General features: G+C 60.8%; 49 protein-coding genes, 2 rRNA genes and 4 pseudogenes (2 of these 55 running past the window's edge). 17 read left to right on the top strand and 38 right to left on the bottom strand.

What is annotated here, in order from left to right; translation table 11 throughout:
• From HUK73_RS23235 to HUK73_RS23190, 9 genes are all read right to left on the bottom strand, one after another.
• On the bottom strand, window positions 1–560 hold the 5' portion of the coding sequence (locus tag HUK73_RS23235; protein WP_176594146.1) for an ABC transporter ATP-binding protein. 133 nt of this gene lie to the left of the window's left edge; only the first 560 of its 693 coding nucleotides appear in the window; its start codon is at window positions 558–560; its stop codon lies beyond the left edge, outside the window.
• On the bottom strand, window positions 557–1,807 hold the full coding sequence (locus tag HUK73_RS23230; RefSeq protein WP_176594145.1) for an ABC transporter permease: 1,251 nt from the start codon (window positions 1,805–1,807) through the stop codon (window positions 557–559). The genes HUK73_RS23235 and HUK73_RS23230 overlap by 4 nt, the downstream gene beginning before the upstream one ends.
• Complete coding sequence (locus HUK73_RS23225; RefSeq protein ID WP_176594144.1) at window positions 1,804–2,802, bottom strand: efflux RND transporter periplasmic adaptor subunit; 999 nt, start codon at window positions 2,800–2,802, stop codon at window positions 1,804–1,806. The genes HUK73_RS23230 and HUK73_RS23225 overlap by 4 nt, the downstream gene beginning before the upstream one ends.
• A gap of 26 nt (window positions 2,803–2,828) precedes the next feature.
• Entirely contained in the window at window positions 2,829–2,987 is a 159-nt protein-coding gene (locus HUK73_RS23220; protein WP_176593310.1) for a hypothetical protein, read from the bottom strand.
• Window positions 2,988–3,168: 181 nt separating this feature from the next.
• The gene (locus HUK73_RS27325; RefSeq protein ID WP_369805602.1) at window positions 3,169–4,257 is read right to left on the bottom strand and encodes an FAD-binding protein; all 1,089 of its coding nucleotides are present in this window, start codon (window positions 4,255–4,257) and stop codon (window positions 3,169–3,171) included.
• Entirely contained in the window at window positions 4,254–5,129 is an 876-nt protein-coding gene (locus HUK73_RS23205) for a CoA ester lyase (protein ID WP_176594143.1), read from the bottom strand. The genes HUK73_RS27325 and HUK73_RS23205 overlap by 4 nt, the downstream gene beginning before the upstream one ends.
• Window positions 5,126–5,968, bottom strand: a complete 843-nt coding sequence (locus HUK73_RS23200) for an acyl-CoA dehydrogenase (protein WP_176594142.1) — start codon at window positions 5,966–5,968, stop codon at window positions 5,126–5,128. Before HUK73_RS23200 ends, HUK73_RS23205 begins: the two co-directional genes overlap by 4 nt.
• Window positions 5,965–7,083: a CaiB/BaiF CoA-transferase family protein gene (locus tag HUK73_RS23195; RefSeq protein WP_176594141.1), complete on the bottom strand. Its 1,119-nt coding sequence runs from the start codon at window positions 7,081–7,083 to the stop codon at window positions 5,965–5,967. Before HUK73_RS23195 ends, HUK73_RS23200 begins: the two co-directional genes overlap by 4 nt.
• The gene (locus tag HUK73_RS23190) at window positions 7,083–8,249 is read right to left on the bottom strand and encodes an acyl-CoA dehydrogenase family protein (RefSeq protein WP_176594792.1); all 1,167 of its coding nucleotides are present in this window, start codon (window positions 8,247–8,249) and stop codon (window positions 7,083–7,085) included. The genes HUK73_RS23195 and HUK73_RS23190 overlap by 1 nt, the downstream gene beginning before the upstream one ends.
• A gap of 124 nt (window positions 8,250–8,373) precedes the next feature.
• Between HUK73_RS23190 and HUK73_RS23185 the strand changes: the two genes are divergently transcribed.
• Together HUK73_RS23185 and HUK73_RS23180 are read left to right on the top strand one after the other, a co-directional pair.
• A complete protein-coding gene (locus HUK73_RS23185) occupies window positions 8,374–9,306 on the top strand; it encodes a LysR family transcriptional regulator (RefSeq protein ID WP_176594140.1) in 933 nt (310 codons plus the stop codon).
• A gap of 406 nt (window positions 9,307–9,712) precedes the next feature.
• Window positions 9,713–9,850: a hypothetical protein gene (locus tag HUK73_RS23180; protein ID WP_176594139.1), complete on the top strand. Its 138-nt coding sequence runs from the start codon at window positions 9,713–9,715 to the stop codon at window positions 9,848–9,850.
• A gap of 107 nt (window positions 9,851–9,957) precedes the next feature.
• On the opposite strand, the gene HUK73_RS26995 is transcribed toward HUK73_RS23180, so the two are convergent.
• The 8 genes from HUK73_RS26995 to HUK73_RS23145 all read right to left on the bottom strand — a co-directional run bounded on the left by HUK73_RS26995 (window position 9,958) and on the right by HUK73_RS23145 (window position 19,718).
• A complete protein-coding gene (locus HUK73_RS26995) occupies window positions 9,958–10,200 on the bottom strand; it encodes an aldehyde dehydrogenase family protein (RefSeq protein ID WP_255326511.1) in 243 nt (80 codons plus the stop codon).
• A complete protein-coding gene (locus tag HUK73_RS26990) occupies window positions 10,166–10,519 on the bottom strand; it encodes an aldehyde dehydrogenase family protein (protein WP_255326510.1) in 354 nt (117 codons plus the stop codon). The genes HUK73_RS26995 and HUK73_RS26990 overlap by 35 nt, the downstream gene beginning before the upstream one ends.
• A gap of 29 nt (window positions 10,520–10,548) precedes the next feature.
• Window positions 10,549–11,691, bottom strand: coding sequence for an aromatic ring-hydroxylating dioxygenase subunit alpha (locus HUK73_RS23170; RefSeq protein ID WP_176594138.1), 1,143 nt, complete (start codon window positions 11,689–11,691; stop codon window positions 10,549–10,551).
• Between the two features lie 56 nt (window positions 11,692–11,747).
• Complete coding sequence (locus HUK73_RS23165; RefSeq protein WP_304413761.1) at window positions 11,748–13,247, bottom strand: aldehyde dehydrogenase family protein; 1,500 nt, start codon at window positions 13,245–13,247, stop codon at window positions 11,748–11,750.
• Window positions 13,244–15,367 carry a PQQ-dependent dehydrogenase, methanol/ethanol family gene (locus tag HUK73_RS23160; RefSeq protein ID WP_176594137.1) on the bottom strand — a complete coding sequence of 708 codons (2,124 nt, stop codon included), beginning with the start codon at window positions 15,365–15,367 and terminating at the stop codon, window positions 13,244–13,246. The genes HUK73_RS23165 and HUK73_RS23160 overlap by 4 nt, the downstream gene beginning before the upstream one ends.
• Window positions 15,368–15,428: 61 nt before the next feature.
• Window positions 15,429–16,646 carry a CaiB/BaiF CoA-transferase family protein gene (locus HUK73_RS23155; RefSeq protein WP_176594136.1) on the bottom strand — a complete coding sequence of 406 codons (1,218 nt, stop codon included), beginning with the start codon at window positions 16,644–16,646 and terminating at the stop codon, window positions 15,429–15,431.
• Window positions 16,647–16,714: 68 nt separating this feature from the next.
• Entirely contained in the window at window positions 16,715–17,869 is a 1,155-nt protein-coding gene (locus HUK73_RS23150) for an aromatic ring-hydroxylating dioxygenase subunit alpha (RefSeq protein ID WP_176594135.1), read from the bottom strand.
• 109 nt (window positions 17,870–17,978) lie between these two features.
• Window positions 17,979–19,718 carry an amidohydrolase family protein gene (locus HUK73_RS23145; protein WP_176594134.1) on the bottom strand — a complete coding sequence of 580 codons (1,740 nt, stop codon included), beginning with the start codon at window positions 19,716–19,718 and terminating at the stop codon, window positions 17,979–17,981.
• Between the two features lie 254 nt (window positions 19,719–19,972).
• Here HUK73_RS23145 and HUK73_RS23140 point away from each other — a divergent pair, with 254 nt between their 5' ends.
• Window positions 19,973–21,214 carry an amidohydrolase family protein gene (locus tag HUK73_RS23140; RefSeq protein WP_176594133.1) on the top strand — a complete coding sequence of 414 codons (1,242 nt, stop codon included), beginning with the start codon at window positions 19,973–19,975 and terminating at the stop codon, window positions 21,212–21,214.
• 69 nt (window positions 21,215–21,283) lie between these two features.
• Here the strand turns inward: HUK73_RS23140 and HUK73_RS23135 are convergent, their stop codons facing one another.
• The 11 genes and pseudogenes from HUK73_RS23135 to HUK73_RS27315 all read right to left on the bottom strand — a co-directional run.
• The gene (locus tag HUK73_RS23135; protein ID WP_176594132.1) at window positions 21,284–23,647 is read right to left on the bottom strand and encodes a TonB-dependent receptor; all 2,364 of its coding nucleotides are present in this window, start codon (window positions 23,645–23,647) and stop codon (window positions 21,284–21,286) included.
• A gap of 218 nt (window positions 23,648–23,865) precedes the next feature.
• Complete coding sequence (locus HUK73_RS23130) at window positions 23,866–25,122, bottom strand: MFS transporter (protein ID WP_218036695.1); 1,257 nt, start codon at window positions 25,120–25,122, stop codon at window positions 23,866–23,868.
• 11 nt (window positions 25,123–25,133) lie between these two features.
• Window positions 25,134–26,096, bottom strand: a complete 963-nt coding sequence (locus HUK73_RS23125; protein WP_176594130.1) for a nitronate monooxygenase family protein — start codon at window positions 26,094–26,096, stop codon at window positions 25,134–25,136.
• Complete coding sequence (locus HUK73_RS23120) at window positions 26,093–27,412, bottom strand: class I adenylate-forming enzyme family protein (RefSeq protein ID WP_255326621.1); 1,320 nt, start codon at window positions 27,410–27,412, stop codon at window positions 26,093–26,095. The genes HUK73_RS23125 and HUK73_RS23120 overlap by 4 nt, the downstream gene beginning before the upstream one ends.
• Window positions 27,413–27,429: 17 nt before the next feature.
• Window positions 27,430–28,425 (bottom strand): IS481 family transposase, encoded by a 996-nt coding sequence (locus tag HUK73_RS23115; RefSeq protein WP_176593731.1) that lies wholly within the window; start codon window positions 28,423–28,425, stop codon window positions 27,430–27,432.
• Window positions 28,426–28,483: 58 nt separating this feature from the next.
• Window positions 28,484–28,735, bottom strand: coding sequence for an AMP-binding protein (locus tag HUK73_RS27320; protein WP_176594128.1), 252 nt, complete (start codon window positions 28,733–28,735; stop codon window positions 28,484–28,486).
• Between the two features lie 18 nt (window positions 28,736–28,753).
• The gene (locus tag HUK73_RS23105; protein ID WP_176594127.1) at window positions 28,754–29,518 is read right to left on the bottom strand and encodes an enoyl-CoA hydratase/isomerase family protein; all 765 of its coding nucleotides are present in this window, start codon (window positions 29,516–29,518) and stop codon (window positions 28,754–28,756) included.
• Window positions 29,519–29,693: 175 nt separating this feature from the next.
• Window positions 29,694–30,314, bottom strand: coding sequence for a TetR/AcrR family transcriptional regulator (locus tag HUK73_RS23100; RefSeq protein ID WP_176594126.1), 621 nt, complete (start codon window positions 30,312–30,314; stop codon window positions 29,694–29,696).
• A 395-nt stretch (window positions 30,315–30,709) separates the two neighbouring features.
• A complete protein-coding gene (locus tag HUK73_RS23095) occupies window positions 30,710–30,889 on the bottom strand; it encodes a DUF6117 family protein (protein ID WP_369805601.1) in 180 nt (59 codons plus the stop codon).
• Window positions 30,890–30,961: 72 nt separating this feature from the next.
• A complete protein-coding gene (locus tag HUK73_RS26985; RefSeq protein ID WP_255326643.1) occupies window positions 30,962–31,138 on the bottom strand; it encodes a hypothetical protein in 177 nt (58 codons plus the stop codon).
• 94 nt (window positions 31,139–31,232) lie between these two features.
• A pseudogene (locus HUK73_RS27315) lies at window positions 31,233–31,349 on the bottom strand (SLOG family protein); the annotation flags it as partial.
• A 452-nt stretch (window positions 31,350–31,801) separates the two neighbouring features.
• Here HUK73_RS27315 and HUK73_RS23085 point away from each other — a divergent pair.
• Window positions 31,802–33,235, top strand: a complete 1,434-nt coding sequence (locus tag HUK73_RS23085; protein ID WP_176594125.1) for a DUF6880 family protein — start codon at window positions 31,802–31,804, stop codon at window positions 33,233–33,235.
• Window positions 33,236–33,598: 363 nt separating this feature from the next.
• Window positions 33,599–34,375 (top strand): annotated as a pseudogene (locus HUK73_RS23080) (IS630 family transposase); the annotation flags it as partial.
• Between the two features lie 253 nt (window positions 34,376–34,628).
• On the opposite strand, the gene HUK73_RS23075 reads toward HUK73_RS23080, so the two are convergent.
• The gene (locus HUK73_RS23075; RefSeq protein ID WP_176594124.1) at window positions 34,629–35,849 is read right to left on the bottom strand and encodes an ATP-binding protein; all 1,221 of its coding nucleotides are present in this window, start codon (window positions 35,847–35,849) and stop codon (window positions 34,629–34,631) included.
• Window positions 35,850–36,648: 799 nt separating this feature from the next.
• Between HUK73_RS23075 and HUK73_RS23070 the strand changes: the two genes are divergently transcribed.
• From HUK73_RS23070 to HUK73_RS23050, 5 genes are all read left to right on the top strand, one after another.
• The gene (locus tag HUK73_RS23070; protein WP_176594123.1) at window positions 36,649–38,928 is read left to right on the top strand and encodes a winged helix-turn-helix domain-containing protein; all 2,280 of its coding nucleotides are present in this window, start codon (window positions 36,649–36,651) and stop codon (window positions 38,926–38,928) included.
• Window positions 38,929–38,987: 59 nt separating this feature from the next.
• Window positions 38,988–41,381 (top strand): TonB-dependent receptor, encoded by a 2,394-nt coding sequence (locus tag HUK73_RS23065; RefSeq protein WP_176594122.1) that lies wholly within the window; start codon window positions 38,988–38,990, stop codon window positions 41,379–41,381.
• A 258-nt stretch (window positions 41,382–41,639) separates the two neighbouring features.
• Window positions 41,640–42,611 carry a transferrin-binding protein-like solute binding protein gene (locus tag HUK73_RS27310; protein WP_176594121.1) on the top strand — a complete coding sequence of 324 codons (972 nt, stop codon included), beginning with the start codon at window positions 41,640–41,642 and terminating at the stop codon, window positions 42,609–42,611.
• A 46-nt stretch (window positions 42,612–42,657) separates the two neighbouring features.
• Complete coding sequence (locus HUK73_RS23055; RefSeq protein WP_176594120.1) at window positions 42,658–43,665, top strand: hypothetical protein; 1,008 nt, start codon at window positions 42,658–42,660, stop codon at window positions 43,663–43,665.
• A 261-nt stretch (window positions 43,666–43,926) separates the two neighbouring features.
• A complete protein-coding gene (locus tag HUK73_RS23050; protein ID WP_176594119.1) occupies window positions 43,927–45,021 on the top strand; it encodes a surface lipoprotein assembly modifier in 1,095 nt (364 codons plus the stop codon).
• Window positions 45,022–45,029: 8 nt separating this feature from the next.
• On the opposite strand, the gene HUK73_RS23045 is transcribed toward HUK73_RS23050, so the two are convergent.
• Complete coding sequence (locus HUK73_RS23045; protein WP_176594118.1) at window positions 45,030–46,268, bottom strand: type II secretion system protein GspD; 1,239 nt, start codon at window positions 46,266–46,268, stop codon at window positions 45,030–45,032.
• 57 nt (window positions 46,269–46,325) lie between these two features.
• Entirely contained in the window at window positions 46,326–46,865 is a 540-nt protein-coding gene (locus HUK73_RS23040) for a hypothetical protein (protein ID WP_176594117.1), read from the bottom strand.
• A 300-nt stretch (window positions 46,866–47,165) separates the two neighbouring features.
• Here HUK73_RS23040 and HUK73_RS26970 point away from each other — a divergent pair.
• A pseudogene (locus tag HUK73_RS26970) lies at window positions 47,166–47,317 on the top strand (integrase); the annotation flags it as partial.
• A gap of 336 nt (window positions 47,318–47,653) precedes the next feature.
• On the opposite strand, the gene HUK73_RS23035 reads toward HUK73_RS26970, so the two are convergent.
• Both HUK73_RS23035 and HUK73_RS23030 read right to left on the bottom strand, forming a co-directional pair.
• Window positions 47,654–47,896, bottom strand: coding sequence for a hypothetical protein (locus tag HUK73_RS23035; RefSeq protein ID WP_176594116.1), 243 nt, complete (start codon window positions 47,894–47,896; stop codon window positions 47,654–47,656).
• Between the two features lie 96 nt (window positions 47,897–47,992).
• Window positions 47,993–48,250, bottom strand: a complete 258-nt coding sequence (locus HUK73_RS23030) for a hypothetical protein (RefSeq protein WP_176594115.1) — start codon at window positions 48,248–48,250, stop codon at window positions 47,993–47,995.
• 74 nt (window positions 48,251–48,324) lie between these two features.
• Between HUK73_RS23030 and HUK73_RS23025 the strand changes: the two genes are divergently transcribed.
• On the top strand, window positions 48,325–48,816 hold the full coding sequence (locus tag HUK73_RS23025) for an NUDIX hydrolase (protein ID WP_176594114.1): 492 nt from the start codon (window positions 48,325–48,327) through the stop codon (window positions 48,814–48,816).
• Between the two features lie 171 nt (window positions 48,817–48,987).
• Here the strand turns inward: HUK73_RS23025 and HUK73_RS23020 are convergent, their stop codons facing one another.
• The gene (locus HUK73_RS23020; RefSeq protein WP_176594113.1) at window positions 48,988–49,170 is read right to left on the bottom strand and encodes a hypothetical protein; all 183 of its coding nucleotides are present in this window, start codon (window positions 49,168–49,170) and stop codon (window positions 48,988–48,990) included.
• Between the two features lie 252 nt (window positions 49,171–49,422).
• Here HUK73_RS23020 and HUK73_RS23015 point away from each other — a divergent pair, with 252 nt between their 5' ends.
• The 3 genes from HUK73_RS23015 to HUK73_RS23005 all read left to right on the top strand — a co-directional run bounded on the left by HUK73_RS23015 (window position 49,423) and on the right by HUK73_RS23005 (window position 51,631).
• Window positions 49,423–49,731, top strand: a complete 309-nt coding sequence (locus tag HUK73_RS23015) for a hypothetical protein (RefSeq protein ID WP_176594112.1) — start codon at window positions 49,423–49,425, stop codon at window positions 49,729–49,731.
• Between the two features lie 79 nt (window positions 49,732–49,810).
• Window positions 49,811–50,269: an ABC transporter ATP-binding protein gene (locus HUK73_RS23010; protein WP_255326509.1), complete on the top strand. Its 459-nt coding sequence runs from the start codon at window positions 49,811–49,813 to the stop codon at window positions 50,267–50,269.
• A 78-nt stretch (window positions 50,270–50,347) separates the two neighbouring features.
• A complete protein-coding gene (locus HUK73_RS23005) occupies window positions 50,348–51,631 on the top strand; it encodes an alginate export family protein (RefSeq protein ID WP_176594111.1) in 1,284 nt (427 codons plus the stop codon).
• A 337-nt stretch (window positions 51,632–51,968) separates the two neighbouring features.
• Here HUK73_RS23005 and HUK73_RS23000 read toward each other — a convergent pair whose 3' ends face one another.
• Together HUK73_RS23000 and HUK73_RS22995 are read right to left on the bottom strand one after the other, a co-directional pair.
• Entirely contained in the window at window positions 51,969–52,271 is a 303-nt protein-coding gene (locus HUK73_RS23000) for a hypothetical protein (protein WP_176594110.1), read from the bottom strand.
• Between the two features lie 19 nt (window positions 52,272–52,290).
• Complete coding sequence (locus HUK73_RS22995; protein ID WP_176594109.1) at window positions 52,291–53,850, bottom strand: NAD(P)/FAD-dependent oxidoreductase; 1,560 nt, start codon at window positions 53,848–53,850, stop codon at window positions 52,291–52,293.
• Window positions 53,851–53,979: 129 nt separating this feature from the next.
• Between HUK73_RS22995 and HUK73_RS22990 the strand changes: the two are divergent.
• Both HUK73_RS22990 and HUK73_RS22985 read left to right on the top strand, forming a co-directional pair.
• A pseudogene (locus HUK73_RS22990) lies at window positions 53,980–54,691 on the top strand (YaaA family protein).
• A 203-nt stretch (window positions 54,692–54,894) separates the two neighbouring features.
• Window positions 54,895–55,161: a helix-turn-helix domain-containing protein gene (locus HUK73_RS22985; RefSeq protein WP_255326508.1), complete on the top strand. Its 267-nt coding sequence runs from the start codon at window positions 54,895–54,897 to the stop codon at window positions 55,159–55,161.
• 137 nt (window positions 55,162–55,298) lie between these two features.
• Here the strand turns inward: HUK73_RS22985 and rrf are convergent.
• Window positions 55,299–55,413 (bottom strand): 5S ribosomal RNA (gene rrf / locus HUK73_RS22980).
• Between the two features lie 118 nt (window positions 55,414–55,531).
• Window positions 55,532–57,671, bottom strand: a 23S ribosomal RNA gene (locus tag HUK73_RS22975) (it continues 651 nt past the right edge of the window).

Here is a 57,671-nt window from a genome sequence, read left to right as displayed (position 1 = left end):
AACATTTCGACCACGCGGGTGCTGTTCTGGCTGTCGAGATTACCGGTCGGCTCATCACACAACACCAATACCGGGTCGTTTGCAATCGCCCGGGCAATCGCCACGCGCTGCCGCTCGCCGCCCGACAGACGGTTGGGCGTCTTGTCCATCTTCGCGCCAAGGCCGACGTCCGTCAGCAGACCTCGCGCCTTCTCCCGCGCCTGCGCCTGCGACAGGCGGCCCAGTCTGCGCATTGGCAGCATGACATTTTCCAGCGCGGTGAACTCGGGCAACAGAAAATGGAACTGGAACACGAAGCCAAAGCTCGCCAGTCGGATCTGAGCGCGCTCATCGCCGTTCAGCGGATTCATGTTGCGCCCCTGAAACAGCACCGATCCCTCGGTCGGACGGTCCAATAGCCCCAGCAGATAGAGCAGCGAGGATTTACCGCAGCCCGACGGCCCGACAATGGCGACGAAACTGCCCGGTTCGATCATCAGCGAAACGCCTGTTACCAGTGTTACCGGGGGCGTTCCGGCCAGTTCGCGTGACAGCCCCTGCGCCTGCATGATCGCGCTCATACCGCACCCCGCAAGATGTCGACCGGATCGACCCGCGCGGCCTTTCGTGCCGGGAGCCAGGCTGCGATCACGCCGGAAAAGAGCGATGCGGCCGCTGCGATGGCATATTGCCGGGCCGACCGGTCGAGTGGCAAGCGCTGATTTTCCCCGGCGATGGGAAAATGAAGCGATCCCAGAATCGCCATCAGACCATAGCCCAGCAGCCATCCCACCATGATGCCAATCACAGCCAGCGCCAGCCCTTCGAACACGAAGATCAGCTGAAGATCGCGCTCGGAAAAACCGATGGAGCGCATGATGGCAATGTCGCGTCTTTTGTCCGCGACGCTGTTCGAGACGACCGTGTAGATGCCGAAGCTGGCCACCAGCAGGATCGCCGACACGACGCTGTACATGATGACGTTGCGGGTCACGAGCAGCGAGAGGAAATCGGCCGAGCGCTCCTGCCAGCTTTCCGCCTTGTAGGAAAAGTGCGCTTCCAGCACGCGGGCGACGGGCTGCGCGGCATAGGGGTCGTCCAGATGCACGCCGATACGATTGATGATGAAGGGACGGCCGAGCAACGACTGCGCCTCGCGAAGCAATACATAGCCGGCTGACGGGCCAAGCTGGCTCTGGCCACGCTTGAACAAGCCGACGATCCGCAGCGAACGGCTCTTCCCCGACGCCGAGGTCGCGCCCACCACGTCGCCCATGCCAAGGCCAAGGCGTTGCGCCATCTCTTCGCCGATGATGATGCCGCCCTGCGTGCTTTCCAGATCGCGCAGCCGCCCGGTGCGCAGCTTATCCGCAATCGTGCTGACCTTTTCCTCGACCGCCGGGTCAACGCCGATGATGGTGAGCGCTTCTTCCCGTCCACCGCTGCGCAGGGTGATGGCGCCGGTCAGGCTGGGTGAACCGATCGCCCCCGGCTGCGCATTGACGGCGCGCAGCAGTTCGGGCCAGCCCTTGAGACCGCGTACCTCATTGCGGACCTTGTAATGGCGCAGATCGATGGCCGCGCCGGGATAAGCCCGCATCCCCGGTTGTGGGGGCGGGCTGCGCAACTCGTCGGAAATGATGATATGTGGCGCGGCGTCGATCAGCGTCTTGATGAAATCATTCTGGCTGCCGATCATCATCGCCGACACGGCGAGGAAGAAGCCCACGCCAACGGCCACACCACTCACCGCGACCAGTGTCTGCCGCCTGCGCCCGGCCAGATGCCGGACGGCGATCCCGGCCAGCTGCCGCAACTGTCCGCTCATCGCAGCACTCGCACGCGCATGCCTTCGGTGAGTTTGCCCTCCGGCGCCTTGACCACCCTCTCGTCCCGCGACAGCCCGGAAAGGATCTGGATGTCGCGCGAGCCAGCTGTGCCTGTTCGCACCGGATGCTGATGAGCGCGGCCGTCGCGAACGGTCCAGACATGACCGCTTTCGACCGCCGTCGTGGGAACAAGCAGAGCACGGATGGCCCGGCGCGTTACGATATTGACCTCCAGTGTCAGACCGAGGGGAAGGACGCTTCCGTCTTCGGTCACGATCCGGGCGCGGAAGGCGCGCTGCTCGGGATCGCCGCCGGGCGTGACCTCGCGCACATGGCCATGCAGCACCCGGCCCGGCCAGGCATCGCTCGACATCAAGGCCGGCTGGCCGGGATGGATGCGCGGCACGTCCCTTTCATCGACCGTGGCAGTGATGCGGATGCGAGCCGGGTCGCCCAGTGTCATCAGCGTGCGGCTGGGCACGGCAAGGTCGCCCGGTTCAACGTCGCGGCGCAACACGATGCCGTTCATGCCCGACCGCACCACCATCTGGTCGAGCCGGGCTGCGGCGCTGGCCTCGGCCGCGCGCGCGCTGTCCGCCTGCGCCACCGCTGCATCACGAGCCGCGCGGGTAACCCAGCCCCTGGTATAGAGGGCAAGTATGCGCCGTTCGTCCTGACCGGCGACACGGCGCTGCGCGCGCGCCTGTTGCAGCGCATGGCGCTGCTCCTCATCATCCAGCAGGATGAGCGGCTGGCCGGTGATGATGCGATCCCCTTCGCCCGCCAGCACCTGCCGCACAGGGGCGGTCATGCGGGCGGCAACGGACACCGGATGTTCGGCCTCGACAAAGCCGGTGGCATAGACCAGTTCGACCGCTTCGCCGATCCTCGCCGACACCAGCGTCACGTCCCGCGCCCGACCGGACAGCAGCCAATAAGCCGCCGCTGCCGCCAGCAGCGCGAGCAACAACAACCAGAGCGCGATGCGTTTCATCCCGTCCTTATAGCATCACGAAAAGATCATTGCCCGGTCGTATCGATCTGCTTCATCCCGCCTGCTTTAATCCTACCGGAATCTGGCGCGGCTTCTTCGTTTCCGTAGCGAGGCGTGGCACCACTTCCTTCAGCAGTCCCTTCCAGATGCGCGCTGGCCTTATCGGCATCAGCCTCGAACGACACGTCCTTTCCTTCGACGCCCGCTCGATCATATCCTGCTGCCAACCCAGCAGGACGTCCTTCTGGTCTTCATCAAGTCCGATACGCAGTAGCAACAATATTAACATGGAGGGCAGAATGACACTTGCCCTGCCCCCATTTTTGCCAACCTCGTGTGCAATTATGACGTGCGATCAGACAGTATTCACAACTTAGCCGCGAGTTCCGGCACGACCTTGAAGAGATCGCCGACGAGGCCGATGTCCGCGACCTGGAAGATCGGGGCATCCTCATCCTTGTTGATGGCGATGATGGTCTTGCTGTCCTTCATGCCCGCCAGATGCTGGATCGCGCCCGAGATGCCGACCGCGATATAGACTTCCGGCGCCACGATCTTGCCGGTCTGGCCGACCTGATAGTCGTTGGGCACATAGCCCGCGTCGACCGCCGCGCGCGAAGCACCGACCGCCACGCCCAGCTTGTCCGCCAGCGGGAAGATGACCTGCTCGAACGTCTCCCCGTCCTTCAGCGCACGGCCGCCCGACACGATGATCTTGGCCGAGGTCAGTTCCGGACGCTCCTGCTTGGCGATTTCGGCGCCGACGAAGCTCGACAGCCCCTTGTCGCCGGTCGAACGCTTGGCGGGTTCGGTGACCTTGAGCGTTTCCAGACGCGGCGAAATGTCGACGCCGTAATCGGCGGGCGCCTTGGTCGCGAGCGGCTTCGACTTCGCCTTCATGATGTTGGGCAGCGAGGCATAGCGCGGTTCATTGAGGCGCAGGTCGGTGGTGATGATCGCCGGAACGTTCAGCTTCACCGTTTCCAGACCACCGTCGACTTCGCGGGTCACGCTGACCTTGTCGCCCTCGACCTCGACCTTGGAGGCGAAGGTGCCCTGCGGCAGGTTCAGCAGAGCCGCCAGCATCTGGCCGGTCTGGTTGCTGTCATCGTCAATCGCCTGCTTGCCCAGGATGATCAGGCCAGCGCCTTCCTCTTCCTGCACCTTGGCGAGCAGCTTGGCCACGCCCAGCGGTTCGACCTCGTCATCGGTCTGGATCAGGATCGCCTGATCCGCACCCATGGCCAGCGCCGTGCGCAGCGTTTCCTGCGCCTTCGCAACGCCGATCGACACCGCCACGACCTCGGTCGCCACGCCCTTTTCCTTCAGCCGAATGGCTTCCTCGATCGCGATCTCGTCGAACGGGTTCATGCTCATCTTGACGTTCGCCAGATCAACGCCCGTCCCATCCGCCTTCACGCGCGGCTTCACATTATAGTCAATCACCCGCTTCACGGGCACAAGGATCTTTCCCTCTTGCCTTTCACGGCGCGGGCGATCAGGCGCTCGGCCGCCAATATCACCGGCCTGTCGATCATCTTGCCGTCGAGCATGATGACACCGGCGCCATTCGCGCTTTCCCACGCGTCCAGAACGCGCCTTGCGGTTTCGATCTCGGCGCTGGACGGCGCGAAGCCGGTGTTCACCGGCTCGATCTGGCGGGGATGGATACAGAGCGCCCCTGTCATTCCCGTGGCACGGGCAGAACGCACGCCTTCCGCCCAGACTTTGCCATCCTCAACCGTGGCAATGGAGACAGGCAGGCCCAATGCCATCAAACCATGCCGCGCCGCCGCCAGTGCGATCAGACGGCAGGGCAGTTCCAGTGCCTCCCGCGTCGGGGGCACGCCCAGGGCGAGGGAGAAATCCTCCGTGCCCAGAGCCAGCCCGGCCACGCCCCGAACGGCGGCGATCCGGTCTGCTTCGGCAATGCCTGCCGGGCTTTCGAGCAGCGCGATGATCCCCGGCGGGGCGGACATGCTCGCCTCCTCCGCGAGTTCGACGATCATCTCCGCCAGCACAGCCAGACGCTCCGCACTTTCGACCTTGGGCACCATGATCGCGGCGACATCAGGTTGCACGACGACGGGCAATTCAGCCATCACGGCGCGCCAGCCCGCATTGATCCGCACCACCACCGCACAACCCTGCGCCGCCAGTCCGGCCGCGGTTTCAGGCAGGCCAGCGAGCGCGGCGGCCTTGCGCGCCGGGGGTACGGCATCCTCCAGATCCAGAATGACCGCGTCGGCTCCACGGCTCGCGACCTTGGCCAGCCGGACCTGATCGTCGGCGGGCGCGAACAGCAGCGAGCGCCAGCCGGGATTCACGCAGCAATCTCCACAGAGCCCGTCATGGCCACGCCCGCCGGGCCGACCACGCGCAACGCGGCTTCATTGCCCTCACGTCGGAAGCCCAGCCGGATGGGCTCGCCGTCGAAGGAAGGCGACGCGGCCCGGAAGCTGAAGGAACCTATCCGCGCTTTTTCTTCCCGCAGGAAATGGTCGAGCATCAGCGTCGCAAGCAGCGGCCCCTGCACCACCAGACCCGGATAGCCTTCCTCGTCGCGCGTATAGTCGCGATCATAATGGATGCGATGCGCGTTGAAGGTCAGCGCCGAATAGCGGAACAGCAGCACCGGATCAGGCGTAAGCGTCCGGATGACGGGGTCTTCCTCGCCGGGATCGACGGCGGCACGCGCAAAGGGTGCACCTACGGGCGCTGCTTCGCGGTAGACAATGTCCTGTTCCTCCACGATAGCGGCTTCCCTGCCCTCGACCGCGACTTCGTGCCGCACGGTCACGAACAGCATATTGCCGGACCGACCACTCTTGGGCGTGGCGGCGGTCAGGGTAGAGGTCCGGATGATGGGGCTATCCAGCGGAATGTCGCCCAGGAACTGCACACGGCTTCCCGCCCACATGCGCCGGGGCAGGTCGACATTGGGAAGCAGACCATCGTCATTCCGCTTGGGATGGCCGTCATGCCCCATGGCGGACTGGCGTTCCGACGGCAGGAAGCAGAGCCAGTGGCCGAGCGGCGGCAGCACGGATGACTGCCAAGGCGGCGTTTCATGATCCAGCATGGCGGAAAGCCGGGTGAAACGGTCGCTGTCGGACCAGTCGCGCAGGACTTCCTGGCGGCCGACATAGGATTGTGGATCGCTCATGCGAACTCCTTGTTGATGGCGTCTGTGTGGCTTCCGATGCCGGGCACGGTGCCGTTGCGCAACCCTTGCCCGGTCCACCGCATGGGAGAAGCGGGAATTTCCGCTGGACCGGACGGCGTCTCGATCTGCTGGCGCCGCAGCGCCGGGTGTCGGGACAGGTTCGCAACCTCATTGACCGATCCGAAGGCAATCGCCGCCGACTCCAGCCGTTCGATCAGTTCGTCAGGGTCCAGCGTGGCGAAAATGTCCGCGACGATCGCGTCCAGCGCGACCCGGTTGGCGACTCGGCGGCTATTGTCCGAATAATCCGGCATGTTCGCCAGCTCGGGCCGTTCGATCACGTCACGGCAGAAGATGCGCCATTCCCGCTCGCTCTGGATCGAGATGACGACCGGACGGCCATCCCGGCAGGAAACTGCGCCATAAGGCGCGATGGAAGGATGGCTCAGCCCCACCCGTCCCGGCGCCCGCCCCGCATAGTCATGGTGGAGCAAGGGCACCGCCATCCATTCGGCCAACGAGTCGAAGAGCGATACGGCAATGGCCCTCCCCTCGCCCGTGTACGCCCGTTCGACCAACGCTTCGAGAATCGCGGCATGGGCGTTCATGCCGCAGGCGATGTCGGCGACGGAGACGCCCGCCCGGCCCGGCGCATCCGGCGTTCCGGTGATAGCGGCAAGCCCCGTCTCACACTGGATCAGCAGGTCATAGGCCTTGCGATCGCGCAATGGCCCATCCTCACCATAGCCCGATATGTCGCAGGTGATGAGGCGCGGATGGCGCGCCCGCAACGTTGCGGAGCCAAACCCCGCCCGTTCCGCCGCGCCGGGGGCGAGATTCTGCACGAACACATCCGCCTGCGCGATCATCTTGTCCAGCAGTGCCGCGTCGCTTTCCCGCTTGATGTCGAGAACGACCGATTCCTTGCCATGGTTAAGCCAGACGAAATAGCTGCTCTCGCCATGGACGGCGCGGTCATAGCCCCGGGCAAAGTCGCCTTCCGCCCGCTCCACCTTGATGACGCGCGCTCCCGCATCGGCGAGCCGCTGTGAGCAGAGCGGTGCGGCGACCGCCTGCTCCAGCGCGACCACGAGGATTCCGTCCAGCGCGCCCATCAGAAGCTTTTGGGAAGCCCCAGCATGTGGGTCGCGACGTGGCTGAGGATGAGGTTGGTGCTGATCGGTGCGACCTGATAGAGACGTGTCTCGCGGAACTTGCGTTCCACATCATATTCCTCTGCGAAACCGAAGCCACCATGGGTCTGGACGCACATGTCGGCGGCATACCAGCTTGCCTCCGACGCCAGCATCTTGGCCATGTTGGCCTCCGTGCCGCCGCCATTACCCTCGTCAAACAGACGGGCGGCCTTGTCGACCATCTCGGCCGCCGCCGACAACTGCACATAGGCGCGGGCGATGGGGAACTGGATGCCCTGATTCTCGCCGATGGGGCGACCGAAGACGGAGCGTTCCTTGGCATAGGCGCTGGCCTTGTCGATGAAGAAGCGCCCGTCGCCGATGCATTCCGACGCAATCAGGATGCGCTCGGCATTCATACCCGACAGAATGTAGCGGAAACCCTTGCCCTCTTCGCCGATCAGGTTCCCGGCGGGGACCTTGAGGTCGTCGAAGAAAAGCTCGGTCGTGGCATGGTTCAGCATGGTGCGGATCGGCCGGATGGTGAGGCCATTGCCCACCGCCTCGCGCATGTCGACCAGCAGCACACTCATGCCATCGGAAGATTTGGCGCATTCCTCACGTGGGGTGGTACGGCACAAGAGAACCATGAGGTCACTATGTTCAGCGCGGCTGATCCATATCTTCTGACCGCTCACGACATAATGGTCGCCCTCGCGCCGGGCGAAAGTACGGATGCGGGTGGTGTCGGTGCCCGCCGTGGGCTCGGTGACGCCGAAGGCCTGGAGGCGCAACTCGCCTGAGGCGACCTTGGGCAGATATTGCTGCTTCTGCGCTTCAGAGCCGTGCTTGAGCACGGTGCCCATGGTGTACATCTGCGCATGGCAGGCACCGCCGTTGCAACCCGAGCGATGGATTTCTTCCAGCACCGCCGTCGCCGCCTGAAGGCCAAGGCCCGAGCCGCCATAAGCCTCGGGAATCAGCACCGAGAGAAAGCCCGCCTCCGTCAGTGCCCGCACGAACTCCGTCGGATAGGCGCGTTCGCGATCCAGCCGCTGCCAATATTCCCCCGGGAAATTCGCGCACAAACGACGAACCGCATCGCGGATCTCCGGAAAGCTTTCCTGAACCTCGATCACAATCATAAACTCTGTCAAACTGATCCATCATCACTTTGTCTGCATTCCGCGTCAAAACCCGGATGGGCCTATCAGTTATGCCGCTTGGGCATGGCTGGCGGTGAGGTTGGCATGCTGCTATTGGGGGAGCATGGACCTGCGCCAGCTCCGTCATTTCCGCCAGATCGCCGAGAGCGGCAGCGTATCGGCAGCCAGCGGCGTCGTGCACGTGGCGCAACCGGCGCTTAGTCGCCAGATGCGCGCGCTGGAGGAGGAATTCGGGACCCCCCTTTTCGTTCGCACCGGCCGCGGCGTGCTTCTGACTCCAGCTGGCCAGTCGCTCCTGGTCGAGGCGCGTCACCTGCTGGATGAGGCCGACCGGGTAAGCAAATATATACGCAGCTTCGGCACGCGGCTTTCTGGCGAAGCAACCATCGGCCTTTCTCCCACCATCGGACGGCTGCTGACTCTCCCTCTCGCCCAATGCGTGCGCGCTGACTATCCGGCACTAAAGCTGCGCATTGCCGAAGCCTTTAGCGGCACCTTGCTGGAATGGCTCCAGACCGGGCGGATCGATGCCGCCATTCTCTATCACAAACCAGTGAGCGGATCGATCCAGTCGGAACTGGTAGGGCGCGAACCACTCTCCATCATCGGCGGCAGTGATGCAATTCCCTTTCCGGCCAGAGCAGAAGTGCCGATCCGCGCACTGGCGGGGCATTCGCTCGTACTCCCAACGCCGCAACATGGTTTACGCAAGATGGTCGACGAGCATGTCGCGACGCATGGCGTACCACTTGATCTGATGTTTGAATTTGATGCGCTGGATGCAATGATCGCCGTAGCGCGGCAAGGAATCGCGCTCACCATCCTCCCGGAATCTGCGGTACGGCCAGAACTCGCCTCCGGCACGTTGCGAGCATGGCGGATCGGTGATCCAGCGCTGGTACGTCCAATAGTGATCGCTACCGCTTCCCAGCGCGCCGACGCCATCGGACAACGAGAGATCGTCCAGCTGCTGCGCCGGGTCATTCTATCGACCGCTCAAGAAAGCGGATGGGGAATCCTGTCGCAGTCCGGCTAACGCCACAATGACAACAACCGGCATGGGCGGCGATAAGATTTTGACCGGCAGAATTTGATATGCGTCCCCTTGCCGACAAATCTCATGGCAGAGCCGGGCATGGGGCCTAGCCAGCGGTCTGTCCCGACCGCCGCACGTAGAGATGAAGCGACGCCATCCGAACCATTGCAGTAGACGGCTCGAGACCGTCGTTATGAAAGACTCGGCTCTGCAGCCGGATCGCAGGGCCCATCTCTGTGGGAATATAGCCGTGCCGGTGGATCATTCTTACGGCCTGAAGTCATCACCGAAGCCGACAACGACCCAAAGGTCTCGAAACTCATTTACATCACCACCTTTGCACCAGACAAAGGTAAATCCGTCTCTTCGTTGATCGCGAACCTAGCTCCTGAACAAAGCGACATTCATGGCCTTGCGTGTCAGTGCTGCGGTAGCGGCAATCGAAAGCAGCTATGCAATCTATGTGTCGAAGCCAGACTTCGTGGCGGGACTGATCGCGCCGCACTCACCTGAATTCGAAAAGATGCAACCGCCGCCAGTTTAACCGGTGGCGGTTTGACTCGAGCAGCGTTCGATCAACTCCTATCACATGGCACGGTGGGCGCAGCCGATATCCTGAATGGGAACCTCATTGCTCCACCCATGCGCGACTCAAGCGATGATTGTGCGCGGTTCGGGGAAAGCGTCGAGCCCGAACGCACCAAACTCGCGGCCGATCCCCGATTGCTTGAACCCGCCGAATGGCGCGTGCGGTTCACGCGGCACAGCATTAATGGCGACGCGGCCGGCTTCGATCTGTCCAGCGACACGCTTTACCCGTTCCAGATCGGATGATAGGATACAGGCCGCCAGACTGTAATCAGTGTCGGGCGATCGCGATGGCTTCAGCCTCATGACGATAGGGGGTCACGCACAGCACCGGACCGAATATCTCCTCGCGTGCAACCCGCATCTGGTTGGTGACGCCTGCGAAGATCGTGGGTCGGGCAAACCAGCCGCGATCGAGATGTTCCGGGCGCCCTTCGCCGCCGGTGAGCAGGGTCGCGCCTTCGTCCTGACCCAACCGGATGTAGGACTGGACATTCTCCCATTGCTGCAGGCTCACCATTGGGCCGATATCATTGGCCGGACCGGTAGCTGGGGCGACCTTAAGCGCTTCCGCCGCCGCCTGCGTCCTGAACTCCTTGCGGTAACGCTTGCTCGTCGCCTTCATTCCCGTCCATCCGCATCGGGATACCCATCCTATGAAGGGACTGCCAGCTCCCGCGCCATTTCGCGATGCAACTGCTGACAGGAAATCTCACTGCGGCCGTAGATGAAGGTGCCGTTCCCATGAGAACCGGCATTGCTCTGGATCGTTTCTTCCATCGGAAAGTCCTCGGTCAGTGCTGCTTCTCGCAAAATCTCCCAGCTCCGGTTGATCCGGCTCGCGACCGTGTCGTCAAGACGATCCTTATCCACCAGGAAACGGATCTGGATCAGCGAACGGTCGACCGCCAGCGGCCAGACAGTCCAGTTCTCGATATGGTCGGGCGTCGGCAATACCATGGAATTGGGCCATAGATACATGTTGGCGCCGAAATAGCGCCAGTCGCGGTTGAAGGGTTGTTCGTTGCGCACGCAATCGAGCAAACGCCGCCGGGGTGAATAGGACATGCCATGCCGGCCCAGATTCTGCCAGGCGGAGATAGCAGTACTCAGCAGCTTTCCTACAGTATTGGCGTGCAAGAACTGAGGATGGAGAATATCCGTCGCGCCGTCCAGGATAATCTTCCAGTTGACGCCCAGTTCGATCGTTTCGGTACGGAAGATGACAGTGCCCGGAATGTCGAAGGACGGCATGTGCTCATCTGCAAGCGGGCCGAGAAAGCTTTGGAGATCGCCCGTGCCGTTGGTATCGAGGTTGACCCAGATGAAACCATGCCGCTCCTCGCAGCGAACGGGAATCAGGCTGCGGCAGGATTTTTCGATGCTGTCGAACGTATCTTCATATGGCACGCCGCGAAGCGCCCCGTCCTGCGCATAGGACCAGCCATGATAGGAGCAGACGAAGAACTTCTTCTTGCCCTTTTCGGCCAGTTCCACCTTGCCGCCGCGGTGCCGGCACATGTTGAGACAGGCGGCGACAGCACCGTCCTGCCGACGGACGATCAGCAGCGACGTGCCCAGAATATCGCGGGTCAGGAAGGTGCCGGGTTCGGGCAATTCGCTATGATGCGCGGCGACCAGGAACTGGCGCCGGATGGCGTCGATTTCCCGCTTCGCATACTCCTCATCGGAAAAATGCGCGATGGGAACCAGCATATCGGTGTCGGCGAGATCGGTGGTGCCATTGCGGATATGGTCTATGATACGGTTGGAAATCGTTTCGCTGACGTCCAGCATGAGGAAGCTCCTGAAAATCTGGTGAAAATGAGACGTGACAGCCCGGCAAGTGCCGCCTAGAGCGCTGTGATGACGGTCTTGGTCTCCGTGAAGGCGTGGATACCCTCCGGGCCACCCTCCCGCCCCCATCCCGACTGTTTGAAGCCGCCGAAGGGCAGGTTGGGACCGGCGATGCCGTTGCAGTTGACCCAGACATATCCGGCGCGAAGCCGCTTTGCGAGGCGATAGGCATTGGAGATGTTCTGCGTCCAGATCGTGGTCGCAAGACCATAAATCGTGCCATTGGCCAGCGCCGCCAGTTCCTCGACATCGTCGACAGGTGTCGCCACGACCACAGGACCGAATATCTCTTCCCTGACGACGCGCATCCGGGGATTGACGTCCGTCAGGATCGTCGGCTCAACGAAATAGCCCTGATCGCCACGGGCCCTGCCGCCGGTAACGACCGTGGCGCCTTCCGCGATCCCAGACTCGATATAGCCCAGCACCCGGTGCTGCTGCACATCCGAAACCACCGGGCCGAGCGTTGTCGCGGGATCAAGGCCCGGCCCGATCCGATGCGCCTGCGCGATCGCGGCCATGCCCTCGATCACCTGATCGAAATGCGAACGCGGCACATAGAGGCGGGACCCGGCGGCGCAGACCTGGCCACTGTTGCGGAAGATGCCGAAGGCTGCGCCCGCAATCGCCTTTTCCATATCCGCATCGGGGAAGATGATGGTCGGCGACTTGCCGCCCAGTTCCAGCGACAATCGCTTGAGATTGCCACGTGACGCGCCGATCAGCGACTTCCCTACCTCGGTCGAGCCGGTGAAGGAAATCTTGTCGACGCCTTCATGATCGGCGAGCGCCGCGCCCGCGACGCGCCCATGGCCGGTGACGATGTTGACCACGCCCGGCGGCATACCGGCTTCCATGAACAATTCGCCCAGCCGCAGGGCGGTCAGCGGCGTCTGTTCCGCCGGTTTGTGGATGGTGGTGCATCCAGCGGCCAGAGCGGGGCCATGCTTCACGACCGCCATGGCCAGCGGATAATTCCAGGGTGTAATCAGCCCCGCGACGCCGACCGGCTCAGGCCAGGTCTGAACCATATATTCGCCCGGCGTGTCGGCCAGCGGTGTCGTGCCTCCAACCTTGGTGCACCAGCCAGCCCAATAACGCAGCACGGACGCGGCATAGGGAATATCGCCGTGGCGGGCGGACGCGATGGGCTTGCCATTGTCCAGCGTTTCCAGCTCGGCAAATTCGTCGGCGCGCGCTTCCAGCAGTTCGGCGGTGCGCCAGAGGATGCGGCCGCGCTCGTCGGGACGCAGCGAGGACCAGCTTCCCTGGTCAAAGGCACGCCGGGCGGCCGCGACAGCGCGATCCATATCCTCCTTCCCGCCAACCGGGACAGTTGCGATGACCTCCCCCGTGGCGGGATTGCGGACGTCGATGGTCTCACCGCCCAGCGCATCGACGAACTGGCCGTCGATCAGCATTCGGAATGGCCGGGCAAGCGATGCCGCGGTGCGACTGTCGATGGCCGGATGCATGGCGCGCTCTCCCATCATCATTGCTGTCCGTTCCTTGCCGCCGCCTGGGCCTGGCTCTGCACATAGGCGCGGATGCTTTCGACATCGTCCACCGACATCCAGGGCGCGAAACTCTTCATGCCGCTGTCCGCCAACGCACCGTCATGAACGATGGCCTTCCACGTCGCCCTATCAGGCAGCGCACCGGAGCGTCGCAGGTCGGGCAGCACGCCCTTGGAATAGCCGCCCGCGCCATGGCACATAGAACAAACATTGGCGAAGAGGCGCGATCCGTTGGCCACCACATCGGACGGCCATTTTTCCTTCGTCAGTGCGAGAGGCGCGCGCGCCGGCGTGAAGGGCGGAAGCGCAGCCTTCCCGTCCAGGGCGAATACCAGCACGCGTCCATCGGGTTGGGAATAGCCGCCGTCGAAATCCGGCAGGGCATTGGCGCCGCCGCCATCACCGGCGACGATGGCGATATATTGACGCCCCTTGATCTCGTAGGACACGGGCCCGGCCTGAAGGCCCGTCTGCGCGGGGAAGCTCCAAAGCTTGCGCCCGTTGCGCGCGTCAAAGGCCTGGAAACTGCCCTGCCGCGTGCCCTGAAAGACCAGATTGCCGGCGGTCGAAAGTACACCGCCATTCCATGTGGTGGGATGGTCAACGCGCCAGACTTCCTTCTGCCGCACCGGGTCCCAGGCGAGCAGATAACCCTTGAGCGCCGCATTCGCCGCCTTTTGCCCGGCAGGGTCATTGGGGACTGCGGTGGCGGTCAGGTCGACGCCATAATTCATCAGCGCCGGGCGATAGACGAATTTGGCATCGTCCTTGTAAAGGAACGGAATCTCCTGCGCCGGAATATAGACGAGGCCGGTGCCGGGATTGTACGACATCGGAAACCAGTTGTGCCCCCCAGCGCTGCCCGGCATGCTGATGAAGGATTTGCCGTCCCGGTAACGCGCCTCGGGATTTTCAACCGGCCGCCCAGTCTTCATGTCGACATGACTGGCCCAGTTCACGGGTACATAATTTTTGGCCGACAGCAATTTTCCGGTCTGGCGGTCGAGAATATAGAAGAAGCCGTTTTTGGGCGCCTGCATCAGCACCTTGCGCGGCTTGCCGTCGATGGTGAGATCCGCCAGCGTGATCTGTTGCGTCGCGGTGAAGTCCCAGCTTTCGCCCGGCGTTTCCTGATAATGCCATTTATATTCGCCGGTGTCGGCATCGACCGCAACGATGGAGGAGAGGAAGAGATTATCCCCCTTGTCCTGCGAGCGCAGCTTGCGGTTCCAGGGACCGCCATTGCCGACGCCGATGTACAGCTGATTGAAATCCGGATCGTAGACGATCGAGTCCCAGGCCGTGCCGCCGCCGCCATGGTCCCAATAGCGGCCGAACCATGTCTTCTGCGCCAGTTCCCTGAGCGGACGGTCGGACACTTCGCCATCGCCGTCCTTCGCGGGATTGCCCGGGATGGTGTAGAAGCGCCACAGCTTCTTGCCGGTCTTCGCATCATAGGCGGTCACATAGCCGCGCACGCCCACATCCGCGCCGCCGTTGCCGATGATGACCTTGCCGTTGAAGGCGCGGGGCGCGCCGCTGATGGAGTAGGGCTGGTTGGGATCGGTCGTCTGGACGGACCAGATCTGCTTGCCGGTCCTGGCGTCGAGTCCGATCAGGCGACCATCGATGACTGCGGCGAAAATCATGCCGTCATAATAGGCCGCACCACGGCTGATGACGTCACAGCACGCGATCGCCGCCTTTGCCGGTGAGAGCTTCGGATCGAAGGCCCAAATCTGCCGGCCGGTTTCCGCCTCGAGCGCGACTAGCTTGTTCCAGGCGGTCGTCACATACATGACGCCATCGACCACCAGCGGGGTCGATTCCTGGCCACGCGTGCTGTTAAGGTCGGCATACCAGGCAAGCTTCAACCGGCTGATCGTATCGGGATTGATCTGCGTCTGGCGCCCGAAACGCTGTTCTTCATAGGTGCCGCCGGTCGTGACCCATTGGTCGCCCTTTGCCATGGCGGCGAGCATGACCTGCTGCGCCGTGCTGGTCGTGGCGGCGCCACCCCCGCGCAGAAGGAGGGCGCCCATGGCGCCAAGAATGGCGACCGCTACCAGGCCACCACGCTTCACAGATAATCGAGACATGCCTCTCCCCGCCTTATTCGGTTATGATTGACCCGAAACCCTGGCCCCTGCGGCATCGGCGTCAGCCGACGACGCCGTCCGTACGCAAGGCCGCAACGGCCTCACCGTCCAAGCCAAGCAGATCCTGAAGCAAAGCTTCGCTATGTTCGCCCAGCAGTGGGGCGAGATCCGCGCGGAAAGGCTGGCTGGTCTTGATCGGCGTGGAGACGAGGGTCATCTTGCCCGCCTTGGGATGCGTGACTGCGTAGACATTATTCCGCGCGACGAAATGCGGATCTGCGACGACATCCTTGAAGCTGTTCACCGGCATGACCGGAATATCAACGGTGCGGAGCGCTGCGATCCAGTCCGCCTGTGATCGCGTCAGGAAAATGGCGGTCAGTTCACCGTGGACGATGCGGTCGGCATCCTCCTCACTGGGCGCGTCGGCATAAATGGTGGCGAGATCGGGCCGGTCGACGAGCCGGGCGAAACTCTGCCAATATTTCTCGGTCAGGCCCATAAAGTAGATCGCCTTGCCGTCAGCGGTTCGATAATTGTCCATGCGTGGCCAGCGCAGCATCCGTTTCTGGCTGTCGGCAAAGCCGGGCCGCTCAAAGGTCTGGTCGGGATTGAGCACAGGATCAATCGCGTCGGGTAGCCACAGCGCGGCGCAATCGGCCGCCGCCACTTCCAGGGCCGCGCCTTCACCGGTGCGCTGCGCCTTGATGACCGCCGAAAGGACACCGACCGCCGCGACGATGCCAACCGCGTGCATGCCGATGGACGTCGGCTGCTCGCCGCCGAAATTGCTGATGTCCTTGCGCTTGTCGATCTGGCCGAGGCCGCCATAGGCGTCAAAGGACGGGCCGTGCGAAGCCATAGGCGCATAAGGGCCTGTCGCCCCCATGCCGTTGATCGTGCAGAAAACGAGGCGCGGGTTAATAGCCTTCAGCGCCTCATAACCCAGGCCCAGCCGCTCCAGCACGCCTGCGCGCATGCCTTCGATGACCACATCGGCCTTTGCCGCCAGCGCGCGGAATATCTCGCGTCCCTTGTCGGTCTTCATGTCGAGCGACAGGCTGCGTTTGCCCCGGTTCCAGCGCATGTGCATGTAGCTGAAGCCGTCCGGCTCACCGACGGCGGTGAACCCGGAATAGCGGACGGGATCGCCCCCATCGGGCGTCTCGACCTTCACCACGGTTGCCCCCATGTCGGCCAGTTGCATGCCCAGCCCGTCCGGGCCGAGTTGCGACACTTCCAGCACGATCAAGTCTTTCAGGAAATCATATCCGCTCATTGCATCCTCCATGGCTGCGCGATCCGATCCGGCGCGCATCCCTTTTCTGTTCGTTCTTGTCCGTCAGATCATTGCGAAGCGGCAGCCAGATCCCTGCCGAGCTGACGATGCAGATGCTGGCAGCTGATCTCACTGCGCCCATAGATGAATTCGACATCGGGGCTGGTACGGGCATTGGCCTGGATCGTTTCCTCCATCGGCCAATCCTCATTCATCGCGGCTTCCTCCAGGATCGCAAGACTGCGTTCCAGACGTGCCTGCATTTCGTCGGTCAGTTTCGCGGGATCGATCAGAAAGCGAATCCGGACATGGCAGCGGGACGCCGACTGCTCGTCCGGCCAGACCGTCCAGAATTCATAATGATCGGGCGCGGCAATGCAGAGCGAATTGGGATAGAGGACGAACACGGTGGCGAAATAACGCCAGGCAGCTTCGGGATTCTCACCCTTTTTCACCACCTCGGCCAGTCGGCGGCGGGCGGTGAAGAGTTGGCCGTGGCGGCCATAATCCTTCCAGATGCCGACATTCGAGTGGACCAACTTGCCGACCCCGGTAGGATGGAGGAACTGGGGATGGAGCACGTCATAGGCACCATCCATCACCAGCTTCCAGTTGACGTCGAGCGTATAATCATGCTCGATCGCGATGACCGTTTTGTCGATCTGGAAGGTCGCAAATTCGCGATCGGCTTCCTCGCTCATGAAAGCGCTAAGGTTGAGCGCCGGTTCCCTGACTGAGAGGTCCACCCAGATCAGACCATGCCGCTCCGCACAGCCGACCGGGATCAGACTGTGACACCCACGATCGATGGGATCGAAGCTGTCTTCGAACGGAATGCCGCGCAGGGCACCGGCGCGATTATAGGACCAGCCATGATAGCCGCAGACGAAGAACGGCTTGTTGCCCGACGGCGCCATCTCCACCTTGCCGCCGCGATGGCGACACATGTTGCGGAAGGCCGCGACCGTGCCATCGGGCTGCCGCACGATCAACAGTGCCACACCCATCACATCGCGGGTGATGAAGCTGCCCGGATCAGGCAGTTCGGCATGATGCGCGGCAATCAGCGGCAATCGGCGCAGCAGGTCGCGTTCGGCGGCGGCATGCTCCTCGGACGAAAAATGGCGGGAGGGGATCCGCAGGTCAGCGTCTGCCAGATCGGTCGTCCCGTTGCGGATATGGTCCACCATAAGGTCGAACACGTCGCTTTTGATGTTGGTCATGTGCCCTCGGTCCGTTGCGGGAGCCATCTCCCAGGCTCTTTCGATTTACATTTATCGTAATATGTAAATATCATTGGGTCAAGCATTGAGCAACGGGATGGAGTAGCCGTCAGGCCACGCGCTCCAGAGGCGCATAGCCGTCGCCACGAACAAGCCTGCCGGGCAATTGCCCCGTCGGCACGCCGTGGCGATAGGTCACTACGCCGCTGACGATGGTGGCGTCATAGCCTTCAGCGCGCTGATGGAGTCGGCGTCCACCCGCCGGCAGGTCATGTGCCACGCGCGGCGAATGCAGCATAAGGTTGCTATGGTCGATGACGTTGATATCGGCCTTGTAGCCGGGCGCCAGCACGCCGCGGTCGGTCAGGCCCACCGTTTCGGCCGGACGCCGGGACAGTTCCTGCACGATCCATTCTATCGGCATCCGCTGCCCTTCCTCGACATCGCGCGCCCAATGGGTGAGAACATAAGTGGGGAAGCCGGCATCGCAGATCATACCATAGTGCGCTCCGCCGTCACCCAGACCCAATATTGTGTGCTCATGCAGCATCATTTCGCGGATCGGTTCCGCCGTGCCCGTCGTGAAATTGGCACTGGGATAATAGAGGATGGCGTGCCCATCCTGTTCCAGCATCAGGTCATAGGCCAGTGACAGGGGCGTCACGCCCGCCTGCTCGGCCCGTTTGTCCAGCCGCATCGCAATATCGGGCATATAATCCGGCTGCTCGCCAAGGGCGAAACATTTGTCGACCGCGCCGATCAGCGCGTTGGTGATCGGCGTCGGATCGGGGATCGGTTCTTCGGCCAGGATGCGCGCCTTGACCTCAGGATTCCGCAGGATGGCCACGCGCTCGGCAAGGGGCAAATGCTTGATGGCGATATAACCCGGCCGGTTGACAATGGGGCTGAGGCTGAGTTCCAGGCCCATCATCACACCGATCGGGCGCGGGAAGACCTGACCACGGATTGGCAGGCCCGCCGCCTGGGCGCGATCGAGCCCCGCAATCATCGCCCGCCATGCCGCTGGCCGTTCGACGATCTCGGCCAGAGAAAAGGATATGGGTCGTGCCGACTGGCGGGCTATTTCCTCCATCACCCGCATTTCGCCTTCCGGCTCGCGATGCACATCGACGATGATCTGGAAAACGCCACCTTTCGCAGCGCCCAGACCACGAGCGAGTGCGAAGAGTTCTTCATCGGCGGTCAGCACGCTCGGCGCGGGATGGCCATCCTTCGCGCGATGGCCAAGCGAGCGTGAAGTCGACACGCCGATGGCGCCGGCACGGACTGCTTCGGTCACAAGGTCGGCCATGCGCTGCCGGTCGGATTCGGTCGATGCCTCATGATTGATGCCCCGATCGCCCATGACATAGACGCGCAACGGAGAATGGGCGACCTGCATGCCGACATCGATGTCGAAGGCCCGGTCGGAAAGCGAATCCAGATATTCCGGAAAGCTTTCCCAGTTCCATGGAATACCTTCCGCCATCACGACTTCGGGGATGTCCTCAACACCTTCCATGACCTTGATAAGCCGGTCTTGGTCGCCGGGTCGGCAGGGCGCGAAACCCACGCCGCAATTGCCGCCGATCACCGTCGTCACGCCATGGTTGCTGGACGGGCCGAGCGTATGTTCCCACGTCACCTGACCATCATAATGGGTATGCACGTCGATGAAGCCCGGCGTCACGATCCTGTCCGTCGCGTCGATTTCCTGGTGGCCGGAACCTTCAAACGTACCAACAGCGGCGATGTGGGAACCCCGGATCGCAAGGTCGCCCCGATAAGGCGCAGCGCCCCGTCCGTCGACGATCGTGCCATTGCGGATTACGAGGTCATAGTCGCTCATCTTATGCTCCATCCTCTGTCCCATGCGCCCTTCTGCCAGGGCTGGTCCTGCTGCCAGCGAAAGCCTGGGCACTCCCATCCGGTGTTTCCCCCCGACGCCAAACGCGCTTTCGGAATCGGTTGACCGGCCGTTGCCGGAGAACTACATTTTACAAAAAAAGGCAATTGATAATTTCGGCGCGACAGTTCTACGCTGAGAACCGTTCCGTTGGGAAAATCGGCCTGAGGTCGCGGGACAATCAACAGGAGAGTATCATGGATTCTCAAACAGGTGGTGCGAAAGGCTTTTTCGACGATACGTCGCTGCATGTGTCCTCGGTCGCGCAGGACATCGTCCAGTCGCTGGATTTCAAACCGATTTCAGCCGATTCCCATATCACAGAGCCGCCCAATACCTATATTGACTATATTGATCCCAAATATCGCGACATCGCGCCCCATGTCGAGAAAAACGCCAAGGGCGGTGACATCTTCGTCGTCGACCGGATGGACCTGAAAATCGGTTTGGGAGGTCTGGCCGCTGCGGGCAAGGATCCCAGCAAGGTCGCGCTCGATGAAGCGACCTTCGAGGAGTTGCATCGTGGCGGATGGGACGGCTCCGCTCGTGTCGCCGCGCAGGATCGTGACGGCGTGGGGGGTGAGATCATCTATCCCTCCGTCGGCATGTTGCTGTGCAACCATCCCGACCCGGATTACAAGGCCGCCTGCTTCACCGCCTATAATCGCTGGCTACAAGAGTTTCAGTCAGCCGCGCCCGACCGCATTTTCGGCATCGGCCAGACGGCGGTGCGGTCTGTCGAAGAAGCCATTGCCGACTTCCAGCGCATTCGCGAAATGGGCTTTCATGGCGTGATGATGCCGTGCGATCCGGCGACCGAATTCGACTATGACGACCCGCGTTTCGATCCGCTATGGCAGGCGGCGGTGGACCTCAAGCTGCCGTTGAGCTTTCACATCCTCACCGCCGGCCGCGACATTCAGCGGCTGGGCGATGGTGCAGCCGCCCATCGCGGCAAAGGCAAGGCGAATAATTTCCACACCTTGATCCGTGCCAATCAGGACGTCATCAGCATGTTCATCTGGGGCCGCATTTTCGAGCGCTTCCCCGACCTGAAACTGGTTTGCGTTGAGGCCGATGCCGGTTGGGCCCCGCATTTCATGTATCGCATGGACCATTTTTATAATCGCCACCGCTTCTGGTCCGGTATCGGTGAAATGCCGAAAATGCCGAGCCAGATATTCGCTGATAATATCTATCTGACCTTCCAGGACGATTTCATCGCTTTCAATTCGGTCAACATGATGAACCCCAGGCGGATGCTATGGGCCAATGACTTTCCCCACAGCGATTCGACCTGGCCGTGGAGCCAGCAAATGCTCGCGCGTCAGACTCGCAACCTCAGTGTTGAGCAGCGGCGCTGGATTCTGCGTGACAATGTGGTTGAGCTATATGGCCTGCCCAATGAGGATGACGGGCTGCGGCAGCAGGCCGCCTGATCTTCACCAAGGGAACAAAAAAAGGGGGCGGCCAGTCGAACCGGCCGCCCTTTTTTGTTCCGATGACGATCAGAACTTCAGCGTGCCGCGAAGCATGATCTGGCGGCCACGCCCGACCGAGGCAAGCGTGTCCGAGGGTGTCACATTATTGGTACCCGTTCCCGATCCGGTGAAGGTCGCGTCGATCGCGCGGTAATATACAAATTTATTGGTCAGGTTCTTGGCTAGAACGCCGATCGAATAACCTGCCTCATTATTATAGACCAGACCCGCATCGATTGTCGTGAAGGCCGGCTGTAGGGAGCCGGGTTTGTTCGAACTCGCCGCGAAGAAGCTGCTCGAATAATTCGCGTCGGCAGACAGGGTCAGCTTGTTTTCGTCGCCAAGGGGCAGTGAGTAGACAAACCCGCCCTGGACGCTCCAGTCAGGCGCACGGACCATCCGCTTGCCGCCCAGATCCTGGCTGGTAAAGACTCCACTGGCATTGGGAACGATATTGCAACCCTGCGCAACCGACTGCCCGGCATAACAATTGGCAACGAAGGTGACATAGCGCGACCGGTTATAACCGACCGATCCGTGAAGGTTGAACCTGTCGTTCGCCTGATAGGTCGCGTCCCATTCGATGCCGGTCGACCGCGCCTTGCCCGCGTTGAGCACGATCTGGTCGGCGATCCCGGTCGGGCCGACGATGGGACTGACGATCTGGAGACCCAGCGTCGTGTAGCGATAGGCGATGAAGTTGGTGTGCAGCCGGCCACCCGCCATCCGCAGCTTGACACCGCCCTCAAAGCCACGGGTCTTCTGCTGATCATAGGAGCGATCGAGCAGAAAATTGCCGGCTCCAACGTTGAAACCGCCGGACAGGAAGCCCGTCTTGTATGCGCCATATACGGTCATATTGCTATCCGGTCGCCAGGCGAGAGTCGCTTCGGGCGAGAAATTGTTCCAGCTGTCAGTGGGCTTGGCGGTGACAAGCGGAGCGCCGGCCGCGTTGGTGATGTGGAAATCCTTCTTCTCATGACTGAACCGGCCGCCGCCCGACAACTCGACCGTATCCGTAATCTTGTAGCTCAGCTGACCAAAAACCGACCATGCTTGGCCCTTCTGCGTCGCGGGTATCTTGGTCTGAAGAATGGTGGGCGTCGTAATGTTACGTGCGACAGCATTGGAATAGAAGAGGGTGCTGTCCTGATAATGGCCGCCGATCATGAAATTGAACGGTCCGTGGAAGTCGCTCGCCAGCCGCAGTTCCTGTGTGAATTCGTCGACATGATAGATTTGCGCGCCGCCGAAAACAAATTGCGGGGCAAAGGTCGGATCGGCCGCGGTCAGGCTCGTGACAAAGCGGGTCCGATTCCAGTAATAGCCGGACACGCTGGTCAACTTGAGTGTGTCGGAAAGCGAATAGTTGAGTTCGAGTCCCGCCAAAATCTGCTTTTGACGTAGGAAAGGATCGCCATGGGCATCGGCAACGGAGAAATTGGGGTCCGTCTTGATGATATTCGGCCCCAGATTGCTTCGCACGACCGTGTCGTTCGCGCGGCAATCGTCAATCGCCGGAGCAAGTTGCGCGGCTCCCAACGGGCAGGCCACGATCTGCATGTTGCTTTCAGCACCGGACGTCAGCAGATTGCTGTAGTTGAACTTGAGGCGCGCATTGAAGTTGCCGCCGGGATCGAACTTCAAAGTCACGCGACCGCCATAGTCACGATTGAACGGCAGTCGGCTGCGTTGCGGACCGGTCAACGCCGTTTCCGGCGCGAGATTGTCGAAATAGCCTTTCATCCGTGAACCATAGGCCGCGACGCGAACACCCAAACTCTCCGTCAGGGGGCTCGAAACAAAGCCGTCGAAACGATATTCGTCGCCGACAAATTCATAGCTGCCGTTGATGCCGGCCTCGAACTGATTTCCCGGATCGGCCGTGCGGATGGCGATGATACCGCCGGGGCTGTTCTTTCCGAAGAACAGGGCCTGCGGTCCCTTCAATACTTCCACCTGCTGCATGTCGACTTCGGACAGGCGACGGATGTTCGATCGTCCCACCTGCACGCCGTCAATGTTGAAAGATACCGCCTGGTCAGCGAAAGGATTGGACTCACCCACACCTATGCCACGGATCATGACAACGCCGCCCTGCGCGCTGGCGCCCGCGTCGGACATCACCAACTGCGGCACCGACTGAACAAGATTGTCCAGTTGAACAATGCCACGGCGCTGGATTTCTTCGGCGCCCACCGCGCTGACGGCGACCGGCGCATTGGTCAGCGTCTCCTCGCGCCGGCGCGCTGTCACCACAATCTCGCCCGCGTTCAATTCGGCCCGGTCCTCAGGACCCGTCTGGGCATGGACGATCGGGCTCAGCCCGGCTGCCAGCGCGCTCCCGGCGACACCGAGCGCCAATGCGCGGCGAACGATTGAATGTTTCATGCACTTCCCCTCCACTAGCTTTTTCGGCTCATGCCAAGGATGCGAACTGACGTGCTGGCGGAGCCAATTGACTTCTAGCCGAACGCAGTTTGGGCGAACCGACATCCTTCCGCATATGCGGCCGATTCGCCCTGAAAGCACGGTATCGACCTGCATCAGGACTTAACTAAACATATAACGATATTTGTAAATAGTAAAGTTCGTGGTTAATCGAACGACTAAGCCGGTTGGGCCGCAGTTTTTTCACCCATTGTCACGTCTGTCCTGCGGGGATTGGGGAGCAGGCCGAGCAACACGCCCGCAAGCACGAAGAGGCTCGCGCTGAGTATCCCGGCAAGGTCATAGCTGCCCCTGGCGTCGTGAATTGCACCAAACAGCCAGGCCCCCAGGCCCATGCACAGGGCGCTGATCGAAACATGGGCACCAAAAATCGTCGAGAATGCACGCAGACCGAATTGCCGCGCCGTGAAATAGGCCTGGATGTCGGATTCACCGCCCATGGCCGAGCCAATCAAGGCTACAGCGACGATGCAGGCGACCAACGTCAACTGCACTTGCAACAACAGGAGCGCACCGGCTGCGGCAGCCAGCATCACCGTCATGGCAATGAAAGGAGCGTGAAACCGGTCGAACAGCAGGCCCGTAACGCTCCGGCCGACAACGATCATGGCAACGAACAGCGATGCCAGCATGGCGACGGTTTCGCCGGACTGCCCCTTGTCCGAAAAGAGCGCGGGAAGCTGATGCAGGAAACCGCCAAGCGGGATGGTGGTCGCTATGGTGGCCAGCATGATCTGCCAGAAGGCGCGCGAGCGCACCGCGTCACCGAAGCTGTCGCCCGTATTGCCCTGCGGACGCATCACCCCACGGCGCGCGGTCCCGCCATCCAGCAGGAACAGCGCGCAGGGTACCCCAACCAGCAAAGGCAGGATACCGATCAGCCCATAGCCGAAGCGCCAACCATGACTGTCGAGCAAGGCCGTCAGAATGGGAGAGAGCGGTATCATCAACAGCGCCGTACCGCTCATCGCAAGGGCAACCGCCAGACCGCGCCAGCGCATGAAATGACGTACCACCACGGGGGAGAAAACCACCGAATTGGTCGCACCCGAAAACAGCGCGATGGCCATCAGCACGGCGTAATAGACGCGGATATCGCCGGGAATGACGGACAGCAGCAGGACAAGCAGGCCATAGCCTGCCAATCCGATCGTACCGATCCGCCGCGCGCCGTAACGGTCCGTCAGCACACCGATGAGGGGAATTGTCATTGCCATCACCGCCATCATGCAGGTAGCGCCAAAGCCAATGTCGCCCCGATCCCAGCCCAGCGATGTTTCCAACCGTTTTACGAAAAGGCCCGCCGTATAAGTGAAAAGCGGGCCGCCACAGCCAATAGCGCCCATCGCGCCCACAAGCGGGCGCCAGCCATCACGCCATTCGCTGATCGATATGGCGTCCGGGGTGTCGGACATTTCATCCCGTGTCACAACACGCCCCTCTGACAAGCTGACCGATATTCCTGCATCAGCCGCGTGGCAACGTCGGCAACACTCTCACGCTGGCTTGCATGGTGCACCCCATGTCCCGCCGCAAAGGCGCGGGGCTGCGGTGTACCGGCAAAGCCTGCAGCAAAATCGACGCGTGCGGCCTGGGAATCGGCCGGATCGAAACCTGCGTTGACAAGACTGCGGCGCGTGAATGTCCCTGGCACGCCAGTGACGGCTGAACTGACGACGATGTCGTCCAGCACCGCCTCAACGACAGCATCCTTATATTCGGGGCTGGCCATGCTTTCGACGCAGGGAATAAACCCTGTGCCGATATAGGTGAAGTCAGCGCCCAATATCTCGGCGGCACGGACGGCCTGACCTGAAGCAATGGCGCCCGCCAGGACAATCGCGCCATCGAAGAAGCTGCGGACCTCCGCGACGAAGCCGAAGGGGTTGGCGGTGCCGGTCTGGCCCCCAGCACCACCGCAGACCAGCACAAGGCCATCGACGCCCGCGGCCGCCGCCTTCCGTGCCAGTGCAACGCTGCTCACGTCGGCGAAGACATAGCCGCCATAGGCATGAACGGCATCAAGCGCACGGCGCGGTGAACCAAGGGCGGTTACGACAAAGGCTGGACGCGCGGCCGCGATCAATTCCAGTTCCTGCTCGAAGCGGGTGTAGGATGAATGCGCCACCATGCTGACGCCCCAGGAGGCAGCAGGCGATACGCTGCTGGAGACACCCTGCTCAATAACGGCAATCCATGCGGCCAGTTCATCAAGGGTCGCGGGATTTTGCGCCGGGAAGGCGCTCACCAGCCCAGCGCGACAACCAGCGATGACCAACTCGGGGCCCGATACGCGATACATGGGCGCCACAATCGCCGGCAGCACCGTGTTACGCCGCAGAGACGCAACGATCTCCGCACGGCGCCGCGGGATAGGCGCAGCCGTCATGCCACGCCGGTTTGTGCAGGAGAAGGCGAAGTCAGTTCCTGATACAAAGCTCCCAGATCGCGCCGCGAAATCTTGTTGGTGACGGTCTTGGGCAGCGGATTGGCGGAGACGAGAATTTCCCGCGGCGTCTTCAACGGACCGAGCAACGGCCGCATCTGCGTCAGCAGGATTTCGGTATCGATGGCCATACGGCTGTGCACGATTGCCACGACCCGCTCGCCCCATTTGTCGTCAGCGACGCCCACGACACCACATTCCTCGATTGTTCCGATGGACGCCAATGCCCGCTCGACTTCAGCCGGATAGATGTTGACGCCGCCGGAAATGATCATATTCTTCAGGCGGTCGACGATAGTGATCGTCCCTTCCTCATCCCATTGGGCCAGGTCGCCGGTTTTGAAATAGCCATCCTCGAACGCGGCCTTGGTCGCGTCCTCGTTGCGCCAGTAGCCGGTCATCACTTGCGGCCCCTTCATCCACAATTCGCCCACCATGCCCGGCGGACAGTCCTTGCCATCCCCATCCACGATGCGCGCCTTGAGCATCACCTGCGGGAAGCCGACGCACCAGGGTTTGCGCATGGAAAGTTCGACCGGCGGGGTGCAACCCATCGCACCCACTTCGGTGCAACCATAGACCTGCCTGATTTTGACGCCCTTGCACCGGAACGTCTCCAGCAGGCTGACCGGCACCGGCGCGCCCCCCGTCGCCGCGACGCGGAGTGACGACAGGTCCGCGCCTGCGAAGCCGGGAAGCGCAGGCAGCCGTTCCCAGATCGCAGGCACCTGGGTGATGAAGGTGATCCGTTCAGCTTCGATCAGCGAAAGCACCCGTTCGGGAACGAGCGCCTTTTCGATGACAGCGCAGGCGCCGATCAGCATCATCGGGATCAGGAGCGACAGGCAGCCGCCGGTGAAGGCCAGCGGCGCGATGACCAACGTTTTATCATCGCTGGTGAATCCAAAGCCGGCGGTATAACCGAATACATAGGCAAGAATTGTGGCATGGGTCTGCATGGTACCCTTGGGCATGCCCGTACTGCCGGACGTGTAAAAGATTGCCGCGAGATCGTCGGGCGCCACCGCTACAGGTCGCAGAGGAAGATCACTGGTAAAAGCATCCTCCAGATCAACGGGCGGGAGGCCCGAGGCGACGGTCGCCGCCACGATAAGCCGATCGGCCGGCCCTTCTCCCAGGATGAAGCGATCGCTGAGATTTGCCCCCCATTCCCGGCTGGTGATGATCGCCTCGCATTCCGCATCAGCCTCGATCGCACGCAGTTCAAAGCTACCGAAACGGGCGTTGAGCGGCACCAGAACGCCGCCCGCAATGGTTAGGTGTCTGGTTGCGACACATCATTGGCATAATATAAGATGTCGTCGACTTTAGTCATAAGATCGTCCGGTACCGACGGTTTGTAAAGAGGATTGGCGAGCGCGGGTGCCAGTGCGATCCGTTCCTCCACCTTCTGGCGTGGTGAGCTGCCTTGGAGCGCGCGCTGTCGTCGTCGATTGTAGGCGCGGTTGAAGCCGGCCAACAGGATTTCGAGATCCGCGTGGCCGGCGACGTTGATGCCCAGCACCTCGCTGGCGATGCGGCCGTTGAAGCGCTCGACCATGCCATTTGTCTGGGGTGTATAGGGTTTTGTCTTGCGATGAGTGACCTTGATCTTGGCGCAAGTGCGTTCAAAATCGTCGGCGGTGAAGCAGGATCCCCGGTCGGTCAGGACATGGGTGATGCGGAAAGGGAACGCCTTCCTAGCGGCGTTGAGAAAGGTGATAGCGTTGGCGGCATTCTCGGCGTCGTAGACGTCGAGATGGACGAACCGTGAGCAGCGATCGATGGCTACATAGAGGAAGCGCTTGCGGATCTCACCGTCCGCGGTACGCAGCTTGGGCAGATGTTTTACGTCGATGTGGACGAAGCCCAGATCATAGTCCTTGAAGCGGCCTTGCCCTTTGCGCGGCTGCGTCGTGGGTTTGGGTGGGCGGCGGTTGAGCCCCTCGGCCTTGAGCACCCGATAGATGCTGTCGCGATTGAGGTGTGGCAGGAAGTGCCGGAGCACGAAGGTGAGATCATCCAGGGCGAAGCCAGTCGACCTGCGCACAGCGCAGATGATGGCGCGCTCTTCCTCGGACATGCACCAAGCCAGGCGCTTGGGCCGGCTTGAGCGATCCTGGACCTCCTTCTCGCCGCGTCTGCGCCACTTGCGGACGGTTTCGTCGCTGATGCCATAGCGCTTTGCGACGACACTGGCAGACTCGGTAGAACGAGCGATTTCCGCCCGCACAACAGGCGTGGTTCGGGCCTGGGGATGTATCTGCACCATCACAAAACCTCATCAACAAGAGCAGCAAAGCGCCATGCGTGATCCGCAATAGCGCTGCTTACCATGTCCCAATGATGTGTCGCAACCAGACAGTTAGGCCAGCATAAGCTACGGCCCATTCCGCACAGTTGCCAAGCAGGATCGCGACTCTGTCGCCGGGCTTTATACCTCTGGCTTGCAGCGTTGCCGCCAAGGCACGGGCGGCAGTGACGAGTTGCGACCAACTATAGCGCGTATCTTCACAGACGATCGCATCCTTGTCAGGTCGAAATTTTGCCCAATAATCGAACAATTCGGGGAGAAGGATCACAATGGGTTCCTCTGCGCGTCAGCTTCTGGCTTTGTTGAGAAATGACTGGAACAAATCGCCTACCGGCTCCGGAGGCAAGACATTGATAAGGTGCGCCGTTTCGGCGCGCTGCGCATCGACACGACGGCGACCGATATTGTCGTCGACCAGCAACTTGACACCTTGCACACCACCAGGGGGATTGTCCGCGATCATGCCGGCTAGTTCGATGGCCTTCGCCAGCACCTGATCCGGCTCCACCAGATAGTTGAGCAGGCCATGTTGAAGCGCCTCCTCGGCTGAAACGAGGCGGCCGGTCAGCAGCCATTCCTTGGCGATGCCGCTGCCGACTATGAGGGGGAGCGTCCATGTACAGTTGACGCCGTTATAATTAGCGGCGGTCACCTTGAACGTGCTCTTCGCGCTGCCTACCCGCATGTCGCAGGTGATCGCCATGGTCGCCCCCCCGCCATAAGCCATGCCGTTCAACGCGGCGATGACCGGTATCTTGCAGGAAGCGATCGTCCACATCCACTGATCGCGCCGGTAATAATCCCAGAGCTGCTCGTCGGGATCAAATGTCGCCAGTTCCTTGACGTCATAACCGGCCGAAAAGGCGTGCTCACCCATCCCTGTCAGGATGATGGCGCGGACGTCCGCATCCTGTTCAAAATCGCGAAAGGTCTGATTAAGCTGGCGGAACATGGCGACGTTGAGGGCATTGCGCGCTTCGGGCCGGTTCATGGCAATCACCGCAACGCCGGCACGTGGTCTGTCGATGATAATCGACTGGCTGTCGTTCATTCCGCCTCTCCATGTGCACCAGCCAAGCCTCTCGGGGGCTTGGTCAAGTCTGCCGGAGACCGCCTCCTGGTCCATGCCCGCAACTGGGCGGCCACCGCCAAGTGCGATTCCTGATGGTTACATATTTCAATTTTCGGAAACTGTAAACGCCTTTTGTCGGAAAGGCCGCCGTGAATCAGCCTGCTGGCTGGCCCCGTCCCGCCAGCAGCGGCTCGACGATGAAACGGCGGATGAAATGGCGAGCCTGTTCCTCATTGACGCCCAGCTGGTCATAAGTGCCAAGCAGCATCATCTGGGTCAGCGAAAGCCAGGAAACAACCTGGTCGGTCGACACATCAGTCGCCAATTCTCCCGATTGCTTGGCCTTGGCGAGAAGCGATGCCCAACGCGCGCGCGCGCCCACTTGAAACGGGCTGGAGGTATTTTGGGAACGCGACGACATTTCGAGTTCCTGCACGAAACGGCGGACATAGAAGTTTTCATGGGCGACCTGGACTGAAATCAGGATCGCTTCTGTCACCGTTTCAGCGAAACTATCATGACGGGCCATCCGGGTCCGGAATTCGTCGTGGACCTTCGCCATTTCACTCAGGCTGATATAGTCGACGATCTCCTGCTTGCTTGTGAAATGCTTATAGACCGTCGGGCGCGACACCCCCGCTGCCACGGCGATGTCCTCGATCGTGGTCTTCTGCAGGCCGTACTGTTTGAAGCATTTGCGAGCCCCGCGCACGATCTTCTGAGCAGTCGGGTTCACCGGCTTGGCAGCCCCCGATGTTTCGTTCAGCAAATCCAAGAATTCGTTCTCCAATCATTTCGCACATGAGGCATGCGATTCGCCGCATCGGCGCAGTTGTCAACCCTAGCGGTTCATAGCGTGCTCGCCAACATCGTGGCAGAAGGACTCCATATTGAAGAGCGAGTCGGAAAATCCGTTTGCCGGACGGTGACATTGGGTGCCGGACCGCGAGCCATCTGCTCATCCGTCAGCCAGTACAGATCGCTCATCTCCTGTCTCCTTGCGGAGCCTGAATCAGATCGATCGCCTCCTATCAATGGGTTCTGAGGCTAAGACCCCTCGTCGATTTCCAGATTGGCGCCAAACTCGCAACTTGTGGGTAATCGCAAGTGGCCCAGCGATAATGTTAATATTTCCGGCGCATTTTCCATTTGAGGAAGAAGGGATCGCCATCATGCAGGTGACCAAAGAGGGGGCATGATGAAATCGCCCCGCTCCCTTCCCACAGCGCTGATCACGTAACGTGGTTCACCACTGGTAGCATCGATACATTCGAGCAGGGCAAGATTTCCATCCGCCGCTGCTCGCAGCGGCGGATGGAAATTGCGGCGATGACGCTTTGGAATGGCCATGAACAGCTCCCATGAAAATGGGGACGGTCGCTCCCGCGCCGCCCCCCGGATGATGTCTCGTCAGGGCTACAGTCAACTGCGCCGGTTACGCCAACTGGCCTTGGGACGCCCGACAGTTGCTGCGGCGGCCTGGTCCACCTTGCGGAAGGCCTGGATCGGAATGCACGCCTTCCACAGCGCCTGATAGAGATTGGCCTGGAGGCCGGCCCCTTCGCCCAGCACGGCTTCGACCGGTTGCAGTTCGACCATCTGCAAAGGGCGCTTTGCGCCCTGCTCCTGGCAGGGTGTAGGCGACCAGCGGAACCTGACGGTCCCCCGCCCATGCCGCGACGATGGCGTCGAATCCCTTGCGCTGGGCGGTGGTCACCAACGTCATATGCGGGATGCGCTCGAGGATCAGGCCGAGACGTTCCCAGATCGGTTGCCAGTCGTGCCAATCGGCATGGCCCGGCGCGACCACGATCAGTCCCGTGGGCAGACAGCGCTCGCACGCGGCAAGATCGCGGGCGCGCAGATAGTCCTTGCACGGCGACCTGGGTTGCGCTCAATGCCTGCAGCGCGCGGGCTGGACAGCTCTTGCTACCGCGTGAGGGAGACCAGGACCAGCCGGACTGGGCGCGATACATTTCGGCGGCATAGTCACGCATGCCCGTCTCCGCATCGGCACGACCTCTCCAGACCACGCTCCTCATTCGTGCGCATGTGTCGCCCACTGACGGCCACGCGACATCTTCCCCCCACACGCCACCGCGGCATAGATGAACGCCCACCAGGGCCGAGACCCGCGCAGCGGGGCTCGGGGCGCCAGCCTGTCAGCCCAGTGCCCGCGCCATGCGCGGGCGATCGCCTAGCCCCACACGCCACACCGTTCCACCCTTGACGCCCTGCCCCATCTGACGACAGACAGATTCCATGGCTTCTTCCAAAACCCTCAATCAGGCCAATCTCGAGGCGCTGGGCGCCAACCGGCTGGCCCAATTACTGCTGGAGCTTGTGGCAGGGAATGCCCAGGCCAAGCGGCGCCTGCGGCTGGAGCTTGCCAGCGCAAGCGGCAGCGGCGATGTCGCCGGAGAGGTCGCCAAGCGCCTCGCCACCATCGCCAAGGCGAAAGCCTTTATCGACTGGAACAAAGTGAAGCCCCTCGCCCAGGATATCGAGGCGCAGCGGCGCGCGATCATGGAACATATCGCGCCCACCGCCCCGGCGACGGCGCTGGATCTACTCTGGAAGCTGATCGCGCTGGCCCGCCCGGTGCTCAGCCGGTGCGACGACAGCCATGGGACGCTGGGAACCGTGTTTGCAACGGCGCTCTCCGATCTTGGTTCGCTCGCCGCTGCTGCCCGCCTGCCCTCTGACCGGCTTGTCGACCGGGTGTTCGACAGCGTCTGCGACAATGACCATGGCCAATTCGATGGCGTCGTCGCCCTGATGGCGGAGCCGCTTGGCGAAGCAGGATTGAAAGCTCTCCAGAACAAGTTCGAGGCCATGGCGCGCGAGGTGCCGCCGCGACCACCCCAGGCCGAACGGCGCGTCATCGGCTATGGATCGGGCGGCGCTTTCTATGAGGATGAGATGGAAGCCCGGCGCCATGATCGGCTTGTCCGCCAGGCGCTTGTCGACATTGCCGATGCGCTCGGCGATGTCGATGCCTTCATCGCGCAATATCCGGTCGACCGGCGCAATAATCCCGCAATAGCCGCCGCCATTGCCGAGCGCCTGCTGGCTGCGGGACGCACGTCGGAGGCGATGTCTGCGCTCGACGCGGCCGACGCAATACGGCGTCGGGGTGGCCATTGGCCGGACTGGGACCGAGTGCGGATCGCAGCGCTTGATACGCTGGGCCACGCGGACAAGGCCCAAGCGGCTCGCTGGAAACGGTTCACCACCGCGCTCGACGCCGAATATCTCCGCGCTTATCTGAAACGCCTGCCCGACTTTGACGATCTGGAAGCAGAGAAGCGAGCGCTGGCCCATGTCCGCGCCTTTCCATCGCTCCCGCACGCTTTGCATTTCCTGCTCGCATGGCCCGCTATCGACAGCGCTGCGACAATGCTACTCGCCCGCGCCGACGAACTGGATGGCGATCCCTATGAAATCCTCACGCCCGCCGCCGAGGCGCTCGAATCGCGGCACCCCCTGGCGGCGACGCTGGCGCTGCGCGCAATGATCGATTTCTCGCTCGATAAGGCCCGGGTCAAACGTTATCCGCATGCCGCGCGCCACCTGCAAAGCTGCGCGCATCTAGCGCGACGCATCGATGACTATGGCGGCCATCCCGACCATGATGCCTATGTGACGGAACTCAAGACCAAGCATGGCCGCAAGCGTGGCTTTTGGGACGGCTAGTCTAATGAAAGGATGGCGCCGATGTCGCGTGCGTCATGCAATATGCGCGCAATACGGATGACTGGATCCAAAACGCTGGAGAATATGACGTAGCTGCCATGCGGCCTGGATCGAAGCCGGCGTGAATCTCGGAAAGGGCGACACCGGATCGGGGAAAGTCGACGATCTTCGCGCAAGCCGCTTCGAGTTCATCAAGGAAGGTGACAGCCCGAGCGAGATTTTGGGGGATTGCTGACCATCGGGATAAAAATCGCCTGAACGGATATATGTTAGAGCGGATTTCGACCGGTATGAATCGATAGGGATTTCCATCGGCACGATTTTCTGATTCAGGATCTGTGCTGGTTAAGGAGGCCGGCGTAGATGGGCCAACCTCTGTCGATGGATTTGCGCTTGCGGCTTTTGACGGCGATTGATGAAGGAATGAGCTGCCGTGCAGCAGCGGGGCGGTTTGGCGTTGCGTCCTCGACGGCGATCCGATGGGTGACGCACTGGCGGGAGACCGGGGGCTGTAGTCCCCGGCCTCAGGGCGGCGATATGCGGTCACGCATGATCGAAGAGCGGCAGCAAGACATCCTCGCCCTTTGAGAAGCCCGCAAGGACATCGCGCTGGAAGAGTTGCGCGCAGGCTTGGCCGACATTGGCCTGCACGTTTTCGTTACCGGGCTTCACCGCTTTTTCGTCCGCCGAGGCATGACGCGCAAAAAAGCTGACCATGCAATCGAGCAGAACCGTCCCGACATCCTGAGACAACGGCAGGCCTGGTTCGATAGCCAGATCGAACTGGAACCTGAGCGCCTGGTCTTCATCGACGAGACGTGGACTGCGACCAACATGGCGCGCAGTCATGGTCGCTGCCAGAAAGGCGCGCGGCTGCGGATGGGCTTTCCACACGGTCATCGGAAAACCACGACGCTGGTTGCAGGACTGCGCATGAGCGGCATGGTCGCGCCGATGGTGCTGGACGGGCCGATCAACGGAGACTGGTTCGAAGCCTATGTCGCTCAGGTGCTGATGCCCGTATTGCAGCCTGGCGACGTCGTCATCATGGATAACCTGTCGAGCTACAAGCGTGCCTCAGTGCGTGAGCAGATCGAGGCGGTAGGCGCGAGGCTGCGATTCCCGCCGGTGACACCGGAAGAGCGGCGTGCGGTGACGGATCACAGCGCAGCGCAGGGGAACCCCTGGAGGGTGCCGGCGCGGGCCGCCGCGCAGCGGCAACACGGGCGCCCGTAGGGGGTGTGATCCGTCAGCGGCGCGCCGCAGGTGTCACGTCAAAGGCGGAAAGGCTGTCGGGACCAAGGGAAGCTCAAGACGGATCGCGGCCGATCACGCCGACCGGCTTTCGCTAGGCATCCGAGTCTAACCCCTCGACCTCTCCCCCTTGTACCGCTCAACCCCATAGGGAAGATAAGGGAACTGCCGCCAGCCTGTCGCCGAAAGGCACGATCTCGCCGCTGTCATACAGCACCACGCCATAAGCAAAGCGGTCGCCGCACGCCTCCGCCAAAGTGCGCAATCCGCCAAAGTCGTTCGATCTCACCGTCGCCGATGCCTTGATCTCGATGCCCGCGATAATACCGTCATCGCGCTCCAGCACGATATCCACTTCGCGCATTTGCTGGTCGCGGAAATGATAGGGGGTCAGGCGCTGGTCGCTGGCGATCATGAGTTTCAGGACTTCGGAAAAGACAAAACTCTCGAGCAGCGAACCAAAGAGCGCACGGTCGGCTTTCGCGCGGTCGAAACTCAGGCCGCGCACGGCGGCGAGCAGCCCTGAGTCAAGGAAATGCATCTTGGGCGTCTTGGCAATGCGCTTGATGGTGTTGGTGAACCAGGGCTGCAAGGTTGATACAAGGAAGACCTGCTCCAGCAGCCCGACATAGCGCTGGCCCGTTTTATGACTGACGTCGATGGCAGCACCGAACTGGGAATAGTTGACCAGTTGGCCCGAATGCTCGGCCAGCAGGCGCACGAACTTCGGCAGATCCGTCAGCTTCTCGATATCGGCAATGTCCCTCAAATCGCGGGTCAGCACCGACGTCAGATAGGAATGCGCCCAGTCCTGGCGGCGGCGTCCGCTCGCGCGACTGATCGCCTCGGGGAAACCACCCAGCAGCGCAATGCGCACAAGATCGTCTCCGACGATCGCGCCACGATCGCCTTGCAGATTGCCGCCGAACAGGCGATCCAGAAAGGAGGGTGATTTGCCCTCGATCTCAGCGCGCGCCAATGGCAGCATGCGGATCGTTTCCATTCGCCCGGCCAGGCTGTCCGACACGCGCGGCAGGGTCAGCACATTGGCGGAGCCTGTCAGCAGAAACCGGCCGGGTCGATAGTCTTCGTCCACGCTCTTCTTGATCGCCAGGAGCAGGTCGGGCGCGCGCTGAATCTCGTCAATAATTGCCCGGTCGAGACCGCGAATGAAGCCGGTGGGATCGGCCTGCGCCGCTTCGAGGACCGTGTGGTCGTCGAGCGTGACATAGGTCCGGCTCGAATCACCCATTTTGCGGACGAGCGTGGTCTTGCCAGCCCGTCGTGGACCCACGATGAGGACCACTGGGGTGTCTGCAAGGGCTTCTCCGACCCGGCGCTCAGCCAATCGTTCGTACATGGCAATCCCAAACTTCGATGATTGGAACTACCGGATATGATAATTGGAAGTCAACTGCCAGAAATCTGGAAATCTCTGGTTCGCGATATGGGAGCACCGTTCATTCTCTGGAGAGTGAAAGTCGCGCCTACGAGCCCATATCCGCCACTAGCGAATGGTTGCCTTTGGGATGTGCCGATATTGCCGCCAATGGACAAATTTTGGGTGTCTTGCTCCGAGTTGCTAACTAAACGAGGTCCGCTTCTCGCAGCTGGTAAATCGAAAACGGCGTTTCGATAGTCGGCCAAGTCTCGCGGCCTCAGGCCGGCAAAGCCGACGGTCGGCACCTAAGCATCGAGCATCATCGCCTGAACGGCCGATTAGGGTCGGTTTGTTTGGGAACCACTCCTGTGTCTGGTTGCGACACATCATTGGGACATGGTAAAGAGCGCCATCGCGGATCACGCGTGGCGCTTTGCCGCTCTTGCTGATGAGGTTCGTGACGGTGCAGATACATCCCCAGGCCCGGGCCATGCCTGCTGTGCGGGCGGAAATTGCCCGTTCTACCGAGCCCGCCAAGAGGGATCGGCGCCTGAGTCATCATGGAACTATAATTCTATTCTCCTGGTGGGGTTCGACTGGGACGGAACAATTTCAACTTTCGATATAATGATAGAGTTACATCCGAATGAAAATTACCCAAAGATTGACCAAATTCATGTAATTCATGTGCCAGTTGAAGTGTTTGCGCTTCCGGCATGTGCTAATAGGGTATAATCCGTAGGGATTGTCCTCGCGGAGGGACGGAGGGATCATCTCGATGCCTGACGTTTCTGACGAGCGCTGGCAGATCGCCGATTTGACGATGGATGTCGGTCGCCAGCAGGTCATGCGTGCCGGTAGCCCAATCCCTTTGCCTCAGCTGTCATTTCGTTTTTTGCTCGCGCTGGTCCGCTCGGCTCCGCTTGTCCTGTCCGTAGATCAACTGATGGAGCAAGTCTGGAAAGGCATTTTCGTCAATGGCGAGACAGTCACGCAGCGGGCCAAGCTGCTGCGTGATGCCTTGGGCGACAATGCCAGGGAGCCACGCTATTTTTCCGTCAGGCGCGGCACGGGCTATCAGCTTATTCCAGAACCGATCCGGCTCGAAAATGGCAGCGGCGATGCGCATCGAGGGGAACGCCGCCGTAGACCGGTCATCATGGCTGCGGTCGCTATCGGCTTGATGGTCGCTGTCGGTCCATCGACGCTCACCATTTCGTCGGGCATAGCAAGCGCCACGGAGAACGGGAGTCCGCGCGTGGCGGTACTGGCGTTCGACAATCTGAGCAGCGACCCGTCCGACGCTTTCATCGCGCGAAGCATTCCGGAAATGGTGCTCGACCGCCTGTCCTCCGTTCACGGCCTGACGGTGATCGCGCGCGATTCCGCACTATTGAGTCCCGCCGCCACGGCCCCATCAGATGATGCGGCACGCCAGTTGCGCGCAGCGTTCATCGTGAAGGGTAGCGTCCAGCGCGTGGGAGATACGCTCAGGGTCACCTGTTTTGTTGTCGATGCCGGAAGACAAGCTCGCATCTGGTCGGAGCGGTTCGACTGGCCGGTTCGCCGCATCTATGCCTTGCAGGATCGGATAGCCGAACGTGTCGCAGTTTCGCTGGCGAGCCGCACGCCCCTTGGATCATTGCCGGAACCGCCGGCTGGCGATCGCAATGGCGACGCTTATCTGGCCTATCTGAAAGGCAAGTCGCTGCTCAGCCGCTTTACCATTTTGGAGGCCGATGCGGCGGCGCTTCAATTTGAACGAGCCGTGGCGCTGAAACCGGATTTCCCTGAAGCGCTGATCGCACTCTATGATGCGCGGATGCAGGCCGCCGACCTGCGCAAGGATGATCTTGCCGTGTCGCGCGCGCGCTTTCAGCCGCTGCTGGACAAGGCCTTGAAGGCCTATCCCGAGTCCGGGCCGGGCCTGTTCGCCAAGGCCATGTGGTCCGATGTCACGCCCTCGCGGCGCGAGATTCTGTTCAGACGCGCTGCGGAACTGGACCCCAGTAACAGTCGCGGCCTCACCGCCTATGCTGAATTTCTCGACCAGACCGCATTGCGCAACAAGGGATCGATTGGCGTCGAAGGAAAGGCGCTGGTCGATAGGGTCCTTGCGATCGACCCGCTTTCGCCACGGACCCGCTGGTGGGCAGTCCAGCGACGCTGGAGCGGGCAGACGCCAGAAGAGGTCGAACAGGGCCTTGCGCGCGAACTGGCGATCGACCCGCAAAATTATACGGTGGGTGAGCGTTATGCCTTTCGCCGGTGGATGTTCCATGGGCAATCGGCAGAGGCCATCGAACGGATCGAGCGTGTGATCCGGATCGATCCGCAAAATCCATCCGGTCCGCACTTTGGAGCTGCCTTTTATCTGGATGCGGATGATCCTGAAGCGGCACGGTCGCTTGCAGCAACGACACCGGCATCCCGTGATGCGTCGCGTATCCTTTTCGCGCAATATGTCGGCGACTGGCGCGCTGCGGGCGAAGCAGCCTATGATCGGCGGGGCTTCCTGTTCAACGCCTATCAGAACTGGAACTGGCCCGAGGCCGTCCGCGACCACGCGCTCCACACGAGAGAATATGATAGGGGTATCAAGGCGATTGAGTCCCATTTCGGCTTCGACCTCGAAAAGCCGCCATCGATGAGCATCGCGCGGATGCTAGCCGCGCCCGCACTGGCGCATCTTCTGCTGGCCAAAGGTGATAAGCCTGCCGCGATGCGCCTGCTCGCCGCAACGGTCCAGTGGATCGATACCCATCCCCGCTATGGCCTTGGCGGCTTCATGCGCTACCGGGCCGAGGCAATGATGCTTCTGGGCGACCACAATCAGGCGCTCAGTAATTTGCGGGCTTCGGTGGAGTCGGGGGATGATCTACGCCAGTGGTGGTATCTGGTCCGCTCCGAGCCCATCTGGGCGCCGGTCCATGCTGATCCGCGTTTTCAGGCCATCGCCGACCTGTGCAGGCAGGCCGCGAGGGTTCAGCGCGCGAAGCTCGATGTCCTGCGCCGTGCCGGAAAAGTGCCGGTCAGGCCAATGGACCGGCTGACCTGAATATGCGGGCGGGGGGGAGATTGTCAGGCGGCCTTCAACTGACCTTGTTTGCCGCCGCAATGATGGCGCCACCTGCCGGTGCGGAAGAGCGCGAGGCAGCGCATATTGTCGTCACTGCCCGGCGGCTTGAGGAGCGCTCGGAGGATGTACCGCTGGCGGTCGACGTCATTCCGGCCCAAAACATCGGTTCGGGCGGCGTGGATGGTCTACAGATGCTGGCCAATCATGTGCCGGGCCTGTCCTTCGAAGCCATTTGGGGCGGCGCCAATTCCTTTCCCGCCCTTCGCGGCCAGCAGCAGCCCAGTGCTGCCGGTGACAATGTCGGCATGTTTGTCGACGGCGTCTATCAGGCCAATCGGGACGCGACCGATATCGAGCCCCTCGACCTTGAGCGGATAGAGGTAGTGCGCGGTCCGCAAAGCGCCATGTTCGGCCACAGCAGCTTTGCGGGCCTCATCCATTATGTCCCTGCCCAACCGACCGAGGCGTTGATGATGAAGGGGACGGCCGAGGTCGGGACGGACGGCCTGCAGGGAGTTCGGGGCGTGATTTCGGGGCCGCTCAATGCCCTGTTCAAGATGCGTCTCGCCGCATCCGTCCGGGCAGCAGACGGAACGGTGGAAAATGGCGCGCGGCCCGGTCAGCCGCTTGGCAGCTGGCGGCGCTTTGCCATGGCGGCCAGCATTGCAACCCGCGATGACACGGGGCCATTAAGCGCCCAGTTGGCAATGCGCTATGCTATGGCCCGGTCAAACCAGCCGCCCTTCTTCACGCTCGACTATCATGATTTCAATTGCGGCAGCCGAGATCCAGCTTCGGGCGTATGGAGCTACTTCTGCGGGCGGGCGCCCGTCACCGGCCCTGTCGCCCTGTCGCCTGACATTCCCGACAGCCGCACGCGGACCGGACAAATCGCACTCCATCTGGCGCTGGATGCGGGCGAAGTCGAGTTGCGGTCCGACAGCAGCTACTATCGTTCACGGTCCGACAGCTTCAGGGATTTTGACGGCAGCGCCGATGGTGAAACCTATGGCGTCTGTCTGGTTGGCGTGAATTGCACCGGCATTGGCAGCCTGACGATCCCGGTGGTCCGGCTACAGCAGGTCAATATCGTGCAGAGGCGATCGCTATCGGCGCGGGAAATTTCCCAGGAGCTGCGGCTCATCGGGAGCGGGGAGCGCCGCCTTGGCTGGCAGGTCGGCGCGGAGATATTCTGGACGTCGGGCCGATTGCAGACCCAGCCGCCTGCCAGGGTCGCATATGGCGCCGAAACCGGTGGCTTGGCCGCGAATGAGCGGTTCAGCTCGCTCGTCCTGTCGAACCCGCAGCGCGTCGGCGCGCCCGCCGCCATCAATTCCGCCCTTGTCGATAATCCAGACACGCTCCAACTGGTCCAGAACGATTCGGTGGAGCGCCGCCGGACCATCGCTCTCTTCGCAACAGCCGATTATCATCTGAGCGAACCGCTGCGGCTTAGGGCGGAAGTTAGGATCAGCTGGGAAAGGGTCAGGATCGACAGCCGGATAGCCAATTTCGGCACCAGCTCCGGTACCGGCGCGGAAGCCAGAAATTTCCACTATGTCACGCCGCGGATTGGCGTCGACTATCGTCCAAAGGAAGGTTGGCTCGCCTTTTTGTCTTATGCACGGGGCGCGCGCTCGGGTGGGATCAATGCGGTGCCCAATCTTTTGCCGAGCGAGCGGACATTTGAACCTGAGACCAACTGGACCGCAGAAATGGGCGTCAAATATGCTGGTACTGGATTTATCCAATCGCTCCGAACGACCGTCTACGACATCAACTGGCACAACAGCCAGATATTGGGCCTGTCGAGCAGCCCCGGCGTCAACACGCTGATCCAGCGCAACACCACTGGCATCCATACCCAGGGGGTCGAAATCGATGCCGAGCTGGCGCCCGCGCCTTGGCTGCGATGGGATGTCGCCTATAGCTTCACCAATCCCCGGTTCAAGGCGGGCAGCGAAGATCCGGGCAGCAGTGCCTTTTGCGGCCTGAGCTTGGGCGTGACGACATCCAGTTTTTGTTCGCTCCGCCCGAGTCTGATCAACTCCGGCCAACTCGTGCCCGATATTTCCGGGAACAGGGTCTTTCGGGCAGCACGGACGAGTTGGACCTCCGGACTTGCACTGTCCCCCGCGTTCGGTCGCCGCTATGGCTTGCGGTTGCGTTTGTCAGCCAGCCATCAGGGCAATGTCTATGAACGCGCGATCAACGGCCTCTATTATGGTGAGCGGACGCTGGTAGATGGGGGGATATCCTGCAGTTTCGGTGCAGTATCAGTCGAGCTGTGGGGTACCAACCTTGGCAATGACCATTATATCCGGGTCGCGGCGGGTCGTCCTCCCACTTTCTATTTGGGAATTCCGCGCCCTATAGACCTCATCGTCGGTGAGGGACGACGGATCGGGCTGACCTTGCGCCTGTCCCACTGACGGCTCCAGTCGCGCCTCTTTGGCAAAGCTTCATTGTCAATTTGGCGGGCTTTCACGGACTTCAGGTGCTGACTGTGATAGCCAGTGTCCTCACCATCCGATGGGAGGACAGAAACCATGTCATCCTTTCCTGCATACCCGGCATCAACCCGCTTCGATCTGCTGATAGTGCGTGCCGTGGGGCTCATGAGTTGCGCCATACTGTCTGCTTGCGGTGGTGGGGAGGTCGCGTCGGTTCCGGCTCCTCCTCCAGGACCGGTGACCCCTCCCACGCCGACCCTTGTCTCGACCATGGGGGCAACAAGCCCTATCCCTTCACCTGCCACCCGGCCGGGAACCTATGACACGATCGCACTGATCGAGCATATCGGTGACCCATCGACGATCCGGTTGGCGGAAGCATCGGAAGTCAGGATAACAACTTATCAAACGACGCCGTCGTCGGACGATGTTGCCTACACAATCGAATTTGCCTCAACCGACCTGCCAGGAGGCAAAGCATCCCTCATCAACATCTTTCAGGGAACCACCGCCCATGAGGAATATCCGCTGAGATTTGGCGATAGGGCAACCATCACCGAGCACTATTCCGATGGCTCGGCAAAAGCCGCCATCGTCGAGCGCACGGCGGAAAGCAGTGATGAAAATTCGGAAGCCATTGGTTCCGCCAACCATTTGTGGCACACTCTGTTCTACAATATCGGCCTTTCGCACGTATCCCTGGGCGAATGGATGTGGCGGACGATCCGGCCGGATGGCGTCGTGACCGACGCGGGGCAAGCTTTCTTCGTGCATGGCGACCGGACACCGGTAGCGGAAATCCCTCTATCCGGGACCGCAACCTATTCGGCCGCATCGCTCGGCTTCAGCACGGATGAGGCAAATTGGAACTTTCCTGGACAAGGCGCCCCCGTTGCCATCGGGCTGACAGCGGATTTCGGCCAGCGGTCGATCGCCGCACAACTCGACCGTGAAGGATCGCTCATCGGCGATACTGTGGGCGGTTTTGTGGCCATTCAGAGCATCCACGCGCAGGGAACCGGACAGATCGCTTCGGCGGGCGACTTTTCCATTCCATTGACTGGGACCGTAGGCGACGTCGCGGCGACAGGAGCAATGGATGGGGCCTTCTTCGGCCCCAATGCAGAGCAGGTTGGTGGTGTCTTCACCCTTCAGCGTGATTCCGGTCCGACGCGGGTGAGCGACGCCTTTGTCGGCACGCGCAACTAAATGCTTCTCACCGGGAACCGCGAACATTCGTTCGGGGAGAAAGACAATGATTAGGAAACATCTCTATTCCGCCATTCTTCTGACCAACGTCATGGGCATCTCTGGCTGCGACGGTAGCGACGGCGGAGTGAACAGCATTGCAACGGCGCCGCCGCCGGCTGCGCCCTCTCCCGCACCTGCACCGGCAGTTGCCCTAGGCAATGAAGTCGCCCCACTGTCGGCAACTCCAAGCATGACGGCGAGCACCTACAGCACGATTGCATTGGTCGAACGGCACTCCGGCGCACCGGGATGGGCCCTTGAATCCCTCGAGCCGACAGTTTCGCCGGATCAGGTCCAGATCATGGTCGAACCTTCGAGCAAGACCTTCACGGTCCTGATCGATCCAGCCATTTCACCCTATACGCAAACGGTATTCACGCCGCAAAGTCCGACCATCACAGCCACTGCGCCGGGCGAGGAATTCCACCATCAACTCATCATCGGTCCGGGACTGAGCCACGTGTCGTTTGGCGCATGGTCGGGGTTCACCATCTCGACACGACCTGATGGCACGAGCTTTAGCAAGGATGATCCCACATTCATGTATTTCGTCTACGGGGACAGAACATCTCCGACGGATATACCAGTCTCGGGCATGGCAACATATGCCGCGAAAGTGGGCTGGTCCGACATGAACGGAGGAGGTTTTGGAGTTCCTGACTTTACATTGACCGCCGACTTTGGCGGGCGCTCGATCTCCGCGCTGTTCGATGTGTTACCCATTCTGGACTCTGACTGGTACGGCGGGAATTTCTACTCGCTTGGCTTCCACGCGAGTGGAACGGCGCCGATAAAGGCAACGGGCGATTTCGATATTGCGCTTGTCGGGACGCTGACAAGCAAAAGCGTGGATGCGTCAGTTGCTGACAAGCTCATGCCGATGACCGGAATGGTCAATGGCGGATTTTTCGGCCCCGAAGCTTCGCAAATAGGAGGCGTGCTTAAGTTCACGGCCGAAGATTTCTGGGGAGCAAAGACCGTCGGAGGCAACTTCGTCGGCGAGAAACACTGAACCCGAAGCGGTGATTTGTACGTGTGCCACGCGTCACATGTTTTGGTCTTCCTCGCCCTGGGGCTGGCATCTTCGGCGGATGCGCAAAGCAGTTTGCCTGCTGCGCCCCAGGCGGTCCGTCTCGAACATCTTTCGGCCGAGGAGGTCGTCGCGATCGCTGGGAAATTGATCGATGCCGGGCGCTATGGCGAGGCGCAAACGCTGCTCGACCGGCTTGCCACGGATAATGTCGGTGGCATCGAGCGTGATTTTCTCGATGGCATGATCGCCCTGGCGCGCAAGGACTATCGCAAGGCGGAGTGGATGTTCCGCAAGATCCTGGAAGACGACCCAAGCCTGGTCCGGGTTAGGCTCGAACTTGCCCGGACCTTGTTCCTCGCGGCGAAGGATGAGGACGCCGACTATCACTTCAGGCTCGCAATCGCCCAGCATCCGCCCAAGGCCGTTATTGCCAACATTGCCCGCTTCCGCGAGGCGATCCGCGCGAGGCGCGCCTGGCGTTTCAATGTCAACTTCGGCATCGCGCCCGACAGCAACATCAATTCGGCGACGGACAAGGAGCGGGTCGACATTCTTGGTCTCCCCTTCAAGCTCGATCCTGGCGCTCGCTCGCGAACGGGTACCGGCGTCATCGCCGGCGGCGATGCCAGCATCCGCCTGTTCCGCGATAGTGAACTGCCGCTTTACGTTGGGATCTACGGCCGAATGGTGCGTTATCCCGATCATGACTTCGACGACATCTACACCGGCGGCGAGGTAGGACCAGAATTCCGCCTTTCGGGCGGACGGCTGCGCGTGGCGACGACGGGATTGGAGCGATGGCTCGGCGGCAGGCGCCTCGTCACCAGCCTTGGCGGCAGGCTCAATTTCGACAAAGTGATCGGCGGCGAGTGGAGCCTGGAAGCCTCACTCTCGGCGCGGCACAACGGCTATGCGCGCCGCTCCGATGTGGATGGCTGGGATATCGAGGCCATCCTATCAGCCAACCATGCTCTCTCCCCTTCAGCGCTGGGCTTTGCCTATGGCTCGATCCAGCGCAGCATCGCCGAGGATCCCGGTCAGTCGAACTGGCAAGGTCGCGTCGGTTTGGGGGTTCTCAAGGAAATTGGCTGGGGCCTGCGTCCGCAGCTGGGTCTGGAAGTCGGCCGGCAGGTGAATGATGCGCCGCTCGCACTATTCAACGGAACCAGGCGCGACTGGCGGCTGCAGGTTTCGGCTAGCATCTACAAACGAGATTGGAACATCGCTGGCTTCGCTCCTTCACTGCGCGTTAGCTATAGCCGCTGCTTCTCAACCATTGACCTTTATGACCAGAAGCGCTTGCGCGCAGAGTTCGGCATCGCGAAGGCGTTCTGATAGCTGCCCTACCTGCATTCTTCTGCGCATGTCACTTTTCCTGCTTCATCGCGATTCCGCAAGATGTGCGGTGTCACGACAATGAAGAGGTCTCGTTTCGTCCGGCTTGTGTGCTCAGTGTTGAACAACTTGCCGAGCAGCGGAACGTCACCGAACAGCGGCAGCTTGCTGTGGTTGGCGATATTGCTCTCCTGGGTCAGGCCCCCGATCACGAATGTCTGCCCGTCACGCACCGTGGCCGAGGTCGAAGCTTCGCGCTGGCTGATCGTCGGGTAACCTTGGGAATAGCCGGTCACGCTCGAAACCACGGCAAACAAGTGCGAGGTTACGTAACCGTCTTCGCTGACGCGAGGGGCAATCTGCAAGGTCACGCCCACGTTCACATACTGCACCTGTTGCTGTACCGCGTTGACGCCCGAAAGCGCGATCGAGGTCAGGATGGGGAGCGCATCGCCGGTAACGATCTTGGCGGTGCCCCCACTTTGCGCGGAGATGCGCGGTTTTGAGACGATGCGCCCCTCGCCCTTGGCGATCTGCACATAAAGCGCGACCTGGAAGTTCGCGGTCACGCCGCCGCCTCGCGGTGTGTCGCTGAATCCCGGAAAGCCCTTCGAGAAGGTATAATATCCGGAAACGATCTGGTTATTGGTGTTGTTGAAATCGAGACCGAGGTTGTGCGCACCGGTCTCAGTCAATTCGACGAATTCGGTCTCCAGCACCACGCTCGCCACCGGCACATCGAGCTTGGCGATCGCGTCCTTGATTGCCGCCAGACGCGACGGCAGACCGCGTAGGATCACCGCGTTCAGTCGCCGATCGACGCCAATCGTGGAATCGACCGCGCGCCCGAGCGAATCGTTCGACTGGTTGAACCCACCCGAAACCGGGACAAGTGGCGATCCGGGCAAGTTGCCCCCGCTGCCATAATAACCCTGCAGCCCCGCCGAGCCGAAATTGGGTTCCTGGGGGCTGAAGCCGTCGTTCGGTCTGATCGTTTGATTGCCGGTGAGCAACCCCACGACCTCGCTCACATCTGCATATTTGAGCGGCACCACTTCGAATATCTCCCCCGCACCGGCGATCAGCCCTTGTGACACAGGTTCGATGGTGCCGCTGGCCTGGTTGTCACCCCCTGTCTGGGCCTGGAACCAACTTGGAATCGGCGGCGGAGTACCCGTAGCGTCGGATGTGGTGGACCACAGGGAAAGCAACGCCGTCGAAACCAGCAGGATGCGATGATGCGCCATGGCGATCGATGAGGAGTACGGCCCCGCCGTTCAGGGCTGGGGCCGCAACCACCCAAATTAGTAAGCGGCCACGCGCTGACCGGTCACTTGCCCAGCCAGATGTTGCAGCAACGCGCCGGTGTTAGGCTCGTAAACGTCGATTGTGAACGGACCGCTGTAGGTTGCACCGTTCGGATCGACGGTCACGTCCTCCTTGATGTTTACCTTCGCGTTCAGGGCTCCCGAAACGTCGTAGCTCAGCGCGAAATGGTTGAGGTGATAGCGGCGCGGGCCGGTTTGTTGCCACACACCCATACAGAAGTTCTGGGTTGCGGGCGCGCGGCCGCCGCTGTTCATCAGTTCGGTGCCATCGGAATGCCACTGGGCGTAACCAAAATCGACCTGGTTGCCGCCTGCGGTGAACTTCACCGCCCACATGCCGACGATCGATGCGGCGCCGTAATCGACCCGCTCCAACATATGGGCGTTCGATCCTTCGTTCCACGATGCGGGCTGCTTGCCCGGGATATCACCGCAACCAGCCCATGCGACCGGTACCGTGACAAGGGTGCCTAAGGCCATCAAGCCGACGAGCGAAGCTTTGAATGCACATTGCATGACCAGTCTCCTTGAAGTCACCGAATGAGGTTCTTTCTCCGGCACTACGACCAAGAATAGCAATATGACTGCTTGTTTACCGTGAAGCGCGGCCAAAGTGTTGACGAAGCGCTGCCAAAGAAACGCTTATTGTCCGGTAGCATGGTGCAGAATTATACCGATGTGCGCCGTATCTGACTCATGTTGGGTCTTTCCAAGCGACGGAAGTTTTCTGTGGTCCAGCATCGGGCGCGCTGGCGCCTGCCGGCCATCAATTTATCAGTGTTGGGTCGTTCATCGAAAAAGCCATCGGTCCGAACCCACATAAGCACAAGGCAATATGCCCGCCTTGCCGATGAGTGGGTCACGGGAATTGGCTTGCCCAGCGAGGATTTCGTATCCATTCTCTGAGGCGGACGAAGGCATCGATCATCTACAAGGCGACCGGGAATCTCCCTGCCGTGCAGATCCTGCCAGTGCGTACGCGCTCAATACAAAACCAGGCGAAAGCGAGCGGGAACCTATCACACCCCCCGAGCTGTACGAGTGCTTCGGCCTCGTGCGCCTGCCGGACTTGGCCGCAGCCCGCTGGGGGTGAAGGCGTAATGTCTTGTTCGAGAGCCGGATGCGGGAAACGGGCCGTCTGGCTAGCCCTACAGGCGCGCCGTACGACACCACGCCACTTGCTACCGATGGTCGCTGGGTAGTTTCTGCCCAGCTGTAGGGCATGGGAGGGGCCATTCCAGCATCGGCCATGAGCCTCGCCCCCATGCGGTCGGATATTTGTTGAAAAGCCGTGCGCGCTTCCCTTACGATAACGGTTGATGAAGATTGAAAAGATTGGCATACCTCTGGCGCGGCGTGTTGCGCTTGCCGCTCAAGATTTCGGTACCAAACGCCCAGACGCGCCGAGCATCAGTCATCTTCGGCGCGCGATAAACAGAGTGCAATTGCATCAGATCGACAGCGTTATCCGGCACGGTATTCCTTCCGGTATTGCTTGGCAGAAATTTAGAAGAAGCGCCGTTAGTCAGATTCAACAGCGGCGTCACTTGTGGGACGCATTGTGTCTGCAAAAATGCTCGGTCAAGGAACCGGGTCTTGCACGTAATGGGATTACAACAAGCAGTCGCATCCACCGTTGCAGGTTAACTTCGTGACTCAGAATGACCATCCTTTGAGGTAGAGCATCCCATGGTGCGGATTTGTTCGCTTTCAATCAAGTGACCACCCGTCTCGATCGAGTAGCGCCAAAGCTCGCCATCTGGATCGCTGAGCGCCGCCCGAACCATTTTCCAAAGTGCCCCTTGGCCGATCAGCTCGCGCTTCGGATCAATGCCCGATGCTGGCCCCGAAGCGTAAATCCTGTGCAACCGCGCGGACTGATCGCCAGCATAGTTCGGCACAGTGGTCCTCTCTTTATTTTTCTAAGATAGGAACATAGAAAAGCGATAACGATGACGCCTTGATGACAGGGCAAATGAATGAACAAAAGTCAGTCTGCGCGGCGACAAACAGGATGAGAACTCTCATCCAGATCGTCGCGCTATATCAGTCGGCGGCTATTCCCTATCGACATAATTCCTCCGGTGCATTGGAGGTGCTTCTTGTCAGTTCACGTCGCTCAGGGCGATGGGTTTTGCCCAAGGGCGCAAACAAGCGCGGTTTGCGTCCATACCAATCAGCCGCCCGTGAAGCATTTGAGGAAGCCGGAGCATTGGGCGTCATTAGCGCCTTTGAAATAGGGACGTACCGACAGCACAAAATACAGCGGAACGGCAATAGCGTCCCTATCTACGTGACCGCCTATCCGCTTTCAGTGCAATCGGTCTTGCAATCATGGCCAGAAATGTCTCTGCGACGCCGCCGTTGGATGACGATTGGGGATGCAGCTATAGCCGTGAGGGATACCGAGATCAGCGCCGTTCTCCACGCCTTCGGTGAAGCCTACAGCTTTGATGGTCTGGTATAAATATTGACTTAGGCGCAGTCCGTTTAGGCCTGCAAACTTCCGCAATCGGTTGATTTGGCGTGGGCAGCTTGGTTGAGGTGGAAGCTACCCGGCGTCAAACTCGGCAGCCAGAAAAGACCAATACCGATGACGCAGTTGGGGTAATTCTGAAACGAGCAGCGTCGCCGATCTCTAATGAATGGCAAAACCATCCTTGATCAACATTGCCTTGGCCTGAAACATGACGGCCTGCTCACGGTGCATGAATATCGTCATTTGATCGTCGCCACGCTCAAACGCTGCTCTGGCCTTGCTGGCTTCCTCTTGTGTCCGCTGAAAAAGATAATCGGCATCTTCTGACGCTATCATCATCATCTCCTACCGAGTCGTTGTCGGGCAGAGTAAGGCATATCCGCCATTGCCAAATACCCTTATTATTCGGCATCGCAACCGTTGGTCACTGCAGCCGAACGTTTCGGCTGATGGGATGTAGTCTACCCGGCAGTTCATTACCGCTACGCGCCCATTTCCAGACGGCTTCATGCGGGCCATATTGCCAGCGTAGATGAGCGCATCCGTTTTGTCGGTCGCGCGTTAGTTCTCTTGCCGAAACGAGAGGTGCCTAAAATGCCGGAAAACGCGGATCAGAAGAAGCTCCATTACGATCTGACAAATGTCGGACTTCGTGCGCAGGCGACAGCCGCCGGGCTGCTCCAGCTTTGCCGGGAGCTGCAACAAACAGGTGCGTTGGATAACAACGCCATCGACCGGATCAAGGGCGTGATCACGCACGAGATCATGGAGTGTGCACCACGGGCAATCAGAAAGGAGGCGATGCAACGAGAGGTTCAAGATCGAATTGACAGGTTGTTCGCGGCACAAGAACACCTCGGCCCGGGCGGCGAGGTGGCGTTTGGCCCCAGTGACGGCTCATAGTCGCTTCGTTGCAGCGGCAACGATTGCTTAAGCATCCGATTTTGATCGATTTCCGCTGAGCGGCTTTCTTCAACCGAGTATGGCAGCTTCCCTGAGTCGCTTGCCACCAAGCCGTCATGCGGGACACGGCCCCGGCAAGCGCCCTGGCGAACTGTCCGGCGGCATGAAGCAGCGCGTCGGCATCGCCCGCGCCATCGCGATGAACCCGCGCGTGCTGCTGATGGACGAACCCTTCGGCGCGCTCGACGCGCTGACGCGGGCGGCGCTTCAGGACGTGGTCATGGATTTGCAGACGCGGCTCAACAACACCGTGCTGATGATCACCCATGATGTGGATGAGGCGGTGCTACTGGCCGACCGGGTGGTGGTGATGACCAACGGCCCGGCGGCGCGGATCGGGGAAGACCTGACCATATCGCTGGCGCGGCCGCGCAACCGGCTGGAGGCGATCGACACGGCTGAATATGCGGAGGCGCGATCGGCCGTGATCCATTTCCTGCACGAACGCTACCGCAATCCGGCGACGCTCGCCGCCTGAACATCAGGACAATCCGGCTTGGAGGGGATGCTCTGAAAAGGCCCAGAAAAGCCATCGGGAGCAAATGAAGGGGGATTTATGAAGAAGGTTTCTTTCCTGTTATCGGCATCGGCCCCAATAATGGGGTTGGCCGCAATTGCGGCGCCGGCGCTGGCGCAGGATGTGGTGTTCAAGCCGATCGTCGAGGCGCGGCTGCGTTACGAGACGGTTGATCAGGCTGGCCCTGCGCCGCTCACCAGCAGCCAGGATGCCAATGCGGTGACGATGCGGTTGCGTGCGGGCGGAGAGATTTCCAAGGGGCCGTTCGCTTTCCTGGCTGAGGCGGAGGGTACGCTGGCTCTCGACAAGGATTATAATAGCGGCGTCAATGGCAAGACGCTCTATCCGATCGTCGCCGATCCGGAGAATGTCGAGGCCAACCGGGTGCAGATCCAGTACCGCACCAAGCCGCTGGTCGTGACCATCGGGCGGCAACGGATCAATCTGGACGATCAGCGTTTCGTCGGTTCAGTCGGCTGGCGGCAGAATGAGCAGACCTTTGATGCGGTGCGCGTCGAATATATGGGCGTTGAGAATCTGAAGGTCGACGTCACCTATGCGATTTCGGCGCGGACGATCTGGGGCATCGACGGCGGTAAATTCGGCGCGACCAACCGGCCGACGAACATCGACGGCGACAATGTCTTTGCCAATATATCCTACAAGACCAAGCTGGGGACGCTGACCGGCTTTGCCTATCTGGTGGACGAGGATGAGGCCGTCGTCGCGCTGCGACGGAACAGCAGCCAGACCTATGGTGCGCGTTTCATGGGCGTTCTGCCCTTATCGAAGAAGGTGAAGCTCAGTTATCTGGCGAGCTATGCGCGGCAGAGCGACTATGCGTCCAATCCGGTCCGTTATTCGGCGGACTATGTCGCGGCGGAGCTGGGTTTGGATGTCGCTGCGTTCAAGCTGACGGGCGGCTATGAATTGCTGGGTTCGGATCCGGGCGCGACCGGGATCGCGGGCGGTTATGCCTTCCAGACGCCCTTTGCGACATTGCACAAGTTCAATGGCTGGGCTGACAAATTCCTGACCACGCCGGGGACCGGCATTCAGGACTATTATGCCGGGGCAAGCTATGCCGTGCCCAAGATTGGCAAGGCGGGGCCGCTGGTGGCGTCCTTCGTCTATCATCGGTTCAACAGCGACCGGCTGTCGATCCATTATGGCGATGAATATGATGCGCAGGTGGCTCTGAAAATCGACAGGCATCTGAGCGCGCTCGTCAAATATGCCGATTATGAGCGCAAGGGGATCGCCAGCTATGCAGGGGATGCCGATACCCGGAAATTCTGGGCGCAGATCGACTATGCGCTTTGAACAGATATTGATCAAATGTAGGAAGCAGGTGGCGACATCGTCTGGGCGCCTTCCAGCAAGTAGAACCAGTCCCCTCCGCTTGCATTTTCATTCTGGATCGATCCGCTGCCAACCTCCTATTGCGTGCGCACATCCCCGACCACTTCTTCCGGCCCAAGGGTAGGCAACTACACACATGCTCTCCCCCACCAATGAAGTAGCCGGCCGATACTGTCCGCCATCGCGATAACGGACAGCTTGCTCCAGAGAAGTCAAAATAGGCGGCTGTATGACGGGGAAGAGTTGGCCGAAGCTTATGCTGGCTTTCGTCAACTGACTGACCAATTCTTGGCTTTGCTCAGCTGCCGCCGAAGCGCGCACTCGCTCCCGTCACCTCGTCGCGGGTCGCAGCCCAAGCTTCGGTCTCAATCCAAGAGGCATCGTAGCGGTGCCGGATACCCACCTCGAAAACCGCGATCAATTGATCATATAGGAGAAGGAAAGCGCTCTTCCGGGCCGGAACGGATAGCGCATTGCCCCATCCACTTGCGGCCGGCACTAATTCCCGTTCTGAAGACCAGCGGTTCATGCGAATATTCTCCCGATCAAGGATGCGGCCAACAGACCCTGAACGAGCAGCATCGGTCTTGCGAAAACGCAAGCGGAGGTTCTCCTCCGCTTCAAGCCATGACCGTAAGACTGGCCAATATCGCGGCGGCCGCCAGCCGGCCGGTCTGCGCGCCGCCATTCATATAGCCCGGAAAGGCATCGGACAGATGCTCGCCTGCAAACAGGATCGGTCCGGCTGCGGCCTGCTGCGTGACGCCGCTCTCCCCTTCCACCCATAAATATGGCGCAAACCGGCTGAGTTGGCCCGGCTTGAAGGTGGAATAGGCGCCGCGGGCATAGGGGTCCTTCCCCCAGGCGGTGCGCCGCATCGTTCGTGCGTTGAGGCCGGGCACAGCGGGCGCGATCGCGGCTTCCGCGCGCCGCAACATGGTTTCCGGATCGACCGCCATCAGCGCATCGACCTGATCCCCGCCAAAAAACCAGGTCAGGACGCCGACGTTCCCCGGCTGGCCCGAGCTGGCATCCCAGAATTCGGAGAATATGCCCGCTCCCCCCTTATCGACAGCCCAGGCCGAGCCTGCCGGTCCGGTGTATTTCTCCCAGACGCGTTCGGCATAGCCTGCGTTGATCTTCTCATTGCGGCCACATTCGATTTCTTCCACCACCGCCGCCCAGCCTTCAGTAAGCAGGCCGCGATAATCGATCGTGCGCATCAGCGGCGCCGGCACCGTGACAATCACGCGATCGACGTGATCGATCTTCCCATTGGCGAAGCGCAGATCGAGCCCGCCATCGTTCGGCGAGATCGAAACCAGTGCATGACCAGTCGAAATCCTGGGCATCAGCGGTGCGGACAGGGCCTTCACCACAGTGGATGATCCGCCCATCAGAATGAATCGTTCATCACTAAGAGAAATCAGCTCGGCGTGCCTGCCATCCACCACCGGCAGGTTGAACAGCAATTCGATCGCCGAGGCTTGGCCCGGCTCCGCGCCGAATTCGGTGCGGATCGTGGCCTCCAGCAGAGCGCGAATATGCGGCTTCATCAGCACGGTATGATTATCGAGATAAGCCGTCACCGACATGGCATCCAGCCTGGGCGCGACACCTTCATAATCGGCGTCAAGCGCTGCGGCATCCCTGCCGATCTGCGCGGCGATCGGACGCAGGTCGCGGATCAGGCTGGCATCGCTGATTACGCGCCCATCGGCGACATAGCGACTATGCGTGTACATCGGCTTGCGATCGATCAGCGGGATGCCAAAGCGCTTGGCGAGGCTCAGCATGTCGGCATGATCGCTATTGATCAGATTGCCGCCATCCTCGATGTTCAGCCCCGGTTCGGGCGCCTTGTTCGCGGTGAGCACGCGTCCGCCAAGACGGCCCCGTGCTTCATAGAGATGTGCGGCCACCCCTGCGGCACTCAGCGCGTCAAGCGCCGTCAGTCCCGCCAGGCCGCCGCCGATGATGGCGACGCGCAGGGAGGTCCGCGCGCGGCAGGGTGCAGGCCAGCCGGTCACCGGAATTGCGGCGGCCCCGCCCAGCACGGCAAGCATCCGGCGGCGGGTGATCCCTTCGTGCGATGGGATCGGGGGCGGCGCTCCCTGTTCGGCCAGATTGGCGCGGCGGGCCTGATTAAGCAGCCCCCATAACGGCCCGGAACCCCGCATCGATCACCCCCCTTGATTAGCCTGTCGGCAGTTTAGCACAATTGGAAGTGAGCACGAACACAGGGCAGTGAATGGCGGCCCGGGGCCGACGGTTTGACGCCCGTGCCTGCTATCGCTACCGGCTGCGCGATGATTGCCCTCCTGTCTCCCGCCAAATCGCACGATTTTGAGCGCCCCCTGCCCCCGCTTACCGTTTCGACACCGCATTTCGCGGAGGAAGTGCACGGCTCGCGCGATCGGCGGCGGACCTGACGGAGGAGCGACTGGGCAAGCGATGCATATCTCCCCGCGCCTTGCCGAGCTCAATGCGGAACGTTTCCGCGGCTTCCCCGACCTGCCCGAGCGACCAGCCCTCTAAGCCTTTGCCGGCGATGTCTATACGGGTTTCGAGGTGGATACGCTGGACGACGCCGGCATCGCTTTCGCGCAGAGCCATGTGCGGATGCTTTCGGGCCTCTATGGCCTGCTCCGGCCGCTTGACGCCATCCGGCCATACCCTCTGGAAATGGGCATGCGCTGGGCACCGGGCCATAAACGGCTGATCGATTGGTGGGGCGATCGCATCGCGAAGCTGCTGCGCGCGCAGCTCGCCGAAGAGGGATCAGGCATCGTGCTCAATCTCGCCAGCCAGGAATATTTCGCGGCCGTCGAGGGGAAGCTTGCTGGCGTCCAGGTGATCGAAATCGAGTTTCGCGAGCCTGGCCCGAGCGGCATGATGGCCCGCTGGCTGTGCGAGCATCATATCACGGACGCGGAGGCGATGCGGGGCTTCGACAGCGACGGATATCGCTTCGTCCCGGATGAGAGCGAGGCCGATCGTTGGCGCTTCACCCGTATATGAACCTGCGTTATCATCGGCGCTACAGCCGCATCGAGGGGGGCATAGAGCGTCGCCACCCGTCAACTATCGTATTTCCCTTTAACCCCTGACCCTTGGCCGCTACCTTATCGCCTCCTGTCCGAGGGGGGCAGGACGGCCCCGGCATCTGGTTCCCATAGCTGTCGGGGCCGCGTCCATCCTGATGTATGCGGAGCGCGGTCCGCATGGCGGCGGAAGTGATTTCATTGCGCCCCCGCGAGCGCATCGCTGCTCGCTTGATCGCGGCGGCTGGCGGCCACCACGAATCCATTCCGGGGCCAGCCCCGATCATCCGGCTCAGTCAAGAATTGCTTGGTGAAATGATCGGTGTCACGCGCAAGACGATCAATGTCCATTTGTCCGCATTCGAGCGGGACGGGCTGATTGAGGTTGGTTACGGGCAGATCACAATATGTGATATGGAAGGTTTGCGGCTTGTCGCAAACAGATGACCGAACGGGCATGGAGCACGACCGGTATCACCAGGATCCGCCCGTGCGCTGCTTGTGATACAAAAAAGGGCGGCCTTTGGGGCCGCCCTGTGTTTTTCTATTGTGATGGGTATTTGTATCAAAGCGCGAGCTGCAATGCCTGGCGACGCCCTACTCTTCCGGGGCTTGAGCCACAGTACCATCGGCGCAGACTGGTTTCACGGCCGAGTTCGGGATGGGATCGGGTGGGTCACAGACGCTATGGTCACCAAGCAATGAAGCTTGCGCTTTGGGTTTCAATCGATGTTTCCGTGCAAATTCGTATCTGGTCTGGGTTATCACCACATCGTCTGACGCTGGGGTATCCAGTGTTGTCATTGATGGTGGGACTCTCAGGCGCGATCAGAGCAATTAGGACCGGTTAGCTCCATATGTTACCACACTTCTACATCCGGCCTATCAAGGTCGTGGTCTACGACCGCTCGAAGAAATCTTATCTTGAGGGAGGCTTCCCGCTTAGATGCTTTCAGCGGTTATCCCGTCCATGCATAGCTACCCTGCTGCGCCCTTGGCAGGACGACAGGTACACCAGAGGCATGTTCAACCCGGTCCTCTCGTACTAGGGTCAACTCCTCTCAAATTTCGACGCCCACGGCAGATAGGGACCAAACTGTCTCGCGACGTTCTGAACCCAGCTCACGTACCACTTTAATTGGCGAACAGCCAAACCCTTGGGACCTGCTCCAGCCCCAGGATGTGATGAGCCGACATCGAGGTGCCAAACGATTCCGTCGATATGAGCTCTTGGGAATCATCAGCCTGTTATCCCCGGCGTACCTTTTATCCGTTGAGCGATGGCCCTTCCACGAGGGACCACCGGATCACTATGACCGACTTTCGTCTCTGCTCGACTTGTCAGTCTCGCAGTCAGGCGGGCTTATGCCATTGCACTCTAACAGACGGTTTCCAACCGTCCTGAGCCCACCATCGCGCGCCTCCGTTACTCTTTAGGAGGCGACCGCCCCAGTCAAACTACCCGCCACAGAGGGTCCCTGCACCGGATAACGGTGCGAGGTTAGACATCAGAAAACAACAGGGTGGTATTTCACCTATGGCTCCACTTGGGCTGGCGCCCAAGCTTCAAAGCCTCCCACCTATGCTACACAGTTCTTTCCTAATGCCACTCTGAAGCTGCAGTAAAGGTGCACGGGGTCTTTCCGTCTAACCGCGGGTACTCCGCATCTTCACGGAGAATTCAATTTCGCTGAGCATATCCTGGAGACAGTGGGGAAGTCGTTACGCCATTCGTGCAGGTCGGAACTTACCCGACAAGGAATTTCGCTACCTTAGGACCGTTATAGTTACGGCCGCCGTTTACCTGGGCTTCAATTCAGAGCTTGCACTCCTCCTCTTAACCTTCAGGCACCGGGCAGGCGTCAGGCCCTATACGTCGTCTTGAAGCCGACTTAGCAGAGCCCTGTGTTTTTGCTAAACAGTCGCTACCCCCTGGCCTGTGCCCCCCACAAAAAGTTGCCTTCATGTGGGGCCTCCTTCTTCCGAAGGTACGGAGGCAATTTGCCGAGTTCCTTCAGGATACTTCTCTCAAACGCCTTGGTATACTCTACCATTCCACCTGTGTCGGTTTAGGGTACGGTCTATACGGAGGGGCTATTTCCTGGGACAACTTCCCTGCCTGGACCAATCCAATAAGGCCAGACAAGTTACGCCATCCGTCACACACCTCCAGGCCCACGAATATTAACGTGGTTCCCATCGACTACCCCCTTCGGGCTCGTCTTAGGGGCCGGCTTACCCTGCTCAGATTAGCTTTAAGCAGGAACCCTTGGAATTTCGGCGACAGTGCATCTCACACTGTTAATCGCTACTCATGTCTGCATTCGCACTTCCGATACCTCCACGACCCATTACCAGATCGCTTCAACGGCCTACGGAACGCTCCGCTACCGCTCAGCTTACGCTGAACCCTAAGCTTCGGTGCACGTCTTGAGCCCCGTTACATCTTCGCCGCAGGATCTCTTATTTAGACCAGTGAGCTGTTACGCTTTCTTTAAAGGATGGCTGCTTCTAAGCCAACCTCCTGGTTGTTTTGGAAATCCCACATGCTTTCCCACTTAGACGTGACTTGGGGACCTTAGCTGTAGGTTAGGGCTGTTTCCCTTTTGACGACGGACCTTAGCACCCGCCGTCTGTCTGCCGGACTAGACTCGTTGGTATTCGGAGTTTGGTTAGTATTGGTAGATCTCGCGACCCCCGCAACCATCCAGTGCTCTACCCCCAACGGCAATCATCCGACGCTCTACCTCAATAGATTTCGCGGAGAACCAGCTATTTCCCGGCTTGATTGGCCTTTCACCCCTAAACACAACTCATCCGATAATTTTTCAACATTAAACGGTTCGGTCCTCCAGTGCGTGTTACCGCACCTTCAACCTGGTCATGCCTAGATCGCCGGGTTTCGGGTCTAATGCATCATACTCTGTCGCCCTATTCAGACTCGCTTTCGCTGCGCC

The organism is Sphingobium sp. EM0848 (genome assembly GCF_013375555.1).
Classification (GTDB): Bacteria; Pseudomonadota; Alphaproteobacteria; order Sphingomonadales; family Sphingomonadaceae; genus Sphingobium.
Note: the sequence above shows the minus strand (reverse complement) of the source record. Positions and strands in the feature narration are given on the sequence as shown.

What these genes read in the sequence shown, in the direction of transcription:
- HUK73_RS23230 (WP_176594145.1), bottom strand. Translation starts at nt 1,807, where the DNA reads ATGAGCGGACAGTTGCGGCAGCTGGCCGGGATCGCCGTCCGGCATCTG.
- HUK73_RS23225 (WP_176594144.1), bottom strand. Translation starts at nt 2,802, where the DNA reads ATGAAACGCATCGCGCTCTGGTTGTTGTTGCTCGCGCTGCTGGCGGCA.
- HUK73_RS23200 (WP_176594142.1), bottom strand. Translation starts at nt 5,968, where the DNA reads ATGAGCGATCCACAATCCTATGTCGGCCGCCAGGAAGTCCTGCGCGAC.
- HUK73_RS23195 (WP_176594141.1), bottom strand. Translation starts at nt 7,083, where the DNA reads ATGGGCGCGCTGGACGGAATCCTCGTGGTCGCGCTGGAGCAGGCGGTC.
- HUK73_RS23190 (WP_176594792.1), bottom strand. Translation starts at nt 8,249, where the DNA reads ATGATTGTGATCGAGGTTCAGGAAAGCTTTCCGGAGATCCGCGATGCG.
- HUK73_RS23185 (WP_176594140.1), top strand. Translation starts at nt 8,374, where the DNA reads ATGGACCTGCGCCAGCTCCGTCATTTCCGCCAGATCGCCGAGAGCGGC.
- HUK73_RS23180 (WP_176594139.1), top strand. Translation starts at nt 9,713, where the DNA reads ATGGCCTTGCGTGTCAGTGCTGCGGTAGCGGCAATCGAAAGCAGCTAT.
- HUK73_RS26995 (WP_255326511.1), bottom strand. Translation starts at nt 10,200, where the DNA reads ATGAGGCTGAAGCCATCGCGATCGCCCGACACTGATTACAGTCTGGCG.
- HUK73_RS26990 (WP_255326510.1), bottom strand. Translation starts at nt 10,519, where the DNA reads ATGAAGGCGACGAGCAAGCGTTACCGCAAGGAGTTCAGGACGCAGGCG.
- HUK73_RS23170 (WP_176594138.1), bottom strand. Translation starts at nt 11,691, where the DNA reads ATGCTGGACGTCAGCGAAACGATTTCCAACCGTATCATAGACCATATC.
- HUK73_RS23165 (WP_304413761.1), bottom strand. Translation starts at nt 13,247, where the DNA reads ATGATGATGGGAGAGCGCGCCATGCATCCGGCCATCGACAGTCGCACC.
- HUK73_RS23160 (WP_176594137.1), bottom strand. Translation starts at nt 15,367, where the DNA reads ATGTCTCGATTATCTGTGAAGCGTGGTGGCCTGGTAGCGGTCGCCATT.
- HUK73_RS23155 (WP_176594136.1), bottom strand. Translation starts at nt 16,646, where the DNA reads ATGAGCGGATATGATTTCCTGAAAGACTTGATCGTGCTGGAAGTGTCG.
- HUK73_RS23150 (WP_176594135.1), bottom strand. Translation starts at nt 17,869, where the DNA reads ATGACCAACATCAAAAGCGACGTGTTCGACCTTATGGTGGACCATATC.
- HUK73_RS23145 (WP_176594134.1), bottom strand. Translation starts at nt 19,718, where the DNA reads ATGAGCGACTATGACCTCGTAATCCGCAATGGCACGATCGTCGACGGA.
- HUK73_RS23140 (WP_176594133.1), top strand. Translation starts at nt 19,973, where the DNA reads ATGGATTCTCAAACAGGTGGTGCGAAAGGCTTTTTCGACGATACGTCG.
- HUK73_RS23135 (WP_176594132.1), bottom strand. Translation starts at nt 23,647, where the DNA reads ATGAAACATTCAATCGTTCGCCGCGCATTGGCGCTCGGTGTCGCCGGG.
- HUK73_RS23130 (WP_218036695.1), bottom strand. Translation starts at nt 25,122, where the DNA reads ATGTCCGACACCCCGGACGCCATATCGATCAGCGAATGGCGTGATGGC.
- HUK73_RS23125 (WP_176594130.1), bottom strand. Translation starts at nt 26,096, where the DNA reads ATGACGGCTGCGCCTATCCCGCGGCGCCGTGCGGAGATCGTTGCGTCT.
- HUK73_RS23115 (WP_176593731.1), bottom strand. Translation starts at nt 28,425, where the DNA reads ATGGTGCAGATACATCCCCAGGCCCGAACCACGCCTGTTGTGCGGGCG.
- HUK73_RS23105 (WP_176594127.1), bottom strand. Translation starts at nt 29,518, where the DNA reads ATGAACGACAGCCAGTCGATTATCATCGACAGACCACGTGCCGGCGTT.
- HUK73_RS23095 (WP_369805601.1), bottom strand. Translation starts at nt 30,889, where the DNA reads ATGGCCATTCCAAAGCGTCATCGCCGCAATTTCCATCCGCCGCTGCGA.
- HUK73_RS26985 (WP_255326643.1), bottom strand. Translation starts at nt 31,138, where the DNA reads ATGGTCGAACTGCAACCGGTCGAAGCCGTGCTGGGCGAAGGGGCCGGC.
- HUK73_RS23085 (WP_176594125.1), top strand. Translation starts at nt 31,802, where the DNA reads ATGGCTTCTTCCAAAACCCTCAATCAGGCCAATCTCGAGGCGCTGGGC.
- HUK73_RS23075 (WP_176594124.1), bottom strand. Translation starts at nt 35,849, where the DNA reads ATGTACGAACGATTGGCTGAGCGCCGGGTCGGAGAAGCCCTTGCAGAC.
- HUK73_RS23070 (WP_176594123.1), top strand. Translation starts at nt 36,649, where the DNA reads ATGCCTGACGTTTCTGACGAGCGCTGGCAGATCGCCGATTTGACGATG.
- HUK73_RS23065 (WP_176594122.1), top strand. Translation starts at nt 38,988, where the DNA reads ATGATGGCGCCACCTGCCGGTGCGGAAGAGCGCGAGGCAGCGCATATT.
- HUK73_RS23055 (WP_176594120.1), top strand. Translation starts at nt 42,658, where the DNA reads ATGATTAGGAAACATCTCTATTCCGCCATTCTTCTGACCAACGTCATG.
- HUK73_RS23050 (WP_176594119.1), top strand. Translation starts at nt 43,927, where the DNA reads ATGATCGCCCTGGCGCGCAAGGACTATCGCAAGGCGGAGTGGATGTTC.
- HUK73_RS23045 (WP_176594118.1), bottom strand. Translation starts at nt 46,268, where the DNA reads ATGGCGCATCATCGCATCCTGCTGGTTTCGACGGCGTTGCTTTCCCTG.
- HUK73_RS23040 (WP_176594117.1), bottom strand. Translation starts at nt 46,865, where the DNA reads ATGCAATGTGCATTCAAAGCTTCGCTCGTCGGCTTGATGGCCTTAGGC.
- HUK73_RS23025 (WP_176594114.1), top strand. Translation starts at nt 48,325, where the DNA reads ATGAATGAACAAAAGTCAGTCTGCGCGGCGACAAACAGGATGAGAACT.
- HUK73_RS23020 (WP_176594113.1), bottom strand. Translation starts at nt 49,170, where the DNA reads ATGATGATGATAGCGTCAGAAGATGCCGATTATCTTTTTCAGCGGACA.
- HUK73_RS23015 (WP_176594112.1), top strand. Translation starts at nt 49,423, where the DNA reads ATGCCGGAAAACGCGGATCAGAAGAAGCTCCATTACGATCTGACAAAT.
- HUK73_RS23010 (WP_255326509.1), top strand. Translation starts at nt 49,811, where the DNA reads ATGGCAGCTTCCCTGAGTCGCTTGCCACCAAGCCGTCATGCGGGACAC.
- HUK73_RS23005 (WP_176594111.1), top strand. Translation starts at nt 50,348, where the DNA reads ATGAAGAAGGTTTCTTTCCTGTTATCGGCATCGGCCCCAATAATGGGG.
- HUK73_RS22995 (WP_176594109.1), bottom strand. Translation starts at nt 53,850, where the DNA reads ATGCGGGGTTCCGGGCCGTTATGGGGGCTGCTTAATCAGGCCCGCCGC.
- HUK73_RS22985 (WP_255326508.1), top strand. Translation starts at nt 54,895, where the DNA reads ATGGCGGCGGAAGTGATTTCATTGCGCCCCCGCGAGCGCATCGCTGCT.